At 58.0% G+C, this 55332-nt stretch carries 49 protein-coding genes (1 of these 49 running past the window's edge); 23 read left to right on the forward strand and 26 right to left on the reverse strand.

Annotation, left to right across the window (positions count from 1 at the left end):
• Both AC2CF9_RS14025 and AC2CF9_RS14030 read left to right on the forward strand, forming a co-directional pair.
• Positions 1–605 carry the end of a DUF262 domain-containing protein gene (locus AC2CF9_RS14025; protein ID WP_484557283.1) on the forward strand. It extends 1348 nt beyond the left edge of the window, so the window shows 605 of its 1953 coding nt (coding positions 1349–1953); its start codon lies off the left edge, out of view; its stop codon occupies positions 603–605.
• 376 nt (positions 606–981) lie between these two features.
• Positions 982–1758 carry a DUF3750 domain-containing protein gene (locus AC2CF9_RS14030; RefSeq protein ID WP_484557284.1) on the forward strand — a complete coding sequence of 259 codons (777 nt, stop codon included), beginning with the start codon at positions 982–984 and terminating at the stop codon, positions 1756–1758.
• Between the two features lie 32 nt (positions 1759–1790).
• On the opposite strand, the gene AC2CF9_RS14035 is transcribed toward AC2CF9_RS14030, so the two are convergent.
• From AC2CF9_RS14035 to ppk1, 6 genes are all read right to left on the reverse strand, one after another.
• A complete protein-coding gene (locus AC2CF9_RS14035; protein WP_104085283.1) occupies positions 1791–1970 on the reverse strand; it encodes a YodC family protein in 180 nt (59 codons plus the stop codon).
• A gap of 70 nt (positions 1971–2040) precedes the next feature.
• Positions 2041–3474, reverse strand: coding sequence for a magnesium transporter (mgtE, locus tag AC2CF9_RS14040; protein WP_039379576.1), 1434 nt, complete (start codon positions 3472–3474; stop codon positions 2041–2043).
• An 85-nt stretch (positions 3475–3559) separates the two neighbouring features.
• Positions 3560–3745 (reverse strand): YfgG family protein, encoded by a 186-nt coding sequence (locus AC2CF9_RS14045; RefSeq protein ID WP_039379573.1) that lies wholly within the window; start codon positions 3743–3745, stop codon positions 3560–3562.
• A 128-nt stretch (positions 3746–3873) separates the two neighbouring features.
• Positions 3874–4473, reverse strand: a complete 600-nt coding sequence (gene tehB, locus AC2CF9_RS14050) for a tellurite resistance methyltransferase TehB (protein WP_150018166.1) — start codon at positions 4471–4473, stop codon at positions 3874–3876.
• Positions 4474–4500: 27 nt separating this feature from the next.
• Entirely contained in the window at positions 4501–6024 is a 1524-nt protein-coding gene (gene ppx / locus AC2CF9_RS14055; RefSeq protein ID WP_150018167.1) for an exopolyphosphatase, read from the reverse strand.
• A 5-nt stretch (positions 6025–6029) separates the two neighbouring features.
• Complete coding sequence (ppk1, locus tag AC2CF9_RS14060; protein ID WP_484557285.1) at positions 6030–8090, reverse strand: polyphosphate kinase 1; 2061 nt, start codon at positions 8088–8090, stop codon at positions 6030–6032.
• Between the two features lie 181 nt (positions 8091–8271).
• Between ppk1 and AC2CF9_RS14065 the strand changes: the two genes are divergently transcribed.
• Genes AC2CF9_RS14065 through pstB form a run of 3 tightly spaced genes read left to right on the forward strand, consistent with a single transcriptional unit; the run spans position 8272 to position 12743 of the window.
• Positions 8272–10365, forward strand: coding sequence for an ABC transporter permease subunit (locus tag AC2CF9_RS14065; RefSeq protein ID WP_484557286.1), 2094 nt, complete (start codon positions 8272–8274; stop codon positions 10363–10365).
• On the forward strand, positions 10362–11963 hold the full coding sequence (pstA, locus tag AC2CF9_RS14070; RefSeq protein ID WP_484557287.1) for a phosphate ABC transporter permease PstA: 1602 nt from the start codon (positions 10362–10364) through the stop codon (positions 11961–11963). Before AC2CF9_RS14065 ends, pstA begins: the two co-directional genes overlap by 4 nt.
• A 12-nt stretch (positions 11964–11975) precedes the next feature.
• Positions 11976–12743: a phosphate ABC transporter ATP-binding protein PstB gene (gene pstB / locus AC2CF9_RS14075; protein WP_150018170.1), complete on the forward strand. Its 768-nt coding sequence runs from the start codon at positions 11976–11978 to the stop codon at positions 12741–12743.
• A gap of 340 nt (positions 12744–13083) precedes the next feature.
• Here pstB and purN read toward each other — a convergent pair whose 3' ends face one another.
• Both purN and purM read right to left on the reverse strand, forming a co-directional pair.
• Complete coding sequence (gene purN / locus AC2CF9_RS14080; protein WP_484557288.1) at positions 13084–13719, reverse strand: phosphoribosylglycinamide formyltransferase; 636 nt, start codon at positions 13717–13719, stop codon at positions 13084–13086.
• Positions 13716–14756 carry a phosphoribosylformylglycinamidine cyclo-ligase gene (gene purM, locus AC2CF9_RS14085; RefSeq protein WP_150018172.1) on the reverse strand — a complete coding sequence of 347 codons (1041 nt, stop codon included), beginning with the start codon at positions 14754–14756 and terminating at the stop codon, positions 13716–13718. Before purM ends, purN begins: the two co-directional genes overlap by 4 nt.
• A 240-nt stretch (positions 14757–14996) precedes the next feature.
• Here purM and upp point away from each other — a divergent pair, with 240 nt between their 5' ends.
• The 3 genes from upp to hda all read left to right on the forward strand — a co-directional run bounded on the left by upp (position 14997) and on the right by hda (position 17950).
• Positions 14997–15623 (forward strand): uracil phosphoribosyltransferase, encoded by a 627-nt coding sequence (upp, locus tag AC2CF9_RS14090; RefSeq protein ID WP_039379551.1) that lies wholly within the window; start codon positions 14997–14999, stop codon positions 15621–15623.
• A 248-nt stretch (positions 15624–15871) separates the two neighbouring features.
• A complete protein-coding gene (gene uraA / locus AC2CF9_RS14095; RefSeq protein WP_104085278.1) occupies positions 15872–17155 on the forward strand; it encodes a uracil permease in 1284 nt (427 codons plus the stop codon).
• A gap of 93 nt (positions 17156–17248) precedes the next feature.
• Entirely contained in the window at positions 17249–17950 is a 702-nt protein-coding gene (gene hda, locus AC2CF9_RS14100; RefSeq protein WP_223810716.1) for a DnaA inactivator Hda, read from the forward strand.
• Positions 17951–17952: 2 nt separating this feature from the next.
• On the opposite strand, the gene bepA is transcribed toward hda, so the two are convergent.
• Entirely contained in the window at positions 17953–19416 is a 1464-nt protein-coding gene (bepA, locus tag AC2CF9_RS14105; RefSeq protein ID WP_484557289.1) for a beta-barrel assembly-enhancing protease, read from the reverse strand.
• Between the two features lie 644 nt (positions 19417–20060).
• Here bepA and AC2CF9_RS14110 point away from each other — a divergent pair.
• From AC2CF9_RS14110 to AC2CF9_RS14125, 4 genes are all read left to right on the forward strand, one after another.
• Positions 20061–20666, forward strand: a complete 606-nt coding sequence (locus AC2CF9_RS14110) for a DsrE family protein (protein ID WP_484557290.1) — start codon at positions 20061–20063, stop codon at positions 20664–20666.
• Positions 20667–20690: 24 nt separating this feature from the next.
• Positions 20691–21299, forward strand: coding sequence for a DsrE family protein (locus AC2CF9_RS14115; protein WP_094111938.1), 609 nt, complete (start codon positions 20691–20693; stop codon positions 21297–21299).
• Between the two features lie 223 nt (positions 21300–21522).
• Positions 21523–23115 carry a diguanylate cyclase gene (locus AC2CF9_RS14120; protein WP_484557291.1) on the forward strand — a complete coding sequence of 531 codons (1593 nt, stop codon included), beginning with the start codon at positions 21523–21525 and terminating at the stop codon, positions 23113–23115.
• 60 nt (positions 23116–23175) lie between these two features.
• On the forward strand, positions 23176–24246 hold the full coding sequence (locus AC2CF9_RS14125) for an AI-2E family transporter (protein WP_150018178.1): 1071 nt from the start codon (positions 23176–23178) through the stop codon (positions 24244–24246).
• A gap of 44 nt (positions 24247–24290) precedes the next feature.
• On the opposite strand, the gene bcp is transcribed toward AC2CF9_RS14125, so the two are convergent.
• The gene (gene bcp, locus AC2CF9_RS14130) at positions 24291–24758 is read right to left on the reverse strand and encodes a thioredoxin-dependent thiol peroxidase (protein WP_071667909.1); all 468 of its coding nucleotides are present in this window, start codon (positions 24756–24758) and stop codon (positions 24291–24293) included.
• A 141-nt stretch (positions 24759–24899) separates the two neighbouring features.
• Positions 24900–25466, reverse strand: coding sequence for a glycine cleavage system transcriptional repressor (locus AC2CF9_RS14135; RefSeq protein WP_039379528.1), 567 nt, complete (start codon positions 25464–25466; stop codon positions 24900–24902).
• Between the two features lie 143 nt (positions 25467–25609).
• On the opposite strand from AC2CF9_RS14135, the gene dapA reads away from it, so the two are divergent.
• From dapA to ypfH, 6 genes are all read left to right on the forward strand, one after another.
• The gene (gene dapA, locus AC2CF9_RS14140) at positions 25610–26488 is read left to right on the forward strand and encodes a 4-hydroxy-tetrahydrodipicolinate synthase (RefSeq protein ID WP_150018180.1); all 879 of its coding nucleotides are present in this window, start codon (positions 25610–25612) and stop codon (positions 26486–26488) included.
• 14 nt (positions 26489–26502) lie between these two features.
• Entirely contained in the window at positions 26503–27534 is a 1032-nt protein-coding gene (gene bamC, locus AC2CF9_RS14145; protein WP_150018181.1) for an outer membrane protein assembly factor BamC, read from the forward strand.
• Positions 27535–27677: 143 nt separating this feature from the next.
• The gene (gene purC / locus AC2CF9_RS14150) at positions 27678–28391 is read left to right on the forward strand and encodes a phosphoribosylaminoimidazolesuccinocarboxamide synthase (RefSeq protein ID WP_039385608.1); all 714 of its coding nucleotides are present in this window, start codon (positions 27678–27680) and stop codon (positions 28389–28391) included.
• Positions 28392–28537: 146 nt separating this feature from the next.
• Positions 28538–29398 (forward strand): KPN_02809 family neutral zinc metallopeptidase, encoded by an 861-nt coding sequence (gene ypfJ / locus AC2CF9_RS14155; RefSeq protein ID WP_039379523.1) that lies wholly within the window; start codon positions 28538–28540, stop codon positions 29396–29398.
• Complete coding sequence (locus AC2CF9_RS14160; protein ID WP_484557292.1) at positions 29398–31368, forward strand: tRNA(Met) cytidine acetyltransferase TmcA; 1971 nt, start codon at positions 29398–29400, stop codon at positions 31366–31368. The genes ypfJ and AC2CF9_RS14160 overlap by 1 nt, the downstream gene beginning before the upstream one ends.
• A 73-nt stretch (positions 31369–31441) precedes the next feature.
• The gene (ypfH, locus tag AC2CF9_RS14165; protein ID WP_150018183.1) at positions 31442–32137 is read left to right on the forward strand and encodes an esterase; all 696 of its coding nucleotides are present in this window, start codon (positions 31442–31444) and stop codon (positions 32135–32137) included.
• Positions 32138–32465: 328 nt separating this feature from the next.
• On the opposite strand, the gene AC2CF9_RS14170 is transcribed toward ypfH, so the two are convergent.
• The 3 genes from AC2CF9_RS14170 to AC2CF9_RS14180 are packed head-to-tail and all read right to left on the reverse strand — an operon-like array spanning position 32466 to position 34175.
• On the reverse strand, positions 32466–32654 hold the full coding sequence (locus AC2CF9_RS14170; protein ID WP_039379517.1) for a YpfN family protein: 189 nt from the start codon (positions 32652–32654) through the stop codon (positions 32466–32468).
• 23 nt (positions 32655–32677) lie between these two features.
• The gene (gene dapE, locus AC2CF9_RS14175; protein ID WP_150018184.1) at positions 32678–33805 is read right to left on the reverse strand and encodes a succinyl-diaminopimelate desuccinylase; all 1128 of its coding nucleotides are present in this window, start codon (positions 33803–33805) and stop codon (positions 32678–32680) included.
• Between the two features lies 1 nt (position 33806).
• Positions 33807–34175: an ArsC family reductase gene (locus tag AC2CF9_RS14180; protein WP_071667924.1), complete on the reverse strand. Its 369-nt coding sequence runs from the start codon at positions 34173–34175 to the stop codon at positions 33807–33809.
• 395 nt (positions 34176–34570) lie between these two features.
• Here AC2CF9_RS14180 and ypfM point away from each other — a divergent pair, with 395 nt between their 5' ends.
• On the forward strand, positions 34571–34630 hold the full coding sequence (gene ypfM, locus AC2CF9_RS14185; protein ID WP_113655867.1) for a protein YpfM: 60 nt from the start codon (positions 34571–34573) through the stop codon (positions 34628–34630).
• Positions 34631–34733: 103 nt separating this feature from the next.
• Here the strand turns inward: ypfM and acrD are convergent, their stop codons facing one another.
• On the reverse strand, positions 34734–37850 hold the full coding sequence (gene acrD / locus AC2CF9_RS14190) for a multidrug efflux RND transporter permease AcrD (RefSeq protein WP_484557293.1): 3117 nt from the start codon (positions 37848–37850) through the stop codon (positions 34734–34736).
• A gap of 331 nt (positions 37851–38181) precedes the next feature.
• On the opposite strand from acrD, the gene AC2CF9_RS14195 reads away from it, so the two are divergent.
• The 3 genes from AC2CF9_RS14195 (at position 38182) to nudK (ending at position 40981) form a co-directional block, all read left to right on the forward strand.
• Entirely contained in the window at positions 38182–38454 is a 273-nt protein-coding gene (locus AC2CF9_RS14195; RefSeq protein WP_484557294.1) for a YdgH/BhsA/McbA family protein, read from the forward strand.
• Between the two features lie 312 nt (positions 38455–38766).
• Positions 38767–40269, forward strand: coding sequence for an L-asparagine permease (gene ansP, locus AC2CF9_RS14200; RefSeq protein WP_039379509.1), 1503 nt, complete (start codon positions 38767–38769; stop codon positions 40267–40269).
• 133 nt (positions 40270–40402) lie between these two features.
• Positions 40403–40981, forward strand: a complete 579-nt coding sequence (nudK, locus tag AC2CF9_RS14205) for a GDP-mannose pyrophosphatase NudK (RefSeq protein WP_150018187.1) — start codon at positions 40403–40405, stop codon at positions 40979–40981.
• Between the two features lie 62 nt (positions 40982–41043).
• Here nudK and AC2CF9_RS14210 read toward each other — a convergent pair whose 3' ends face one another.
• The 8 genes from AC2CF9_RS14210 to AC2CF9_RS14245 are packed head-to-tail and all read right to left on the reverse strand — an operon-like array spanning position 41044 to position 48968.
• Entirely contained in the window at positions 41044–42006 is a 963-nt protein-coding gene (locus AC2CF9_RS14210) for a ribokinase (RefSeq protein WP_039379505.1), read from the reverse strand.
• Positions 42006–42899, reverse strand: a complete 894-nt coding sequence (alsK, locus tag AC2CF9_RS14215; RefSeq protein WP_150018188.1) for an allose kinase — start codon at positions 42897–42899, stop codon at positions 42006–42008. Before alsK ends, AC2CF9_RS14210 begins: the two co-directional genes overlap by 1 nt.
• Positions 42896–43588 (reverse strand): D-allulose 6-phosphate 3-epimerase, encoded by a 693-nt coding sequence (alsE, locus tag AC2CF9_RS14220; protein ID WP_150018199.1) that lies wholly within the window; start codon positions 43586–43588, stop codon positions 42896–42898. The genes alsK and alsE overlap by 4 nt, the downstream gene beginning before the upstream one ends.
• A complete protein-coding gene (locus AC2CF9_RS14225) occupies positions 43588–44637 on the reverse strand; it encodes an ABC transporter permease (protein WP_150018200.1) in 1050 nt (349 codons plus the stop codon). Before AC2CF9_RS14225 ends, alsE begins: the two co-directional genes overlap by 1 nt.
• Before the next feature lie 15 nt (positions 44638–44652).
• The gene (locus AC2CF9_RS14230; protein ID WP_039379498.1) at positions 44653–45642 is read right to left on the reverse strand and encodes an ABC transporter permease; all 990 of its coding nucleotides are present in this window, start codon (positions 45640–45642) and stop codon (positions 44653–44655) included.
• Complete coding sequence (locus tag AC2CF9_RS14235) at positions 45635–47140, reverse strand: sugar ABC transporter ATP-binding protein (RefSeq protein ID WP_039379496.1); 1506 nt, start codon at positions 47138–47140, stop codon at positions 45635–45637. The genes AC2CF9_RS14230 and AC2CF9_RS14235 overlap by 8 nt, the downstream gene beginning before the upstream one ends.
• 1 nt (position 47141) lies before the next feature.
• Complete coding sequence (locus AC2CF9_RS14240; RefSeq protein ID WP_039379493.1) at positions 47142–48125, reverse strand: substrate-binding domain-containing protein; 984 nt, start codon at positions 48123–48125, stop codon at positions 47142–47144.
• A gap of 12 nt (positions 48126–48137) precedes the next feature.
• Entirely contained in the window at positions 48138–48968 is an 831-nt protein-coding gene (locus tag AC2CF9_RS14245; protein WP_150018189.1) for a DeoR/GlpR family DNA-binding transcription regulator, read from the reverse strand.
• A 490-nt stretch (positions 48969–49458) separates the two neighbouring features.
• On the opposite strand from AC2CF9_RS14245, the gene AC2CF9_RS14250 reads away from it, so the two are divergent.
• On the forward strand, positions 49459–50511 hold the full coding sequence (locus AC2CF9_RS14250) for a DUF1176 domain-containing protein (RefSeq protein WP_484557295.1): 1053 nt from the start codon (positions 49459–49461) through the stop codon (positions 50509–50511).
• 15 nt (positions 50512–50526) lie between these two features.
• Here the strand turns inward: AC2CF9_RS14250 and ampH are convergent, their stop codons facing one another.
• The 3 genes from ampH to tal form a co-directional block, all read right to left on the reverse strand.
• Positions 50527–51696, reverse strand: coding sequence for a D-alanyl-D-alanine-carboxypeptidase/endopeptidase AmpH (gene ampH, locus AC2CF9_RS14255; protein ID WP_484557296.1), 1170 nt, complete (start codon positions 51694–51696; stop codon positions 50527–50529).
• Positions 51697–51837: 141 nt separating this feature from the next.
• Positions 51838–53847, reverse strand: coding sequence for a transketolase (tkt, locus tag AC2CF9_RS14260; RefSeq protein WP_039379483.1), 2010 nt, complete (start codon positions 53845–53847; stop codon positions 51838–51840).
• Positions 53848–53915: 68 nt separating this feature from the next.
• The gene (gene tal, locus AC2CF9_RS14265) at positions 53916–54866 is read right to left on the reverse strand and encodes a transaldolase (RefSeq protein WP_484557297.1); all 951 of its coding nucleotides are present in this window, start codon (positions 54864–54866) and stop codon (positions 53916–53918) included.
• Between the last annotated feature and the right edge of the window lie 466 nt (positions 54867–55332).

Consider the following 55332-nt stretch of genomic DNA (forward strand, 5'->3'; position numbering starts at 1 on the left):
CCATGCTTCGGATTACCTACACCTCTCCGCGAACGATGCACTGGATTACCAAAGTTCTTCGCTGGCTATCCGTTAAAGCCCCTCAAAACGCGAAACATGCGGATCTTGCCGATTTGTTGAGGGGGTATGCCCGCAGCAAGGTCAAAGAGGCATTCCCCTTTGAGGAAGATAAGCAACCACAAGGGTTTGGTATTAGCCGTATCGTCTTTTCGTATCTCGACTATCTTCTGTTGAGCGATTCCTCAAAACGAGATTTCAAATTTCAGTTCAGAACTTCCATTGAGCACTTTTATCCACAGCATCCGGACAAAGAACAGTCAGGCGCGGTTGTTTCAGGTTCTAGCCTTAACCTGCTTGGCAATCTCGCGCTCGTAAGCGTCAGCGCGAACTCAAAATTCAGCAATAGCCTTCCCGGAGCGAAGGCCGAAAACTTCAAGGATACGATTGAACGTCAAAGTCCCAAGCTCAAGAGAATGGCGGAAATCACTCGAGATACAAGCTGGGACGATCAGCAGATAACAGCGCATCATGAAGAGATGGTGACATTGCTTCGTGATGATGTAAGTCTGGTGGAGGCAAGCGGAGAATCCTACCTGGGGCTTTGACTTCTTTGAATAACCGCTTTTGGACGAATCTCCCTCGCGGAGTGCAAGTTGTCAGTCTAAAAGCGTTTTGCATCGGGCGACGCGATTAGTACAGCACTCAGGTTTTCTTGCCATAATATTTTGTGGGGTATTGATATGGAAATTAAATACTATGTCATTGATTTTATATTTTTTTAAGATGGCGTTTACCATAGAGTGGGAATAACCCCCTCCTGACATAAAGCCCGCCGCGTGCGGGCTTTTTTATGGCTGAAACACAGCGACAGCACACGATGATGTGTTTGCCGGCGCGTCGCGTGCCAGCGCATAGTTGGTGAATAAACAGACGCCGTTTTGCTGCATAATGACGCACTCTTTCTCTGCCCGGACACCCTGAATGCTGCCTGTGAAACTTATCCTGCTGACTTTTCTTTGCGCCGTGATCCTGTCGCTGGCGGCGAGCCTGGCGCAGGCGACGCGCAGCGGCGACCTGCAGACCGGGCAGGGCGGCTGGGCCACCGCGCGGCGCGACTCCGCCGGACTCGCACCCGATCCGCAGCGCTACGCCAGCGAGGCGGTGGTGCAGGTCTATGCGGCACCTACTTACGGCTGGAAAGGCGCGGTGGCGGTGCATCCGTGGATCATCTTTAAGCGCGCCGGCGAAACGCAATATAACCGCTATGAGGTGATCAGCTGGGGCAGCGGTGACAAGGTGCGGCGTAACCGCAACCTGCCGGATGGCTACTGGTATGGCGCCCGTCCGCGTCTGCTGGTGGATCACCGCGGGGCGGCAGCGCAGGCGATGATCCCGCAGATTGAGGCGGCAATCCGCTCTTACCCGTGGCCCGCCACCTATCGCGCCTGGCCGGGGCCAAACAGCAATACCTTTCTGGCGCATATTGGTCGCCAAGTGCCGGCGCTGAAGCTCGACCTGCCGGCAAATGCGGTTGGTAAGGATTACCGCTCGCTGCTGCACCCGATAGGGCTGCCGCCATCGGGGCGCGGCCTGCAGCTGTCGCTGCTGGGCGTACTGGGCGTGACGGTCGGTGCGGAAGAGGGGGTTGAGATGAACCTGCTGGGGCTTAATCTGGGCGTGGATTTCACGCCGCTGCGCCTGCGGCTGCCGTTTATTGGCGGTATCGGGCGGGATAACGTGCAGAAGGATAATCCCTGACGGGGCGCCGCGAATTGCGGCGCGCCGGGCACTCAGCAGACGCCGAAGTCGCCCTCTTCATGATAGAGATTGACGCTGTCTGCTCTAATCTCAATCTCTTTTTTCAGCGGGTCGTCGATACGGGCGCACCAGAGCATATCGCCCTCTGCACGCAGCACCTGCATTTTAGGACCACCGGTTTTCGACTGCACAAAATCGCCTGCGTTAAACATGCTGTATCTCCATCGGATAAGAGTATGAGTGAGTGTAGCTGCGCCAGTATAAAGGCGCAGCTGTCATGCCTCAGTGCGGCAGTAAAAACAGCGTGGCCAGACCGAGAAAGATAAAGAAGCCGCCGGTGTCGGTAAGCGCGGTAATCAGCACGCTGGACCCCACCGCCGGATCGCGCTTCATTTTGGTCATGATCAGCGGAATAAGCACGCCCATCAGCGCCGCCAGCAGCAGGTTCAGCACCATCGCCAGCATCATCACGCCGCCAAGCTGAATATTGTCATACATCAGCCAGGTGATGCCGCCCATAATGCCGCCCCAGAACAGGCCGTTGATCAGCGCCACGCCCAGCTCGCGACCAATCAGAAAGGAGAAGTTGCCAGGCTCCACCTGATGCAGCGCCAGCGCGCGTACAATCATGGTAATGGTCTGGTTGCCGGTATTGCCGCCAATGCCCGCCACGATCGGCATCAGGGTCGCGAGCGCCACCAGCTGTGAAATCGTGGCTTCAAACAGGCCGATGACGCGCGAGGCGATAAACGCGGTGCAGAGGTTAATCGCCAGCCACGTCCAGCGCTTGCTCACCGCTTTACGCACCGGCGCAAACACATCCTCCTCCTGGCTGATCCCGCCCATTTTACGGATGTTGCTCTCATTCTCCTGGTTAACCAGATCGATCACATCCTCAACGGTAATACGGCCAATCAGTTTGCCTTTGGCGTCGGTAACGGCGGCAGAGATCAGGTTATAGCGCTCAAAGGCGCTGGCGGCATCCTCGGCGTTGTCATTGAGCTGAAACGTAGTGGGGCGGGGATTCATCACATCTGCGACCAGCGTTTTGGGCTTATTGAGCAGAATATCGGTCAGCGGCAGCTCGCCGAGCAGCTGGTTTTGCGCATTGGTGATAAAGATTTTATCGGTGCCGTTGGGCATACTGCTGCGCTTGCGCAGAAAGCGCTGCACCGTGGCAAGGGTGACGTCGGCGCGCACGGTGAGAATATTGAAATCCATAATGCGGCCTACGCGGTCGCGGTCGAGCTCAATCACATCGAGCAGGCGCGCGCGCAGCTGCGGCTCCAGCGTGGTCAGCAGGCGGCCGGTGAGATCGCGCGACAGATAGCGCGCCAGATAAACCTGATCGTCGATATCCAGCGGTTCAATCGCGCGCAGGATCTCGCGGTCGCTCATGCCCTCGGTGAGGCTCTCCCAGACGGTCTCTGAGGCTTCAACCAGCACGCGACCACGCTGTTCAGAGGGCACCAGCTGCCAGAGCGCCCGGCGCTCCTCTTCCGGCAGCGCTTCCAGAATATCAGCGAGGTCGGCGGCGTGCAGCGGGGCCAGCTCCTGCTCCAGCTGCTGGCGCCAGGCGGCTACTTCGCGCAGTTCTGCCGCGTTGAGATCGACGGATTTATCCAGCAGGACATCCACTAAGTCCTGTTTGCTCAGCAGCAGTGAAAGAATGCGCTGGCGGGATTCGGTTAGTTGTTGTGCGTGCGAGGCAGACATAACGCGTCCTTTGTGTCTGTAAAGTCAGCACAAAGTGTAGCGTGTTACCGCCAGAACGGGCAGAACAAAGGCGCCAGTTACAGCGTTAGCGTGTCTCGCTGCTGCTCAGCGTTGCCGGTTCCGGCAGGGTCTTTTTCTGCTGATGATGCTCAATGGCACCGGGAATGATAAAGATCAGGCGACCAGCCAGAATAAAAAAGCTGATCAGCAAAACGATGCGGGTCATGGTGCCGGTTTTGGGACGTCTTCGTGGTGATAGGGCGCTGTTCACGCGGGTGTTCCTGTTGATACCCTTCAGGGCGATAGCAATATTTAGTCACAGTTGCCGGGCGGGGTCAATCGCTGTATGAAAAATAAGCACGGAAGCGATGCATCAGGCGCCGCGAACCGTGCTCTGCTTCAGTAGCTCGCCTTTTGCGCCAGCAAAGTAGCAAACTGACATTTGATACGGTTACCGTCAGCGTCACGACGGTGCAGTTCGCCGACATCCTCATTATATTTTACGATGTGCCAGTTGCGGTAGTAGTGGCTCAGCTCGCCCGATTTAAAGGTAAACGGAAACGCCTGCGTATTGGGGTAGTCAGCGGTGCTCATCGCCGCCACAATCAGGTTGTAGCCATACTTCTGCGTACTGGCCTGCATATCGGCAATCAGCTGCGGGATCGTCTCCGGCTGCAGAAACATCATCACCACCGTCGAGAGCACAAACTGATAGCTGCCGTTGAAGCGCAGCTGGTTGAGATCGCACAGCGCCGTCTGAATATTCGGCAGCTGTTCGGCAGCAATAATCGTATTCAGATAGTCAAGGCTTGCCGGATTAGCGTCCCAGGCGGTGACGTTAAAGCCGTGCTGGCTGAGATAAAGGCTGTTGCGGCCTTTACCACAGCCGAGATCCAGCGCGTTGCCCGGCGTCAGCTTCGGCAGCGCCGCGCGCACTTCAGAGTGCACCGGCGATAAATCATATTTTTCTGTAAACCAGTTATCAGGGCGTATTGTCATTGTCAGACAGCGGGCGGACGGCCCGCGTTACTCCTCTTCCAGCAGCAGTTTCCAGCCGGTCACATCGCTCCAGTACGCCTGCTCGCGCTCCAGATCGAGCTGCACCAGCGTATTCTGGCTGAGAAAACCGGCCGGGAAGGTGAGCGTCCAGTGACCATCGTCCGTTGAGAGCTTCAGTGCATCGGGGCGCGTGGTCGCCTGACGCTGGTTATTCAGCAGCGTGCCGAGGCGCAGCAGAAAAATCATCGGCAGCACCTGCTTTTTCTTGAACAGGGTAAAGCGCGGGATCTCATCCTGCTTCACCGCTTTACGATGAAAGCGTACCAGCGTGGCGATCAGCATCTGTTGATCCTGATTAAAGCCAGGCATATTGGAGTGCTGCAGGATATAGGCGGAGTGCCGCTGCATACCGCTGTGATTAATGGTCAGCCCGACCTCATGCAGCAGCGCCGCCCATTTCAGCAGAGCGGTCAGCTGCGGGTTCGCCTGTTTCGGATTCTGCTCCTGCCACTGCAGATAGAGCTGCTCTGTCGTTTCCAGCACGCGGCGCGCCTGATCGCTGTCGATCGCATAGTGGTTCGCCAGACTCTGTGCGGTGCGGCTGCGGATATCCTGATGGCGGAAACGGCCCTCCATCTCATAGAGTACGCCTTCGCGCAGCGCGCCGTCAGAGAGGCGCAGTTCGCGGATCGCCAGTGCGTCAAAGACGCCGCACAGAATCGCAAGGCCAGGCACAAACACCGCTTTGCGCTCTTCAGATAAGCCCGGCAGGCTCAGCGCGTCAAAGGATTTATGCTTCAGCACTTCACCGACCAGCATATCGAGATTGTCAGGCGTCACGCGCTTCTCTTTCTCGCCCATTGCCAGCAGCACTTCACAGGCGGCTTTGATGCTGCCGGAGGCGCCCAGCGCATATTGCCAGCCGTGCAGGCGATACTGCCACGCCAGCGTCTCCAGCTTGTGCGTAGCGGCGAGGCGGGCGCGGCGGAAATTATCCTGGCTGATTTCGCCTTTCGGAAAATAGAGGTTAGCGAAGCTGACGCAGCCCATGCGGCGGCTCTCAACCAGCTGCGGCTCAAAATCCTCGCCGATCACCAGCTCGGTTGACCCGCCGCCGATATCGATAACCAGCTTGCGCCCTTTTTCTGGCTGAGTGTGCTCAACGCCCATAAAGATCAGGCGCGCCTCTTCGTTACCGGAGATCACCTCAATCGGATAGGGAATCACCTCTGCGGCGCGCTGCAAAAACTCTTCGGCATTGGTCGCGATGCGCAGCGTGTGCGTGCCGACAATGGTCACGTTGGCGGCGCTAAAGCCCTGCAGTCGCTCAGCGAACAGGGCCAGGCAGCTCAGGCCGCGCACTATCGCCTCTTCGCTCAGCCGGTTCTGCGCGTCCAGCCCGTCAGCCAGGTGCACCCGCTGCTTGAGGCGTCCCAGAACCTGCATGGCGCCATCCACCACGCGGGCGATCACCATATGAAAACTGTTTGAGCCGAGATCGATGGCCGCAAATTCCTGCGGCTTCGGCGTACTCTTCGGAGTAATTGGCATAGGCGTTATTCGGGTTGTTCCAGTCTCTTGATGTAATCGTAAATCGCCAGCTGCGAGCGCACTTTCCTGCGATTGCCGCGCGGAACATAACGGTTACTCAGCTCTTTGTCTACGATACGTGCTTTCACCGTATCACTTAACAGAATGGCGATAATATCCAGAATCCGCTGTTTAAGACGCGGATCGAGCACCGCCACGGCGACCTCAATGCGGTAATCGATGTTGCGCGTCATCCAATCAGCCGAAGAGAGAAACACCTTTTTCTCACCGCCATTTTCAAAAATATACACCCGGTCGTGCTCAAGATAACGATCAACAATGCTGGTGATGCGAATATTTTCGCTGATGCCTGGCAGGTCCGGGATCAGCGAGCACATACCGCGCACCAGCAGGTTTATTTTCACCCCGGCTGACGAGGCTGCATAGAGCCTGTCGACCAGGCCATTGTCTACCAGGTTATTGATTTTAAGGGTTATCCCGCACGGCTTGCTCTGCTGCGCATTGGCGATCTCGTTATCGATCAGCTGATAGAGTACGGCCCGCGAATTCTGCGGCGATACCATCAGATGTTCAAAGGTAACCGGGCGATAGGGGTTCTCAATGAAGTTAAATACGCGGCGGACTTCGTTCGTGATGCGTGCGTCAGCGGTCAGCAGAGAGTAGTCGGTATACAGGCGCGCGGTCTTCTCGTTAAAGTTGCCGGTGCCGATATGCGCATAGCGCACCACCTCTTCACCTTCGCGGCGGGAAATCAGAAACAGCTTGGCGTGAATTTTCAGACCAGGCGCAGAGAAAATAACGTGCACGCCCGCCTCAGTCAGCCGCTTGGCCCAGTGAATATTCGCCTCTTCATCAAAGCGCGCCTGCAGCTCAACCACCACCGTCACTTTTTTGCCGTTATGCGCCGCGTGGATCATCGCATCCATAATGCGGGAGTGTTTGGCTACGCGATAGATATTGATTTTAATCGCCAGCACGCTGGGATCGAACGACGCCTGACGCAGCAGCTCCAGCACATGCTCAAAGGTGTGATAGGGGTAGTAGAGCAGCACGTCGCGATCGCGGATGGCGTCAAAGCCATTGCGGAAGCCATCAAAGCCGATGTGGCGGATCTGCGGCAGCGGCCGGTTGACCAGGTTACTTTTGCCGACGTTGGGAAAGCCGATAAAATCTTTGAAGTTATGGTAGCGGCCGCCTGGCACAATGGAGTCATAGTTAGAGATAGAGAGCTTGTGGCGCAGCATCTCCACCATGGCATCGGGCATATCGCGCTGGTAGACAAAGCGCACCGGTTCGGCAGTAAGACGCTGCTTCAGGCTGGAGGACATCAGCTCCAGCAGGCTCGACTCCATCTCCGTGACCAGGTCATATTCGGCATCGCGCGTCATTTTCATGGAGTAGGCGTTCAGCGCATCGTAGTCAAAGAAGCCTTTAAAAATCTCATCCAGGCAGTAGCGCAGAATGTTATCCAGCAGGATCATCGGCTTGCGACGGCGCGGTGACTCGGCCGGCAGGTTGATAAAACGCGGCACTTTGTCTGACGGGATCTCCAGCAGCGCATAGCGGATATCCTCGCCGCGAATGATCTCCACCGCCAGATAGGTGTAGTCATCCTTAAGAAACTCAATCAGATCGGTGTCATGGTTGATCAGGATCGGCGTAACGTGCTGACGCAGCTGATGTTTGAAATAGTGGCGCAGCCACTCCTGCTGATTGGGTGAGAGCTGGCGTTCGTTGATCAGGAAAATCTGGTTGCGCGCCATCTCCAGCAGCAGTTCATTATAGAGCGCGTCAAACTCCTGATCGGACTTCAGTACCCGCTGCTGGATCTTTTTCAGCAGATGCCGCAGGGGAGTGGGTTTACCCTGCTCTTCGCTGATCAGAATGCGCCGCTTCAGATCGGCAAAGCGCACCTTGTAGAACTCTTCAAGGTTATTGGAATAGATCCCTAAAAACCGCATGCGCTCAATCAGCGGGTTACTTTTATCCGCCGCTTCCTGCAGCACACGTTCATTAAAGGATAACCAGCTTATTTCTTTTTCTATATACAGCTTTTCCTGACCCATTCTGACTCCGTGATGCTGTGGCGGGACGATATGTCCGGCGCAAGGCGCGCAGTGGTGCGGCTCCGCTCAGTCTCCTTCACCATTATTGCTAGAGTATGGCAGGCTTGTCCAACCGCAACAGTTGTCTTATCAATCCGCTACGGGCAACATAGCGACTCTCTAATCTGAATCCCTGACCGGCATGAGCATAAACCATATTCCTGTTGAATTTAACGACCGTCGCCGGCGCGCCATCGATCGCTTCGTGCGGCGCATGGTGACGGCGTGCGGCGCAGGAATATTGCTGCTGATGCTGCTGCTGTTCTTCTGGCTTATCTGGGTAGTCCTGCCTCTGTTCAGCGCGCCACAGCTTCAGCCTGCGCTCAGCCAGCAGCTGTGGGATAAAACGCCGGCGCTGGCGCTGGGCAGCAGCGGCACGCTGGGCTGGCGCATCAGCCGTCATGAAGCGCGCTTTATTCCGCTTAACGGCGACCCCGCCGGACCGGCGCTGGCGCTTTCGGACGCGCCGCAGGCCGCCGTGACCAGCAGCGCGGCTGATGCCGTGTTGCTTAACGTGCAGGGCGCACTGCTGTTGATGCAGCCGCGGATAGAGCACGATCGCGGCGAGTGGTATTTTCCGCTGGGCGATCGGCCGCTGCGCCTGCCGCAGGGTGCCGTCAGCCAGATGGCGCTGGCGCACATCGGCGACGGGCAGTGGCGTATTGCTGCACAGACGCCGTCGGGGATCAGCGTGCTGACGCTGGCCAGTCAGCAGCCTGTCAGTCAGATTATGCTGCCGCAGCAGCATGCCGACCAGCTGCTGCTGTCGCCTGACGGCACGCAGCTCTTTACCAGCCGTGAACGCCAGCTGCAGGTGTGGCAGATTAGCGCTGAGGGCGCGCAGCTGCGCGAAACGCAGGCGCTGACGCAGCCGGTTGCGAGCCTGCATATGCTGGCGGGTGGCCGGACGCTGCTGATCAGAGACGATCGCGGTGTCAGCCAGTGGTTTGCCATTACCGGCGAGCGCGGTCCGCGCCTGCAAAAAATCAAAACCTGGCACGGCTCGCAGGGGGCGCAGGGCGTGGCGACAGAGTCACAGCGCCGGGTATTTGCCAGCTGGGATGCGCAGGGCGTACTCAGCCTGTTTGCCAGCAAACAGTCAGGCCCGATCCTCACGCGTCAGCTGACGCCGGGCATACAGGCGGTCGCTTTTTCGCCGCGCGGCGACGGCGTGATCGTGGAGCGCGCCGGGCGCTGGCAGCAGTTCCGGATTGATAACCCGTGGCCTGATGTCACCTGGCGTAGCCTGTGGCAGAAAATCTGGTATGAAAATTATCCGCACGCCGACTGGGTGTGGCAATCCACCGCTGCCGGTGACAGCTATCAGGCGAAGTTCAGCCTGGTTCCGCTGGTTATCGGTACCCTCAAGGCCGCCGCGCTGGCGCTGCTGTTTGCCACGCCGCTGGCGCTGGCTGCCGCTATCTACACCGCCTGGTTTATGTCGCCGGGACTGCGGCGCTGGGTTAAGCCCGGCATTGAGATGATGGGCGCGTTGCCGAGCGTGGTGATCGGCCTGATTGCCGGTATCTGGATGGCGCCGCATATCAGCCATGCGCTGGCGGGCGTGCTGCTGCTGCCGGGGATCCTGGCCGCTACGCTACTGCTGTGCGGCGTGCTGAGCCCGCGTCTGCCGGCGCGCTGGCGGCGTCCGGGCGTCGAGGTGCTGTTGCTTCTGCCGCTGCTGCTGCTGGTCACGCTGCTGACGCTATGGCTGGCAGCCCGGCTCTGGCCGGACGGCGGTGAACAGCTTATCCACTACGAACAGCGCAATCTGCTGGTTGCCGCAGTGGCAATGGGGTTTGCGCTGGTGCCGCTGATATTTACCCTGGCAGAAGATGCGCTGTTCAGCGTGCCGGGGGCGCTCGGACAGGGATCGCTGGCGCTGGGCGCCACGCCGTGGCAGACCCTGACGCGGGTCGTGCTGCCCGGCGCTTCTGCCGGAATTTTTGCCGCACTGATGATCGGTTTTGGCCGGGCGGTGGGCGAGACGATGATCGTGCTGATGGCCACCGGCAACACGCCGGTGAGCGAAGGCGGGCTGTTTGCCGGGCTGCGCGCGCTGTCAGCGAATATTGCGATAGAGATGCCGGAGGCGGCAGCGGGCAGTGCGCACTACCGCATCCTGTTTCTCAGCGCGCTGCTGCTGCTGCTGTTTACGCTGGTTATCAACACGGTAGCAGAAGTGATCCGCCAGCGGCTGCGCCGGCGTTATGGCCAGCATGAGGGACAGGGATGAAAAACGCACATCGTCAGAACGATCGCTGGCGCTGGCTGACGGCGGGTGCGGTGGCGGCCTGTTTACTGGCATTTACGCTGCTGATTGGCCTGCTTGGCTGGCAGGGCGTGCGCGCATTCTGGCCGCAGCCGGTGGATCGCTATCAGTTTCAGGCTCCCGGCGCGTCGCCGGTTACGCTGCTGGGCGAGACGCTGCAGGCAGAGCGGCAGAGTAGCGGATGGCGTTACCTGGTAAAAACCGGCAACCGCGATATTGCCGCCCCCGATTTCCGCGTCATTTACAGCGCCGGACCCGCGCTCGCGGAACAGCCGCGTGACGTGCTGGTGCTGCAACGGCGCAACGGCGGTAACGCGTACGGCTGGCTGGTGGCGCTGCGGGAAGACAACGAGACGCTCACCGCACACAACCGTGATGCGCTGCTGCAGCAGCGCCTGCAGCAGGTACAGGAGCTGCTGCGCCAGGCAGAGGATATTCGCCGTATCGATATGGCGCGGCTCAATGCGCAGCTGGAAAATCTGCAGCAGCAGGCGGATGAGCAGCAGCGCGAGCAGCGTTTTGGCCTGCAGCAGCAGTCAGAGTTTGATGCTAACAGCGCGGCGCTGCATCGTCGCTTCAGCGCGCTGGCTCAGCAGCTGGCGCATCTGCAGCAGGCGAGCCAGCGCGATACGCTGATCCTGCGCGACGCACAGGGTGCAGAACATACTATCCCGCTGGCGCAGATTGTTGCGGCCTGGTATCCCAATCACATGAGCCTGCCGCAAAAAACGCAGCACTTTTTGCGGCAGGTATGGCAGTTTGTCAGCGACTCACCGGCGGCTGGCGGCAGCGAGAGCGGCGCGTTTCCGGCTATCTTTGGCACGGTGCTGATGGTGGTACTGATGTCGGTCATCGTTATGCCGCTCGGCGTGGTGGCTGCCGTCTGGCTGCATGAGTATGCCGGACGTCACGCCCTGACGCGGCTGGTGCGTATCGCCGTGGTAAATCTCGCGGGCGTCCCCTCTATTGTTTATGGCGTATTTGGTCTCGGTTTTTTTGTCTGGCTGATCGGCGGCACGCTCGATCAGCTCTTCTTTTCCCGGGCGCTGCCGAACCCGACCTTTGGTACGCCGGGCCTGCTGTGGGCGTCGCTGACGCTGGCACTGCTGACGCTGCCGGTAGTGATTGTGGCGACAGAAGAGGGGTTGTCACGGATACCCGATACGCTGCGTCAGGGATCGCTGGCGCTGGGAGCAACGCAGGCGGAAACGCTGTGGCGGGTGGTACTGCCGCTGGCGGTGCCGGCGATGCTCACCGGACTGATTCTGGCGGTGGCGCGCGCAGCGGGAGAGACGGCGCCGCTGATGCTGGTCGGCGTGGTCAAAATGGTGCCGGAGCTGCCGGTAGACGCCGTATTCCCTTATCTGCATCTTGACCGCAAATTTATGCACCTCGGCTTTCAGATTTACGATCTGGCCTTTCAGAGCCCGAACATCGACGCCGACAGGCCGCTGGTTTATGCCACTGCGCTGCTGCTGGTCATGATTATTCTGTCGCTGAATCTGCTGGCGATGGTGCTGCGCCACCGGCTGCGCGAACGCTACCGGCTGATGACGCACTAACAAGGTTGAAATATGACGTCCACTGAAAACATTGCGCTAAGCGTAAACAAGCTATCGCTCTGGTACGGCGAGCGCCAGGCGCTGAACGCTATCGATCTGCAGATCCCGAAAAACCGCATTACGGCGCTGATTGGACCATCCGGCTGCGGAAAATCCACGCTGCTGCGCTGTTTTAACCGTATGAACGATATGATTAGCGGCTGCCGAACCGAAGGCGAAATCCTGCTTGATCGGCTGCCGGTAATGCAGGCAGGGCAGGATCTGCCTGCCCTGCGGCGGCGCATCGGCATGGTGTTCCAGCGCCCTAATCCGTTTCCCAAATCGATCTATGAGAATGTGGTGTATGGCCTGCGTCTGCAGGGGGTGCGCGACCGCCGGGTTTTAAATGAAGCGTGCGAACGCGCACTGCGCGCGGCGGCGCTCTGGGGAGAGGTGAAAGATCATCTGTCGCAGAACGCGCTGACGCTCTCCAGCGGTCAGCAGCAGCGGCTGGTGATCGCCCGGGCAATTGCCATTGAGCCGGAGGTGCTGCTGCTGGATGAGCCCACCTCCGCGCTCGACCCTATCTCAACGCTGGTCATTGAGGAGCTGATGACCACGCTGAAAGCGCATTTCACGCTGGTGCTGGTGACGCATAATATGCAGCAGGCGGCCCGCGTGTCGGATTACACCGCGTTTATGCATCAGGGACAGCTGATTGAGTTCGGCGAAACCGATCGGATTTTCACCGCACCCGGTGTACGCCGCACCGAAGAGTACATTACCGGCCGGTTTGGTTAACGCCGGTTACCGGGGCGTCATCGCGTTCTAACCCAGGGGCGCATGAATGCGCCCCCTACGGGGGGATGGGGATAAATGTAGGGGGCGCATTCATGCGCCCCGGGCCGCGGGATATCGTACGGGCGTCATCACATTTCGTACGTAAATTCACCCAGGGGCGCATCAATGCGCCCCCTACGGGGGGAGGGGGATAAATGTAGGGGGCGCATTCATGCGCCCCGGCTTGCGGGATATCGAACGGGCGTCATCACGTTTTGTACGCGAATTAACCCCGGGGCGCATTCATGCGCCCCGGGTTGCGGGCTATCGAACGGGCGCATTTATGCGCCTCAGGCACCCCTTACGGGGCGTACCCTTGTGCGGGCAGAGGCTGACCATCCAGCCATGCTTTTCCGTCGCGCATCACCAGCCGGCCATCGGTGAACCAGCTAATGGCCAGCGGATAGATGGCATGCTCCTGATGCTGCACGCGTGCCGTTATCTCTGCTTCATCATCACCGGAAAAAATCGGTACCCGCGCCTGAAGAACGACCGGACCGCCATCCAGCTCATCGGTGACAAAATGCACCGACGTGCCGTGCTCTTTATCGCCGTTCTCCAGCGCCTGGCGATGGGTATGCAGGCCAGGATATTTTGGCAGCAGGGAAGGGTGGATGTTCAGCAGGCGATCGTGATAGTGCGCAACAAAGGCGCTGCTGAGAATGCGCATATACCCTGCCAGCACTACCAGATCGGGCTCAAAGGCATCTATCTCCTGCATCAGCTGGCGATCAAAAGCTTCGCGATCGGGAAAGTCGCGGGGCGACAACGCCAGGCCCGGCACGCTCGCCTGCTGCGCGCGCGTCAGGCCATAAGCGCTCTCTTTATTACTGAAAACGGCAGCAACGCTGCCGTTGATCCGCCCGCTGGCGCAGGCGTCAAGGATGGACTGAAGATTGCTGCCGTTGCCGGAGATCAGTACAACCAGTTTTTTCATGAATTGATAACCACACGCTCTGCGGAATCAGACGCTTTAATAACACCGATTTTCCACGCCTGCTCACCGGCATCCTGCATCAGCTGGACCGCTTTGTCTGCTTCAGCCGGGCTGAGGGCAATCACCATGCCGACGCCGCAGTTAAAGGTGCGATACATCTCATGGCGGCTGACGTTACCCGCCTGCTGCAGCCAGCTGAACACCGCCGGCCACTGCCAGCTCTGCTCATCCAGTACCGCCTGCGTATTGTCAGGCAGCACGCGCGGAATGTTTTCCCAGAAGCCGCCGCCGGTAAGATGGGCAATGGCGTGCACATCAACCTGCTCAATCAGGCTCAGAATATTTTTTACATAGATGCGGGTCGGGGCCAGCAGGTGATCGGCCAGCGACTTACCTTCCAGCTGCTCGCGTTCCGGATCGGTGGCGCTGACTTCCAGAATCTTGCGCACCAGCGAATAGCCGTTGGAGTGCGGGCCGCTTGCCCCCAGGGCAATCAGAACGTCACCATCCTGAACTTTACTGCCGTCGATGATCTCCGATTTCTCCACCACGCCGACGCAGAAGCCGGCGACATCGTAATCTTCGCCGTGATACATGCCCGGCATTTCCGCCGTCTCTCCCCCTACCAGCGCACAGCCTGACTGCAGGCAGCCTTCGGCAATGCCGGTGATCACCGCAGAGGCGGTATCAACGTCCAGTTTGCCGGTAGCGTAGTAGTCGAGGAAGAACAGCGGCTCGGCGCCCTGTACCACCAGGTCGTTCACACACATCGCAACCAGATCGATGCCGATGCTGTCGTGACGCTTAAGATCCATCGCCAGGCGCAGTTTGGTACCGACGCCATCCGTTCCCGAAACCAGCACCGGCTCGCGATATTTCTGCGGCAGCGCACACAGCGCGCCAAAGCCGCCCAGCCCACCCATTACTTCCGGGCGGCGGGTTTTCTTTACTACGCCTTTAATACGGTCAACCAGATCGTTACCAGCATCAATATCAACACCGGCGTCTTTGTAGCTGAGAGAGGTTTTGTCGGTCACTGCGGAATCCCCACGCGATTGCGATTGGTGGCAAAAATTAAGCGCGGCAATTCTAACAGCGCAGGCAAACGTTTGCGAGTCTGATCTCACGCCCGATATTCGTTGTGTCAGATTTTCTTGATTCCGCTATTCTCAGGACAGGCAGCCATCCCCTTGCGCGATCCGCTGTGGCGCAAAAGCAAAAAGGCGGTATAATCCGGCGATTTTTTTTTAGCTCAACTCAATTCCGGGAGAACAATCATGAAAATCGTGGAAGTCAGACACCCGCTGGTTAAACACAAACTGGGCCTGATGCGTGAGCATGATATCAGCACCAAACGCTTTCGCGAGCTGGCCTCGGAAGTGGGCAGCCTGCTGACCTATGAAGCCACCGCCGATCTTGAAACCGAACGCGTAACGATTGAAGGCTGGAACGGCCCGGTTGATGTTGATCAAATCAAAGGTAAAAAAATTACCGTCGTCCCTATTCTGCGTGCCGGTCTTGGCATGATGGAAGGGGTACTGGAGCACGTGCCGAGCGCGCGTATCAGCGTGGTGGGTGTCTACCGCGATGAAGAGACGCTGGAGCCGGTGCCCTATTTCCAGAAGCTGGTCTCTAACATCGAAGAGCGCATGGCGCTGGTTGTCGATCCGATGCTGGCGACCGGTGGCTCAATGATTGCCACCATCGACCTGCTGAAAAAAGCGGGCTGCAGCAGCATCAAGGTGCTGGTACTGGTGGCGGCACCGGAAGGCATTGCCGCGCTGGAGAAAGCGCATCCGGACGTTGAGCTGTACACCGCGTCAGTCGATCAGGGGCTGAATGAGAAAGGCTATATCATTCCGGGTCTCGGCGATGCCGGCGATAAGATCTTCGGCACGAAGTAATGTTTACTCCGGGCTGTTTTGCTGGTCGCGTTGCCTTCGGGCAGTGCCCGAAACCGTTGCCTGCGCCGGCAGGCTTCGCGCTGGCCGTGAACCCATTGCCGCCAGCAACGCCCGGCCTGCAGCTGCAGGCAGAATATGCATTACCATTTTCAAAAAATAGTATTTGAGCAGCCGACCAGAGAGTCGGCTTTTTTTTAACAAAAAAACAGTAATTAACCGCCTGTCATACAGGAAGGGAAGGGGATACGATGACGAGACGTGCCATTGGGGTGAGCGAACGCCCGCCGCTGCTGCAAACCATTCCACTCAGCCTGCAGCATCTGTTTGCGATGTTTGGTGCCACGGTGCTGGTGCCGATCCTGTTTCACATTAACCCGGCGACCGTGCTGCTGTTTAACGGCGCAGGTACGCTGCTCTATCTGTTTATCTGCAAAGGTAAAATACCTGCTTATCTCGGCTCCAGCTTCGCCTTTATTTCACCGGTACTGCTGCTGCTGCCGCTGGGTTACGAAGTGGCGCTGGGCGGCTTTATCCTGTGTGGTCTGCTGTTCTGCATTGTGGCGCTGATTGTGAAAAAAGCGGGCACCGGCTGGCTGGATGTGATGTTTCCACCCGCCGCGATGGGCGCTATTGTCGCCGTGATCGGGCTGGAGCTGGCAGGCGTGGCGGCCAATATGGCGGGCCTGCTACCGGCAGAAGGTACGGCACCGGACAGCACCACCGTACTGATCTCCATGGTGACGCTGGCGGTCACGGTGTTCGGCTCCGTACTGTTTCGCGGTTTTCTTGCCATCATCCCGATTCTGATTGGTGTGCTGGTGGGTTATGCGCTCTCATCAATGCTGGGCATTGTTGACTGGCGCAGCGTGGAGAACGCGCCCTGGTTTGCGCTGCCAACCTTCTACACGCCGCGCTTTGAGTGGGCGGCCATGCTGACCATTCTGCCTGCCGCGCTGGTGGTGATTGCCGAACACGTCGGGCATCTGGTCGTGACGGCAAATATTGTGAAGAAAGATCTGATCCGCGATCCGGGGCTGCACCGCTCCATGTTCGCGAACGGCCTCTCAACCATGTTCTCCGGCTTTTTTGGATCAACGCCCAATACTACCTATGGTGAAAACATCGGTGTGATGGCGATCACCCGCGTTTACAGCACCTGGGTTATTGGCGGGGCGGCGATTTTTGCCATTCTGCTCTCCTGCGTGGGCAAGCTGGCGGCAGCGATTCAGGCGATTCCGGTGCCGGTGATGGGTGGCGTATCGCTGCTGCTGTATGGCGTGATCGGCGCTTCCGGTATTCGCGTGCTGATTGAATCAAAAGTGGACTACAACAAAGCGCAGAACCTGATCCTGACCTCGGTGATCCTGATCATCGGCGTGAGCGGTGCCAAAGTTCATATCGGTGCGGCAGAGCTGAAAGGCATGGCGCTGGCCACGCTGGTCGGCGTTGCGCTGGCGCTGATTTTCCGGGTTATCAATATCTTACGTCCGGAAGAGGTGGTGCTGGAGGCGCAGGAGCAGCAGGACCGCTAAGCGCGGCAGCCGGGCAGGGACGCCCGGTTCATCTCTGCAGAGGATCGTGATAAACTTGCGCCGTTTTCTGCCCGCTCACTTGCTGAGGTACTTCTGAACACGCCGGCACAGCTCTCACTGCCACTCTACTTACCCGATGATGAAACCTTTGCCAGCTTCTGGCCAGGGGAGAATCCGTCGCTGCTTGCCGCACTGCGCGGCGCACTGGCGCAGCAACACGGCAGCTATCTCTACTTCTGGTCGCGCGAAGGTGGTGGACGCAGTCACCTGCTGCACGCGGCGTGCGCTGAAATGTCTGCCCGCGATGAAGCGGTAGGCTATGTGCCGCTGGATAAACGGACCTGGTTTGTGCCGGAGGTGCTGGAAGGCATGGAGAATCTGGCGCTGGTCTGCATCGACAATATTGAGTGTATCGCCGGGGAAGCGGAGTGGGAGATGGCGATATTTGACCTCTATAACCGCATTCTTGAAACCGGTAAAACCCGCCTGCTGATCACCGGCGATCGGCCGCCGCGCCAGCTCAGTCTCGGCCTGCCCGATCTGGCCTCTCGTCTCGACTGGGGACAAATCTATCGTCTGCAGCCGCTCTCAGATGAGGATAAATTACAGGCGCTGCAACTGCGTGCCGGGCTGCGCGGTTTTGAGCTGCCGGAAGATGTCGGGCGTTTTCTGCTGAAGCGTCTCGATCGTGAAATGCGCACGCTGTTTGAAACGCTGGATCGTCTCGATCGCGCCTCTATCAGTGCCCAGCGCAAACTGACGATCCCGTTTGTTAAAGAGACGCTCGGACTCTGACGTTACCCTTTCTGATACTGCCGGAAACGCCGCTGCAGCTCACGCAGCTGATCGATACGCGCGTCATAACGCGCCTGCTTCAGGCTGCCAAGCGGCACCTGTGCGCTGGCGCTGCCCAGCGCGGTAATAGCCTGATCGAGCTGGCCGCTGAGCGCCAGGCTCTCCGCCCGCGCTGACAGCTCTTCATCGCGTAATCCCTGTGCCGCCGACGCCTGCGCCAGCAGATCCCAGGCGTTAAGATCGTCCGGATGGGCAAAGGTATAGCGGTTGAGGATGCGGCTGGCGCTGGCGGGCTGTTTCGCTTCGACATAAGCGTTAGCCAGGTTGAGCTGCAGCACCGGATTAGTGCCGCCGCCGCGGGCGCTGCTCAGCATGGCGATCGCCTGTTGCGGCTGGTTGAGCCCCAGCTCGATATCGGTCATCAGATCAAGGAACCAGACGTTGTCAGGCTGCTTCGCCAGCAGCGGCGCCAGCGTACGTTTAGCATTCGCAAAATCTTTGGCCTGCAGAAACTGCACCGCTTTGCCATACTGCGCGGCCTGCTGTTCACGCAGATTGCCTTTCGCATACTCATTCAGCAGATCGTCGGTGAGCTGATTGCGGCCGGTAGGATACATGCCAAGCACGCGCACCTTCGCCATATAGAAATCCTGCGACGACTGTACCACCACCGGACGCATCTGGTTTGCGCGGTTGCGCGCGTCAGAGAGACGGCTGTCGGGCAGCGGGTGCGTCAGCAAAATTTCCGGCGGGCGGGAGGAGAAGCGCGTCTGGTCGGCAAGCTTCTCCAGGAAAGCGGGCATCGCCTGCGGATCAAAACCGGCCCGCTGCAGCACCTGAATACCGATGCGATCCGCCTCCTGCTCATTACCCTGCGTAAAGCTGATAATGCCCTGCTGGGTGCCTGCCAGCGTACCGGTCAGCGCCGCCATCCCCGCCTGCGGATTTGCCATCGCCAGCAGAATAGAACCCAGCGCGCCAACCCAGGTCAGCGGCGCGCTGCGTTTCTGCTCCTCCATGGCGCGCGCCAGATGGCGCTGCGTCACGTGTGAAATCTCATGCGCCATCACCGAGGCGAGCTGGCTCTCATTATCGGTATAGCGGAACAGTGAAGCGTGCAGCACCACGTTGCCGCCAAAAAAGGCAAAGGCGTTGAGCTCGTCATTCTGGATCAGGAAAAAGTGAAACGGCGTGCGCACTGAACCGGCGTGCGCGACCAGACGCTGCCCCAGCGCATTAATGTACTGGTTCAGCAGCGGATCCTGAATCAGTGGCGCACTGGCCCGCAGCTGGCGCACGTAAAAATCGCCCATCTGCAGTTCCTGATTAATAGAGAGCGTGGAACCCGCCGTCGTGCCGATGTCAGGCAGATTATCACTGAGGTCGGCGCGTGCGCTGAGGGCTGGCGTCAGCAGCAGCGCAGGAATGAGGGTGGCCAGTACGGAGATACGCAGTCGTTTTAACATGCCTCGATCCTGATGATGCTCATCTGTCGCCGGACAGAAGAGAGGGTAAATGTTCGATGTGAATCGGGTTTTCTGCTCTGTCGCTATCTTAACCGCAGGCCGACGGGTTGCAAAGAGAGCGGTCGCAGAAGCGCAAAACAGAGCGTGCAGAGCGATGAGTCGCTGATTTGCCGCAAAAAATTGAACAGTAATGCAGCGACAGATATAAGGTTATGCTGCAATGAATTCAAAGTTACGTAAAGTTGCTCAAAAATATTGAATCTGGCATGGATTTTTCCAGGTATTCTCTGAAAAACAGGGCTGACCCGGCCTTAACTATCACTCTGTTCCATCAGCTTTTTTTATCATCAGCGCAGGATAAAAATGGACCTTAACAGAAATTAATGGTCAGGATTAATCTGTTCGTCAACCCGGCCGGTAAGCATAAGTAAACCGATTTCCCGGCCATCCTATTCTGCAGCGCTGCCATAGTGACCATCGAATTCCCTGTTTAATCAGCACCGCTAATTATGTTGCGCGCAACTAAAGCGCGATTACACCGCGCCGGTCAGTCACGCCGTTCCGCATACGCTGTGGTATAGATAAGGCACTTTTTTTCCCCTATGGACTGTTAATACACGTGCCGTGTATGCCGGAGAGTATGTATGCGTTCAGCAGTAAGCTACGCCCTGATTGCTGTTCTGGGAGGCGTGGTCGGAGCAGGAATAATTAAAGGAGACGACCTCTATCAGCGTGTAGCGAAACATTTTACCGCTGAGCCTGCCGATCCCGAAGGATTCTGGAGCACGCCCGCCGTTGAAGGCTATGGCAAAATTCATTACGAAGCGGATGCCGCATTTAAGCCGGTGGCCGGCCTGAGCAATAAGGTGGTTTTCCAGCTCACCAAAAATGAGGGTGACATCAAACGTCCTAACCTCGGGCTGGAGCGGGTTGCGCGCGTGGTTAACCTCTACGTTGCCTCCGGCGTTCCTGTTGATCAGCTGGAATTTGTTGTCTCTATGACCGGCGATGCGACGCCTGCCACGCTGGATAACAGCCACTTCAGACAGTTTTATGGTGTCGATAACCCTAATCTGCCGCTAATCAATGCGCTGAATAAGCTGGGCGTAAAAGTGTCCGTTTGCGATCAGTCTGTTGCCTTTCACCACTATCCTAACGCCTGGATCGATCGTTCCGTGATCCATGCGCTCTCCAGCCCGACTACGGTCTCCACGCTGGAAAATCAGGGCTATGCCCTTTTGCAGATGTAATCGTTTCGGTTAAGGAGAAACAGAATGCGTGTAGCGTCTTATATTGTTATCGCCGCGCTGGCAGGATTTGTCGGCGGCAATGTGTTACAGCTTCCTGAGCTGGTGGATAAGGTCAGCGGTAAATTCGCCGATAAAAAAGCGGAGCCTGCTGACTTCTGGAGCACGCCGGCAATCGCCGGCTATGGCAAAATTCACTTCGTGAACACGCCTGACTACAACCCGGCAACGACACCCGGGCTGAGCAATAAAATTGTGTTTCAGATCAACCGCAGCGAAGGCGATATTCACCAGGCTAACCTGGGCCTGGAGCGCGTGGCGCGCGTGACCAACCTCTATTATGCGGCGGGCGTGCCGCTTAATCAGCTAAACTTTGTGGTCTCCATCAACAGCGATGCCGTACCGGCTGCGCTGAACAACGAGCAGTTTCATAAGGCGTACGGTTTCGATAACCCGAACCTGAAACTGATTGATGAGCTGAAAAAAGCGGGCGTCAAAGTTACTATCTGCGACCAGTCCGTGGCGTTTCACCAGCTGCAGCGTGACTGGATCGATACCCGTGTGACCCATACGCTCTCCAGCGGCACGACGGTCGCCACGCTGCAGAATGAAGGGTACGCCTTTTTAATGCTGTAACATGCGCTGACAGCGGTGCAGGCCGCTGTCACTTCCCTGCCTCCCTCCGCAAACCGATCCAGCGTAAAACAGAGTTCTGTTGCCAGAGCAGCAGGATGATCCGTGCTGAAACGACCTGAGCGGTGTACACTTGTCTCTCTTTTATAACAACAAGTGACCCCCCTCAATCACCACAGCGTCAGGCACGTAAATCTATGAAGCAACCTATCCGCGCGGCGGCGTTATGCTGATGCGAATCCGGCCCAAAACTGACCTGCGAACGCTGATCGCGCTGCTGGCAATAGTCAGTATTGTCATCACGCTGGCGAACACGCTTTATGCAACCTGGCGCGTGCAGCGCATGGTGCTGATTGAAACCACGCTGGAAGCCAATCGCGCCTATGCGACCAAGCTGGCGACCACCACGGAACTTTTCTTTCAGCAGGCACAGTCGCAGCTGCATTTCAGCGCTAATCTGCTGGGTCAGGCGTTTGATGATGAAGCACTTGCGCAGCAGGAAGTGAATCGCCTGCGTGAGCAGACCAGCAGTTTTAACTCTGTTGCGGTGGTAGACAGTAATGGCATCGTTAAAGCGATCTCACCGGAATCCCTGACGCTGAAAGGCATGCAGCTCACCAGTCAGGCCTCACGGGAAGCGCTGTCGCAGCGGCAGCCGCTGGTCAGCCGGGCAGTGATTTCGGCCGCAAATAACCTGATCGTGTTTGTTTCATGGCCGATCTGGAATAGCGAAGGCCGCTATCTGGGTTACGTGGGCGGCACGCTCTATCTGAAGAAAAAAAGCATCCTGAATGCGCTGCTGGGCGAGCAATATTATCGTGACGGAACGCAGGTCTTTGTTCTGGACCGCAACAATCAGGTGCTTTATCACCAGAACAGCCAGCTGGTGGGTAAAAGCGTGCCGGCGATTATCAGCGAACGCGAGCGGGCGGAGCGCAGCAGCGGCACCGCGCAGATCACAGAGAACAGCAGCAATAAGCTGATTGGCTACGCTGTGGTGCCCGGTACCGGCTGGATGGTCGTGGCGCTTAAGCCTGCGGCGCTCACGCTGGCGCCGCTTGCCGGTCTGCTGCTGAACGTGCTGAAAAACTCGGTGCCGTTTGCGCTGCTGACGCTGCTGGTAGCGATCGTGCTGGCGCGACTGATCGCGCTGCCGCTCTGGCAGCTGTCGCGGAAAGCGAGCCAGATGGATACGCAGGGGGTGTCAGCAGAGATCGGCGGCATTCGTGCGTGGTACTTTGAGGCGGCGCAGGTAAAGCGGGCGCTGCTGACTGGTATCGGACTGGTACAGGATAAAATCGGGCGGCTTAACTCAGAAGTACAAAGCGATCCCCTGACGCAGCTGCTTAACCGGCGGGGATTGCACGCCGTGCTCGACTATTTTGAGGCGATGCAGCAGCCATTTGCCGTGCTGGCGCTGGATATCGACCACTTTAAACGGGTAAATGATAATTTTGGCCACGGCGCGGGTGATAACGTCATTAAGCAGGTCGCGCAGACGCTGCGCAGCAACGCCCGTCAGACCGATGTGGTCTGCCGTAACGGCGGCGAAGAGTTTCTGATGCTGCTGCCGGCCACCACGGTCGAAGAGGCGCGGGTTATCGCCGAGCGGGTGCGCGTCAGCATTGCAGAGAGCTGGATCGATCCGCCCGGCCATATCACGCTCTCGGTGGGCATCGCCTGCTGGCAGCCGCAGCAGGGCACGCAGGAGGAGAGTCTCCGGCAGGCGGATGCGGCGCTCTATCAGGCCAAGCACGCCGGACGAAACTGTGTGATGATTGCCGGCCATAACGCACTGGTCAGCAGCATTATGCGCTGATGTGCGGATCGATAAGCGGGCGGCAGCGTGCCGTGCCGGGGCAGTAAAAGGATAAGGTTGATGTTGTCTCTGTTGTTTCAATGGTACAAGCGTCGCTTCAGCGATCCGCAGGCGATTGGCCTGCTGGCGATCCTGCTGGCGGCGTTCTGCATTCTGTTTTTCTTTAGCGGGCTGCTGGCGCCGCTGCTGGTGGCGCTGGTGCTGGCTTATCTGCTGGAGTGGCCCGTGGTGCGGCTGCAGCGTATCGGCTGTAGCCGCAGCTGGGCAACCAGCATCGTGTTAATACTCTTCGCCGGCATTCTGCTGGTTATGGTACTAATAGTGGCGCCGGTTGCCTGGCAGCAGGGCATCAATCTGACGCGCGATCTGCCCAATATGCTCAATAAGCTGTATGTCTCAGCGGCTGCGCTGCCACAGCGTTTTCCGGCGCTGGTGGATGCAGGCATTATCGATATCATCGTAGAGAATCTGCGCAGCCGCCTGACCGGCCTGGGCGAATCCCTGGTGCGCTATTCACTGGCCTCGCTGGTCGGTCTGATGACGCTGATGATCTATCTGGTGCTGGTCCCGCTGATGGTGTTTTTCCTGCTAAAAGATAAAGAGCAGATGCTGAACGCGGTGCGGCGCGTGCTGCCGCGCAATCGCGGGCTGGCGGGTACGGTATGGAAAGAGATGAATCAGCAAATCACCAACTATATTCGCGGCAAAGTGCTGGAGATGGTGGTGACAGGCGTTGTCACCTGGATCGCCTTTTTAGTGCTGGGGCTCAATTACGCGCTGCTGCTGGCGGTGCTGGTGGGCGTTTCGGTGCTGATCCCTTACGTGGGCGCGCTGGCCGTTACGCTGCCGGTCACTGGCGTCGGGCTGTTTCAGTGGGGGCTTAGCAGCGATTTCTGGACGCTTATGGTAGTGTATCTGGTGATTCAGGCGCTGGATGGCAACGTACTGGTACCGGTGCTGTTTTCAGAAGCGGTGAATCTGCATCCGCTGGTGATTATTCTCTCCGTGGTCATTTTTGGCGGACTGTGGGGCTTCTGGGGCGTATTTTTTGCTATTCCGCTGGCTACGCTGGTAAAAGCGGTTGTACGCGCCTGGCCGGAAACCACGCCGGAACGGCAGATCGCAGAGTAAGACATCGCGGGAAGCGGTGCGCAGCAAAGGCGCACCGCTTTTGATCAGGCAGACTTCACGTAATCAAGCACGATATCGTGATGGTCTGCGGTTTTAAAGCTGTCGAACACCTTTTCCACTTTACCATCCTGACCAATCAGGAAGCTGATGCGGTGGATGCCGTCGTAGCTTTTACCCATAAATGACTTCTCACCCCAGACGCCAAACTGCTCGCACACCTGGTGATCTTCATCAGAAAGCAGCGTGAAATTCAGCAGCTCTTTCTCAACAAAACGGGACAGCTTTTCCGGCTTGTCGGTGCTGATACCCAGTACCTCAACGCCCGCTTTTTTCAGCTCGTCCATGTTGTCACGCAGGCCGCAGGCCTGAGTGGTACAGCCTGGCGTCATCGCTTTCGGGTAGAAATAGACCAGAACACGCTGTCCCTGGAAGTCGGCCAAATTTACTTGTTCGCCATCCTGATCGGGCAAGCTAAATTTCGGTGCGGTATCACCGGCTTTCAGTGGATTCATCACAACTCTCCGTTTTTTGTTCATGCTGCGGGTATGACACCCGGCAGAGCCTGCTGGCTGGCCGGACGTTTACCTCAGGGTTATTTCACAACACGTTATGCTGCTGCAACAGAGTGTGTGGCGAAATAACCCGGAGCCTGATTACAGGACATTGCTGCTGTCGTCGGTGACACTATAGAGGCGAATTGAGCCTTGTGCATGCAGTTCTTCACACAGCTGATTAAACGCCTGCTCTATCGGTGCGCTTACCCGGTTAGCCGGGCTGTGTGCTGTCATCTGAATATAGAGTACCGGCTGTTCATTGTCCTGAGCCGGGTTAATACGCGACACCAGCTCAGCGATGTTCAGCTGATGTTTATCAAGCAGATCGGTAAAGCGCTCAATGATGCGTGGCGAATCGGGCACTTCTACCTGAATGCGAACCGTCACCGGCATCGGTGGCGTCGCGCGCGCGTTCGTCCGCTTCATGACAATCAGCAGCTCCAGCTCAGCACCTTTCATCGGCAGCGTGGATTCAATCAGCGTAATGGCGTTCCAGCTGCCGGAAAGCAGCATAATAAAGGTGAACTCATCGCCGAGCATCGCCAGACGGCTATCTTCTATATTGCAGCCGCAACTGCTGACGTGGCGGGTAATGGCGTTAACGATACCCGGACGATCAACGCCAAGAGCAGTGATGACCAGATGATGCGGCTGTGGCTGCGACAAAATGAGTTTTCCTGTACGTTCGCTAATAACTATAAGGTAAACATAAAAAAAACTGCTGACAAGCGCGGGAATGGGCTGGCTCGCTTGCTTTTCTTTGAAGGTAAAACGTAACATGAGGCACTTGTTTGTCGAGGGGATAGCCCATGTTCACCGGAAGTATTGTTGCACTCATTACGCCTATGAATGACCAGGGCCAGGTTTGCCGCCCGAGTCTGAAAAAACTGATTGATTATCATGTCGCCAGCGGAACCGCAGCGATCGTTTCTGTTGGCACCACCGGCGAATCTGCAACGCTCAGCCATGAAGAGCATGGTGACGTGGTGATGCAAACCCTGGAGCTGGCCGATGGCCGTATTCCGGTTATCGCCGGAACGGGCGCTAACGCCACCGCTGAAGGGATCTCTCTGACAAAACGCTTTACCGGCACCGGCGTGGTCGGCTGCCTGACCGTGACGCCTTATTACAATCGTCCGACTCAGGAAGGGCTTTACCAGCACTTCAAAGCGATTGCGGAAAGCACCGATCTGCCGCAGATGCTCTATAACGTTCCGTCGCGTACCGGCTGCGATATGCTGCCGGAGACCGTGGCGCGCCTGGCTGAAATTAAAAATATTATCGGTATTAAAGAAGCGACCGGGAACTTATCGCGGGTTTCACAGATCCAACAGCTGGTTGGTGACGCGTTCATTATTGTCAGCGGCGATGATGCCACTGCGCTGGATTCCATGCAGCTGGGCGGCAAAGGCGTCATTTCTGTCACCGCTAACATTGCGGCGCGTGAAATGGCTGAACTCTGTGCGCTGGCGCAGGAAGGCAAATTTGCCGAAGCGCGTCACCTGAATCAGCGTCTGATGCATCTGCACCAGACGCTTTTCTGTGAGCCCAATCCTATTCCGGTAAAATGGGCCGCAAAACAGCTGGGATTGATCGCGGATGACACGCTGCGCCTGCCAATGACGCCGCTGACCAGCGCGGGCCAGGAAAAAACGGCGCAGGCACTTATTAAAGCGGGTCTGCGTTAATTTAGGGAGAATCAATGAGTTTTTCAGTTAAGCGCTCGACGCTGGTAACGGTAGCAGGTCTCTCCACTCTGATGCTGCTGACAGCCTGTTCCAGCGATCAGCGTTACAAGCGCCAGGTGAGCGGCGATGAGTCCTATCTTCAGACGCCTGAACTGCGCGATCTGAACGCGCCGGCAGGGGCAATACTGCCGATACAGAACGGCGACTATGAGGTTCCGCATCGCGTAGCTAATGGCGCGCTGGGTAAAGCACTCGATATTCGTCCGCCGGCGCAGCCGCTGGCGCTGATGAACGGTACGCGCGCGCAGTTCACCGGTAATACCGGCGTACTGGCGCTGGAGAGCAACCGCGGTTCTATCTGGTCACAGGTGGTCAACGTGGTGCAATCCTACAAGTTCCCGATTGCCCAGCGTAACGATGCCGGGCAGCAGCTCACCACCGACTGGGTGCAGTGGAACCGCGCAGATGAAGATAATCAGTATCGCGGCCGCTATCAGATCAGTGTGCAGAACCAGGGGTATCAGCAGGTCCTGACGGTGCGTCTGCTTGAGCTGCAGCAGCAGGGGGAGACGGTGACGTCACCGGCACAGGTTCAGCGCTATACTGGCCAGATGCTTAACGATCTCAGTACCGGTCTGGATAAGATCGATACCGCCAGTCAGGATGCAGCCGCCGGACGTGCGACCGGGCAGATCGACGTACAGAGCGGTGCGGATGAGACTGGCCTGCCGCTGCTGATCCTGCGCTCGCCGTTTAACGTCACCTGGCAGCGACTGCCGGCGGCGCTGCAGCGTGCTGGCATGGAAGTGACGGATGACAACCGTTCGCAGGGCAGTCTGAAAGTGACCTATAAGCAGCCGGGCAGCAGCGCGTTTGACGCGATTGGTGCCAAAGATCCGGAGCTGCCGAACGGTGACTATAAGCTGCAGGTAGGCGACCTTGATAACCGCAGTAGTCTGCAGTTTATCGATCCTAAGGGGCACGTGCTGACCCAGGCGCAGAACGATGCGCTGGTGGCCGTCATGCAGGGCGCATTGAATAAATAATTGTGTAAAGGCCGGAGATTCTCCGGCCTTTTTGTTTTGATTTTGGCATAATGGCGCCCGGCGAGGTAAACGATTGCGTCACGCAGTCGTCGCGCGGTGGAACACCGCTGAACACGGGTTATTTCATGTCTGGAGTTAACAAGATGCAAAAGCGAGCTGAGTTGTATCGCGGTAAAGCGAAAACCGTATACAGTACCGACAATCCGGATTTGCTGGTACTTGAGTTCCGCAACGATACATCAGCAGGAGACGGGGCACGAATCGAACAGTTTGATCGTAAAGGCATGGTGAACAACAAGTTTAACCACTTTATTATGACCAGACTGCAGGAAGCGGGCATTCCTACTCAGATGGAAGCGCTGCTGTCTGATAACGAAGCGCTGGTGAAAAAGCTGGAGATGGTGCCGGTAGAGTGCGTGATCCGCAACCGCGCGGCCGGATCGCTGGTCAAACGCCTTGGGGTGGAAGAGGGTATGCTGCTCAGTCCGCCGCTGTTTGATCTCTTCCTGAAAGATGACGCCAAACATGATCCGATGGTCAACGAGTCTTACTGCGAAACCTTTGGCTGGGTCAGTAAAGCGAACCTGGCGCGTATGCAGGAGCTGACGTATAAAGCCAACGAGGTTCTGAGCAAACTGTTTGATGATGCCGGTCTTATCCTGGTCGATTTCAAGCTGGAGTTTGGTCTGTTTAACGGTGAAGTCACGCTGGGCGACGAGTTCTCACCCGATGGCGCGCGTTTGTGGGACAAAGAGACCATGGACAAAATGGACAAAGACCGTTTCCGTCAGAGCCTCGGCGGCGTCGTGGAAGCGTATGAAGCCGTAGCGCACCGCCTCGGGGTCAAACTCGACTAATCCGCATTACGCAGCAGGTGATATCGGGTCGTCTTTACAGACGGCCCTTTTTTATATCCGTTATCTGCCTGCCTGCAACGCTGGTGCTTATGCCTGGCGCCATCTAAAATCATGCCTATCTGAAGATAAATAAACAGGAGCAGGCCATGCGCTGGCAAGGGCGTCGTGAAAGCGACAATGTGGAAGATCGTCGCGGCGAATCATCAGGTTTTGGCGGTGGCGGGCGACAGATCCGGCTGCCGCGCGGGAAAGGCGGCATTATCCTGCTGGTCGTTGTGGCGGTAGCCGGATATTACGGCTATGACCTTACCGGCCTGCTGGGTGGCGGTGGCAGCGCACCGGTGCAGCAGCGTCAGGTGGACTCCGCGCAGGATAACGAGGCGGCGAAATTCACCTCGGTGATCCTCGCGACAACCGAAGACACCTGGGACAAGCTGTTTAAGCAGATGAATAAACAGTATGTGCCACCCAAACTGGTGATGTATCGCGGCGTGACGCGCACCCACTGCGGAACCGGTCAGGCGGCGATGGGGCCGTTTTACTGTCCGGCTGATCAGAGCGTCTATATCGACCTCTCTTTCTACGATGAGATGAAAACCAAACTGGGCGCAGGCGGTGACTTTGCGCAGGGCTACGTCATTGCGCATGAGGTGGGTCACCATGTGCAGAAGCTGCTGGGTATTGAGCCAAAAGTACGTGAAATGCAGCAGGGCGCCAGTGAGAAACAGGTGAATCAGCTGTCGGTGAAAATGGAGCTGCAGGCGGACTGCTTTGCCGGCGTCTGGGGCCACTATATGCAGCAGCAGAACATTCTGGAAGTGGGCGATCTGCAGGAAGCGCTTAACGCGGCGGAAGCGATTGGTGACGACCGCCTGCAGCAGCAGAGCCAGGGGCGTGTGGTGCCGGACAGCTTTACGCACGGCACATCTGAACAGCGCTATACCTGGTTTAAACGCGGTTATGACGGCGGCGATCCGGGCCAGTGCAACACCTTCGCCACTAACTGATGTCCTGTGCGGTTATCACGGCGGCGATGCAGCAGGCAGGCATCCGCCGCTTAGCGGTTATTGCCGGTGACGCAGAGTGGGCGCGCGAGCAGGCCGGTTTATGGCAGCAGGCGCTGCCGGGTGACTGGATCACGCTCAGCAACGCCAGCGACCTGACGCCGCACGTTGCCCCGGCAGCGCTGCGTACGCTGCTGGGTCGCGAGTTTACCCACGCGCTGTTCGACGCGCGGCACGGCTTTCACGCTGAGGCCTTTGCCGCGCTGGCCGGTACGCTGCGCGCCGGCAGCTGGCTGCTGCTGCTGACGCCGCCGTGGGAGAGCTGGGCGACAGCTGCTGATGCGGACAGCCTGCGCTGGGCCGATGTCGCAGAGCCCATCGCCACGCCCCGCTTTATACGTCGCCTGCAGCAGCTGATGCTGGCAGATGAAGAGGTGCTGCTGCAGCGCCAGCATCTGCCGGTGCGTCAGCCGGCCGCAGGTGTCTGGCCGCGCTGGCAATGCCAGGCGCCACAGCAGCAGGCGGCTATTCTTGCTCAGCTACAGGCGATCGCTTTCGGGGTGGCGGTGGTTACCGCACCGCGCGGGCGCGGCAAGTCGGCGCTGGCTGGCATGCTGGCACGTAATACAACGCACGCGCTGGTCACCGCTCCGGCGAAGGTGTCAACAGCGGTGCTGGCGCAGTTTGCCGGTGAGCAGTTTTCCTTCATGGCTCCTGATGCGATCCTGCAGCAGCCGGTCGATCCGCTGCCTGCATGGCTGATCGTCGACGAGGCAGCCGCGATCCCGGCGCCGCTGCTGCAGCAGCTGGTCGCACGCTTTCCGCGCGTGCTGCTGACCACAACCGTGCAGGGGTACGAGGGCACCGGACGCGGTTTTCTGCTGCGCTTCTGCGCCACCCTGTCTGACGTCCGCTATTTCACGCTGGATGAGCCCCTGCGCTGGAGCGCTCAGGATCCGCTGGAGCAGTGGCTTAATCGCGCGCTACTGTTTGAAGAGGCGGATCGCGCCGCACCGGCATCTGAAATCACGTTATACAGAGCGATGCCGGATGCGGACCCCGCCGTGCTGGAGGCGGGCTATCGTCTGCTGGCAAGCGCGCACTACCGCACCTCGCCGCTCGATCTGCGCCGCCTGCTGGACGCGCCGGGAATGCAGCTCTGGCTGGCTGGCGCAGCAGAGAGCGTGGCCGGTGCCCTGTGGCTGGTTGAAGAGGGCGGGCTGGATGCAGAGCTGGCGCAGGCTGTCTGGGCCGGCACGCGTCGCCCGCGCGGTAATCTGGTCGCACAGTCACTGGCGGCACACGCCGGTTTCAGCGCGGCGGCTACGCTGCGCTCTCTGCGTATCAGCCGCATTGCGGTGACGGCCGCCCGCCGTCAGCAGGGCACTGGCCGGGCGCTGGTTGCGCAGGCGCGTCAGCAGGCCGCCGGCTGTGATTTTCTCTCGGTGAGCTTTGGTTATACGGCGGCGCTGTGGCGCTTCTGGCACGCCTGCGGCTTTACGCTGGTGCGGGTCGGATCGCAGCGTGAAGCAAGCAGCGGCTGCTACGCCGCAATGGCCATCTGCGCACTGACGCCGGCCGGGAAACAGCTGCAGGCGCAGGCGGCGCAGCGTCTGGCGCGCGATGCCGTCTGGCTGAACGATCTCATCGATTTGCCGCTGCCGGACGGAGCGGGGCTGTCGCAGAATATTAATGAAGAGGATGTGGCGCTGCTGGCAGGTTTTGCCTGGGCACAGCGCCCGTTCGAGGCGAGCTATGCGGTGCTGCAGCGGCTGGTGCGCATACAGCCGCAGCCGTTAATGCAGGCCATACTGCTTCAGAAACAGACGCTGAGCGAGGCGGGCAGCAGCGCCGGTCTCAGCGGCCGCAAGGCGGTGGTACAGCGGCTGCGTCAGGAGACGGCTGAGGCGCTTGAACGGCTCGATCCGCAGGCAGCGCAGGCCTGGCAACAGCGGCTGACGTTGTTGCAATAAATCAGCGCTCTTGTTCAAATTTTCCCGATATCACTCTGCTGGCCGCGGCGTATAGTGAATACAGGAGGTCAGTATGGCTTTACGATATGTTGTTGTTCAGCAGCCGGTGCAGGCTGCTCAGCTTTTTTTGCTTTACCACGGCGCTGATGATAACCCTGATGCGATGGCACAGATTGGCAGCTGGTTTGCTGAGGCGTTTCCGGAAGCGCAGGTGGTATCAGTAGGTGCGCCTTATACCGGTAATGTGCCGCAGGGCCGCCAGTGGTTTATGGACTATCCTGCTCAGGATCGCTCGCCGCAGCAGTGTGTTGATGCGGTTATGCCGCTATTTATCGAGTCTGTCCGGCACTGGCAGCGTGCTGCTGGCGTCAGGCCCGAAGCGACGGCGCTGGTCGGATTCTCGCAGGGCAGCACCATGGTTCTGGAGGGCGTAAAAGCGCAGCCAGAGCTGGCGGGAAGGGTGGTGGCGTTTAGCGGACGCTATACCACGCTGCCGGAACGCGCCAGCAGGCGTAATACCATTCATCTTATTCACGGCGATGATGACGAACAGGTACCGCTACAGCATGCTGAAGCGGCGAACCAGCGTCTGACCGAGCTGGGCGGCGATGTGACGCTGGATGTGGTGGACGATCTGCCGCATGCGATAGATGAACGCAGCATGGCGCGGGCGCTGCATCATCTGCGCTATACCATACCGCGCCGCTATTTTGATGAGGCATTGAGCGGTGCCAAACCCAACGACGACGATGTTGTGATGTTGCTGTAGAGGGCGGGCGGCATGAATGCCGCCCCTGTAACCAATCCGCCGGTATGGGCGGCATTCATGCGCCCTTGGTTATTTACGCGTCCGTTGCCCATTTGCGGCAAGGGCGGCATGAATGCCGCCCCTGTAACCAATCCGCCGGGACGGGCGGCATGAATGCCGCCCCTACAATTTCGTAGGGGGCGCATTTATGCGCCCCTGGCGTATTCATGCGCCCTTGGTTATTTACGCGTCCGTTGCCCATTTGCGGCAAGGGCGGCATGAATGCCGCCCCTACAATTGCCCGTAGGGGGCGCATTCATGCGCCCCTGGCGTATTTATGCGCCCTGGCCTATTTTTTCTTTGGCCAGTCATCTTCATCATCCCACTTATCGTTGAAATCGCGATGCGGAGGTAAATCCGGACGGTTATCCATATATTTCTTATGATCGATGCGCTTGAGATCTTTATAGACGTTCATCAGTACGCCCACCATCAGCACAATCACCAGGATCCACCAGTACTCTTTTAACCACTCCATGCCCCGTCTCCTTGTTTATGCGGTCAGGCGATCAGCTGCTCCATAATGCGCTGATACATGCGGCTCAGCAGCTGCAGATCTGATGCTTTGACGCACTCGTTGATTTTATGAATTGTGGCGTTAACCGGGCCAAGCTCTACCACCTGCGCGCCCATACGGGCAATGAAACGCCCGTCGGAAGTGCCACCCGTGGTTAACAGCTGCGGCTTAACTTCATTATAGTGCGTTACGGCGTTTACCACGGCATCGACCAGCCTGCCGCGTGACGTCAGGAAGGGCTGTCCGGAAACGGTCCACTCCAGCGTATAGCGCAGCTGATGGCGGTCCAGCAGTTCCGTCACGCGATCTTTAATCATCTGATCGGTCAGCTCGGTGCTGAAGCGAAAGTTAAACTGAACAAAAAATTCGCCGGGAATAACGTTATTGCTGCCGGTACCCGCCTGCACATTCGCAATCTGCATGCTGGTTGGCGGAAAGAATGCGTTGCCCTGATCCCACTCGGTAGCCACCAGCTCATTCAGCGCCGGCATGGCACGGTGTACCGGATTATCCGCCAGGTGCGGGTAGGCGACATGGCCCTGCACGCCGTGCAGCGTCAGGTTTGCGGTCATTGAACCGCGCCGGCCGTTTTTCACCACGTCCCCGACGATCTCTGTACTGGAGGGCTCACCCACCAGGCAGTAATCCAGCCGTTCATGACGCGCCATCAGGCGCTCCACCACTTTGACCGTGCCGTTGACCGCGCTGGCCTCTTCATCGGAGGTGATCAGAAACGCCAGGCGGCCCTTGTGTTGTGGATGCGCTGCGACAAAACGTTCAGCGGCGACCACCATCGCTGCCAGTGAGCCCTTCATATCGGCGGCACCGCGCCCGAACAGCATGCCATCGCGGATAGTCGGCTCAAACGGCGGGTTGATCCAGCGGTTTGCATCACCGGGCGGCACGACGTCAGTGTGTCCGGCAAACGCTAAGGTTTCACCGTGACCGCGCGTGGCCCAGACGTTTAGCGTGTCATTAATATGCATCTGCTCAATCTGAAAACCAATCGCTTCCAGGCGGGCGATCAGCAGGGCCTGACAGCCCGCATCATCCGGACTTAGCGAAGGACGACGGATGAGCTGCTGAGCCAGCTCAATAACCGGACAGAACATGTTATGACTTCTCCTGAATAAAAGCGTGGTAAAGATCGGCGCTGTAGCCCGGCAGCAGACTGCCATCGGGGGCGGCAAGCAGCGGACGTTTGATGATGGCGGGCTGTGCCAGCATCACGGCGCTGGCGCTGGCGGCATCCTTAATCGCGGCGCGTTCTGCCTCTGGCAGCCTGCGCCAGGTGGTACCGCGCGTATTCAGCAGGGCTTCATAGCCAAGCCGATCGATAAAGTGCTGCAGCAGCGCGGCATCCAGTCCATCCGCGCGATAATCGTGAAACCGGTAGTCGATGCCGGACGCGGTTAGCGCATTGCGCGCTTTTTTTACGGTGTCGCAATTTTTGATTCCGTACATCACCCACTGCGCTGTCATAGCTCTTTCCCGTTCTGCAAAAAAATCTGCGCGCGAGTTTACCACAGCGGGTTGCGCGCGGTGAGCGTCGGTGGATATTGCCTGCATTTTTCATCATCTGCGGGCTTTAATCGAAAACGCTAATCAGGGCCAGTAAGCGCTTTCATTCAGGTCGTAAAACGCGCGCTGTCTGATTATCTGACCGGTAAGGATTATCTTAATGGCAGAATTGTGCTACTGCGCAAATAAAAAAATATTTTCCAGACCAGACAGTGGCTTGCAGAAATGTGCGTCACGGCACAAAAAAGAAAAATTGCAGCTTTTCCCCGCTTTTGCCGATAGTGATAAGAGGTGGAAACGTATTCACCTGCAGAAAAAATCGGCGTACAATTGCCATTACAATAAGAGAGGTTGTTATGGTTGAATATGAACTGGGGAACTGGAAAGAATTTATCGAAGCGATGTTACGTAAGTAACGCGTGACGAGGAAAGCAGGGCGTTTCCCCCCTTGCTGCGATTCTGACCACACACATCAATAAGGCCGCCGGGAGCCTCTTCCGGCGGCTTTTTTCATGCCGGCTAATCGTGCGGTTTCTCACGCAGCGGAAAGCGACGCCGGACCAGCACAAAGAACAGGGGTACAAAGAAAATAGCCAGCAGCGTGGCGGTCAGCATACCGCCCAGAACGCCGGTTCCTACCGCGTGCTGGCTGCCTGAACCCGCGCCGCTGCTGATCGCCATCGGCAGGACGCCAAACATAAAGGCAAGCGAAGTCATTAATATCGGACGCAGGCGCTGCCGCGCGGCTTCGAGAGTGGCCTCCTTTAGCTCACGACCTTTGCTGTTGATCTCATTGGCAAACTCCACAATCAGAATCGCGTTTTTCGCCGAAAGCCCAATCACCGTCAGCAGCCCGACCTGAAAATAGACATCGTTTTCGAGTCCGCGCAGCCATGTTGCCAGCAGAGCACCGACAACACCCAGCGGCACAACCAGCATTACCGAAAAGGGAATAGACCAGCTTTCATAAAGCGCAGCGAGACACAAAAACACCACCAACAGCGAAATAGCATAGAGCGCCGGGGCCTGTGCACCGGATAATCGTTCCTGATAAGATGCGCCGGTCCACTGAAAACCTACCCCGAGCGGCAGCTGCGCCACCAGCTTCTCCATCTCATCCATAGCGGTTCCGCTGCTGACGCCGCTGGCCGCTTCGCCAACAATTTCCAGCGAGGCGTAGCCGTTATAGCGTTCCAGCCGCGGTGAGCCGGTTTCCCAGCGGCTGGTGGCAAACGCAGAGAAGGGCACCATGCCGCCGCTGCTGTTGCGCACGTACCATTTATTGATATCGCCGGGCAGCATGCGAAACTCCGGTGCCGACTGCACATAGACCTTTTTAACCCGGCCGCGATCGAGAAAATCATTCACATAGGTCGATCCCCAGGCGGTAGAGAGGGTCTGATTGATGGTATCCAGCGAGACGCCGAGCGCCTGCGCTTTGCGCTGATCGATATCGATCTGCAGCTGTGGCGTGTCATCCAGGCCATTATGCCGCACGCGCGACAGCGCCGGGTCGGCTGACGCCAGCGCCAGCAGCTTATCGCGCATCGCCATCATCTGCGTGTGCCCGATACCGCTGTGATCCTGCAGCTGCAGATCAAAGCCCGATGAGCTGCCCATGCCGCTGATGGCCGGGGGGCTGCTGGCGACCACGCGCGCTTCAGCAATCGCGGTAAATGCGCGGGTGGCGCGTTCAATAATGGCAAAAGAGGTGCGGTCGTCACCGGGGCGCTGATCCCAGGGCGTGAGGCGGACAAACAGCCGCGCCACATTCTGGCCGTTGCCGCCAGGCCCGGAGCCAATGGTGGCAAACACGGACGTGACGTTCTCTTTTTCCGCCGTAAGGTAGTAACGTTCAACTTTCTCAACCACGCGGGAGGTCTGCTGCAGCGTTGAACCCGGCGGCAGCTGAATCTGCGTCATAAATACGCCGCGATCTTCCAGCGGCAGAAAAGAGGTCGGCAGCCGCAAGAACAGAAAAGCCATCAGACCGATCAGTGCGGCATAGAGCAGCATCCAGCGGCCACTCTGGCGCAGCAGTCGCGCAACGCCCCGTTCGTAGCGCTGAGTGCTGGCGTTAAACGCGCGGTTAAACCAGCCGAAAAATCCGCGCTGACCGTGCTGTTCACCCTGTTTCAGCGGCTTAAGCAGCGTGGCGCAGAGCGCGGGCGTCAGGATCATCGCCACCAGTACCGACAGCACCATAGCGGAGACAATCGTAATGGAGAACTGGCGATAAATGGCGCCCACCGTGCCACCAAAAAAGGCCATCGGGACAAAGACCGCGGAGAGAACCAGCGCAATGCCTACCAGCGCACCCTGTATCTGCCCCATTGACTTGCGCGTGGCAGCGCGTGGCGATAATCCCTCCTCGCTCATGATGCGCTCAACGTTTTCCACGACCACGATCGCATCATCAACCAGCAGGCCAATGGCCAGCACGACGGCAAACATGGTCAGGGTATTAATACTGAAGCCGCAGACATAGAGCACGGTAAACGTGCCCAGCAGCACCACCGGCACCGCAATAGTGGGGATCAGCGTGGCGCGAAAATTCTGCAGAAAGAGATACATCACCAGAAATACCAGCAGGATCGCTTCCAGCAGCGTTTTGACGACATCTTTTATTGAGGCTTTAACAAAAGGCGTGGTTTCAAACGCAATTTTCGCTTCCAGGCCGGGGGGGAAATAGTGCGCCAGCTCCGCGACGCGGGCGCGGACCAGCCGGTCAGTATTCATCTCATTCGCGCCGGAAGCCAGCTTAACCCCCAGGCCTGATGCGGGCTGACCGTTATAGCGACTCAGGTAGTCATATTTCTCTGCGCCCATGGCGATGCTGGCAACATCACCCAGCGTGACAACTGCACCGCTGCCGCTGCTTTTTAAGGTAATGGCGCGAAACTGCTCCGGCGTCTGCAGCATAGACTGCGCGTTAACCGTGGCATTCAGCGCCTGCTTCTCTACCGACGGCAATCCGCCGACCTGGCCGACGGCGACCTGGGTATTTTGCGACTCAATCGCCTGTATGATATCGGCGGTCGTGAGCGCATAGCGCGTCAGTTTGACGGGATCGAGCCAGATACGCATAGCGTACTGTGACCCATAGGCATCCACCTGACCGACGCCATCGATACGGCTGAGCGGATCCTGGATGTTACTGGCAACGTAATCAGCAATATCCTGCTTATCCATGCTGCCATCGGTGGAGACAAACGCAATCATCAGCATGTTGCTGTCGCCGGTTTTATTAACGTTAACTCCCTGCGCCTGAACGGCGGCCGGAAGTTTGCGCAGCGCGCTCTGCAGCTGGTTCTGCACCTGCTGACGCGCCTCATCGGGATCGGTACCGGCGAGAAAGGTTAGCGTAATTTGCACCTGGCCGGTATTGCTGCTGTTTGAGGACATATACATCAGGTTATCGATGCCGGTCATATTCTGTTCGATAACCTGCGTAACGGTATTCTCCAGCGTCTGGGCAGAGGCGCCGGGATAATTGGCCGTGATCCGGACGTTAGGCGGGGCGAGATCCGGGTACTGTTCAACCGGAAGCGAGGTGATAGCCAGCGTGCCGCACAGACAGAGTAAAATCGCCAGAACCCAGGCAAATACCGGGCGGTCGATAAAAAAGTCCGACATAACTCTGTTACTCCTTAGCGGCAGCTTGTCATTATTATGTGAACAGCGCACGGCTGGCGCGCTGGCAGGCGGGGCGGGCACACTCTGCAGACGCCTGCCCGCTCTACTTTACGCGGTGTAAATCAGAGAAACGTGGAGTAATTATGGAAGAAATGTAAATATTGCGCGGCCGGACGGCGGAACCGGTGCCGTGCTGCTTTACCTTTCCCGGCAATACAGACATTAATCTGGCTAAACATTAAACAGATTTACCGACCGCCAGGCCTGGTTTGCACAGGCTTGCCAATACTTCTCCTGTCACCCGCTATTTTCTGCCACTCAGGAGATCCTTATGAAACGAGCTATTACCCTCTTTGGTGCGGCCCTGCTTGCCACCGTAAGTTTTTCCACGCTGGCTGCTACGCCGCTGAGCGCGGCGGATGCCCAAAACATGCAGCCTGCAGGCACCGTATCGGTCAGCGGCGTGCGCGGCACGCTGGATGACGCCACCCGCCAGCTGTCGCAAAAAGCTGAAGAGATGGGCGCCACACACTTTCGCGTTATTGGCGCACAGAATCCTGGCGACTCCAGCCTCTGGAACGGCAGCGCGGAAATCTATCGCTGATGCGTTACCCGGGAGCTGCGCAGTCGCGCATCTTCCGGCCCGAATTCCTGCTTTTCTGACGCCATCCTGACCGGTCACGCTGCTGACCGGTTTTTTTTGTGCGTCACGACCGATTCTTACAAATCAGATCGTGCGTCCAGCCAGTATATTTTGCTTCGTTCATGCAGAACGGGTAGGATTCATCGCCGTAATTTCCCGGGTCGCCACGCGCATCGTTCCACTGCCCGTGCACCGGTTTTTTACTCCATTTCGCACCGCGGGCGCAAACGATTGGTCAGCCGGTGATTGATGGTCAGGACAAACAGGAAAGCTATGAAACATACTAAAAAAACGCCCGACGAACAGCGTGCTGCGAGAAGACGCTGGCTGAACTCTCACGATACCGGTTACCACAAAGCGATGGGTAACCGACAGGTACAAATGATCGCCATCGGCGGGGCTATCGGCACCGGTCTGTTCCTCGGCGCAGGCGCACGCCTGCAGCTGGCAGGTCCGGCGCTGGCACTGGTCTATCTGGTGTGCGGCATCTTCTCTTTCTTTATTCTCCGTGCGCTGGGCGAACTGGTACTGCATCGCCCCTCAAGCGGCAGCTTTGTCTCCTATGCGCGTGAATTCCTCGGGGAAAAAGCGTCTTATGTAGCGGGCTGGATGTATTTCGTTAACTGGGCGATGACCGGGATTGTCGATATCACCGCGGTGGCGCTTTATATGCATTACTGGGGCGCGTTTGGCGACGTACCGCAGTGGGTATTTGCGCTTGGCGCGCTGGCCATTGTCGGCACCATGAACATGATCGGCGTTAAATGGTTCGCCGAAATGGAGTTCTGGTTTGCGCTGGTCAAAGTACTGGCCATTGTGATCTTCCTGATTGTTGGCGTGGTGTTTCTCGGTACCGGCAAACCGCTCGATGGCAACGCGACCGGCTTCCATCTGATCACCGACAACGGCGGTCTCTTCCCGCATGGCCTGATGGCCGCGCTGGTGCTGGTGCAGGGGGTGGTGTTTGCCTTTGCCTCGATTGAGCTGGTGGGAACTGCGGCCGGCGAGTGCAAAGATCCTAAAACCATGCTGCCGAAAGCGATCAACAGCGTGATCTGGCGTATTGGCCTGTTTTATGTGGGTTCCGTGGTGCTGCTGGTGCTGCTGCTGCCGTGGAATGCCTACCAGGCGGGACAGAGTCCGTTTGTGACCTTCTTCTCAAAGCTGGGCGTTCCCTATGTCGGCAGTATTATGAACATTGTGGTACTGAGCGCAGCGCTCTCCAGCCTGAACTCCGGCCTCTATTCAACCGGTCGTATTCTGCGCTCCATGTCGATGGGCGGCTCAGCGCCGCAGTTTATGTCGAAGATGAGCAAGCAGCAGGTGCCGTATGCCGGTATCCTGGTCACGGTTGCGGTTTACATCGTTGGCGTGGTGCTGAACTACTACGTGCCGTCGCAGGTGTTCGAGATTGTCCTGAACGTTGCCTCGCTGGGGATCATCTCTTCCTGGGGCTTTATCGTGGTCTGCCAGATGCGTCTGCGCAAAGCGATCAAAGAGGGCAAGGCTGAAGATGTCAGCTTTAAGCTGCCGTGGGCGCCGTTCACCTCCTGGCTGACGCTGCTGTTCCTGCTCAGCGTGCTGGTGCTGATGGCGTTCGACTACCCTAACGGCACCTATACCATCGCTTCTATTCCTCTGATCGCCGTACTGCTGGTGCTTGGCTGGTTTGGCGTGCGCAAGCGCGTCCAGGCAGAGGCGATGAAAGAGCATGAGGTGCACGCGGATGAGAGCAGCGATGCGTCACCGCAGCTGGCGGACGAAAGCGGACGCTAAACCTTTTTCTGTAGCGTAACGGGAGCCTGGCTCCCGTTTTTTTTTACCCGCCGCTGCGCAGGTAATTCAGATAGTTTTTCCCGCCGCTGCCGCCTATTATTTCAGCCTCTCTCAGCAAAGCAGCGGAGCGCTCATGGCATTCACTATCAACGTCATTAAAAATAAAATCCTGTCTGAAAACTGGTTTGTACTGCGCAATTACACCTACGAACTGACCCGCAGCAATGGCGAGGTAGTACAGCACAAGCGTGAAGTATACGATCGCGGTAACGGCGCAACCATACTGCTCTACAATCGTGAAAAAAACAGCGTGGTGCTGACCCGTCAGTTTCGCATTGCCACTTACGTTAACGGTAACGAAAGCGGTGAGCTGATTGAAGCCTGCGCCGGACTGCTGGACGATGACACGCCCGAAGATTGCATCCGTAAAGAGGCGATTGAGGAGACGGGCTATCAGGTGGGGAAGGTTGAGAAACTCTTTGCCGCCTACATGTCACCCGGCGGCGTTACGGAACTGATCCACTTCTTTGCTGCAGAATATAGTGAAGCGATGCGTGCTAACAGCGGCGGTGGCGTTGAAGATGAAGCGATAACCGTGCTGGAGCTGTCGTTTCCGCAGGCGCTGGCGATGGTAAAAGATGGGCGCATCTGTGACGGTAAAACCATGATGCTGCTGCAGCATGCGCAGCTTGCCGGCTGGCTGAAGGCGTAATCAGGGCGCTGTGATGCGCCCTCTGCGGCCTGCATGGCTGAATAGCTCTGCCAGCCTTTCAGTTACGCCACCGCGTTCTCTATCTCCCCGACCACGCACTCCGGATGCGCCTGCAGTCGCGCCAGCGCCTCGGCGTAGGAGGGCATTGAGTCGGCTGCGCCAGCGCGCTCGACGCAGAGCGAGGCAAACGCTGCAGCAAACCGCGCCGCCTGCGGCAGATCGTCGCCTGAGGCGAGACGCGCGGCAAGCGCACCGTTAAATGCGTCACCCGCGCCGGTGGTGTCGCGCGGCTGCGCCGGAAAAAGCGGAATACGCTGCTGCCGGTCGGGCGTTGAGAGCAGGGCTCCCGCCATGCCGAGCGTAATAATGACCTGGCGCGCGCCTTTACGGTGCAGCACATCGGCGGCACGGCGCGCGCTGGCGAAATCGGTTACCGTTACGCCGCTGAGCTGGGTCGCTTCGGTGCTGTTCGGCGTCAGCAAATCGACCTTTGCCAGCAGCGCATCGCCGATCTTCTGCCACGGTGCCGGGTTAAGAATGACAAAGGTGCCGCTGGCGCGGGCGTTATCGATCATACGCTGGATAGCGCTGAGATTATTCTCCAGCTGCACCAGCAGAATATCGGCAGCGGCGACCGTAGGCTGGCAGCGCGTCACTTCGGCTGCGGTCACGGTGGTATTGGCGCCGGGATAGACTGAAATCATATTCTCCGCGTCGTCGCCCGCGACGTAAATCAGCGCATTGCCGGTCGGCTTCTCTTTACAGGTAAACAGCGTAATGGCATCGAATCCGGTCTTTTCCAGATGACGGCGGGCAAACAGGCCAAAATCGTCATTGCCTACTTTGCCGATGTAGTGCACCCGCGCACCTGCGCGCAGCGCCGCCGTGGCCTGATTAGCCCCTTTGCCGCCTGCGCCCATCATACTGTGATGCGCCGTCAGCGACTCACCCGGCAGCGGAAAGCGGCGCATCACCGCCACGATGTCGAGATTAAAGGAACCGAAAACACACACTTTTCCTTTCATCATACGCTCCTGAACAGGCGTGCGGCGGCGAGACAGGCACCGCGGCAGCCCGTGTAGTCGGTTGAGTGGCTGAAGATAATCTTCAGATTTTCACGGGTAACCGGTGGCCGCAGATGCTGCTGGATCTGGCTGCGCAGCTGCGCCAGCGGAAAATCAGCCATCGCCAGTACGCCGCCCCCGAGGATCAGGTACTCCGGATCGAGAATATTCATTTCGGTCGCGATAAGTTCAGCCAGCCGCCGGACAAACGCCTGCAGCTCCGGCTGTTCGCCGTGGCGGGTAAACAGCGCCGGCATCGGCGTATCGGCGGCGTTCTGTGCCGCCCAGCGGCTCAGCCAGTGGCCCGACGTCAGCGTTTCTGCACAGCCGTGGTTGCCGCACGGGCAGGGCAGGGCATTGCCCGCCACCGGAATATGCCCCAGCTCGCCGGCACCGCCATGCTCGCCGTGATAAAAGCCACCGTTGAGCCACAGGCTGTTGCCCATACCGGTGCCGGGATAGAGACCCACGGCGTTGTCCGGCAGCTGCTCCAGCTGCAGCAGATCCCACAGCATCAGATGGTTCACATCTTTGTCCATCGCCACCGGCACGCCAAGCAGCGCGGTGAGGCGCGCCGCGACCGGCTGGCCATCCAGCGCCTGAATAAAGGGCAGCGAAATCACCTGCTGCCGGTCGCGGCTGAGAATACCCGGCAGACCCAGCATAATGCCGCTTACCGGCTGCTGCTCCAGCGTGTCGCGGATGAGCTGAGCAAGCGCCAGCAGCGCGTCGGGCTGCTGCGCCCAGCTGGCGGTGGCGACTTTGCGAAAGCTGCTCCAGACGCCTCCTTCTTCCATCAGCTGCAGCCGCGTACCGGTGCCGCCGATGTCGATACCGAGCCAGCGTGGTTTCATGCGGACACCTGCGTCAGCCCCTGGGCTTCATCAATGCTGTCGCGCATCATCTCCCACGCGGTCGCCAGATCATCATGAATATTGAACAGGCCGGATGTGCCGACAATCAGCACTTCTGCACCGGCCCCAATCAGCTGGTTATAGGTGCGGGTGTTGCAGGAGCCGTCAATCTCAACCAGATAGTGATAACCGTGCTGCTGTTTAAGCGCTTTCAGCTCGCGCACTTTCTCCACCATCTCCGGAATAAAGGGCTGACCGGCGTAGCCAGGATCCACTGTCATCACGGTAATTTTATCCAGCAGGTGAATATAGTGCTGGATAAAGGAGACCGGCGTGGCGGGATTCAGCACCACCCCCACTTTTTTACCAAAACTGCGGATCAGATTGATCACGCGGAAGGCGTCGCGGTTAATGGTTTCTGCGTGCGGGCAGATATAGTCAGCGCCCGCTCTGGCGACCGCCTCAATAAAATCGGTCGGCTCTTCCACCATCAGGTGCACATCAATGGCCACGCGGGTATAAGGCCGGATCTGTTCAATAAAGAAAGGGGAGAGCGTGATGTTTTTAACGTAGTGACCATCCATGATATCCACGTGAAGAAAGTCAGCGCGCGAATCGAGAACCTGCAGCTGGTGCTTGATCTCCATCAGGTTCATACACATCAGTGACGGGGAGATTTGAATACGCATCATACTTCCTTCTTTTCAGTCAGAGGATTAAGCACCGCGGCCAGCTTGCTGAGCTTTACCGCACGGTGTTCGTTGAGTCGGGTTTTGAGTTGTTTAAAGGCGAGTACCACAATCAGCACCGCACCCCACATCGCCAGACTGACGTGCTGGCTGATATTCATCAGGTTGAAGCCGGTTGAGAGCACCTGCAGCGCAATCAGCGCCAGCACGACGCCGGTGACGCGACCAAAGCCGCCGTTGGGGTCGGTGCCGCCGAGGATAATCGCCAGCACCGTCAGCAGCAGGTAGGCGTCGCCGTAGCCCATGCGCGCGGAGTTAAAGCGCGCCATCATAATCAGGCCCGCCAGCACGCAGAGCAGGCTGGAGATCACGTAAACCAGCATCACCATGCGGTGGGTGTTAATGCCGCTAAACCAGGTCGCGTTGATGTTGCTGCCGCCCATATAGATACATTTGCCGGCACGGGTTTTACCGAGGAACAGCGCCAGCAGCGCGGCGGCGATGAGAAACACCCAGAGCGGCAGCGGCATCCCCAGCAGCGTATTAGCGCCCAGCGCCTGTACCACCGGAGGCATGCCGCTGACGGCCGCGCCTTTAGTCAGCCAGATACCGATCCCGTTCAGCGTCATCATCGTTGCCAGCGTCACCAGAATCGGATGCGCGCCGATGCGCGTCACCATCAGGCCGGTGACGACGCCGATGGCGGCGGCAATCAGCATGGCGCCGATGATGGCGATAAACAGCCACAGCAGCTGCAGCGCCATTCCGGCACCGGCGGGCAGAGCGCTCATCAGCGTCCAGGCGATAAACAGCGCGGTCAGGTTGGCGGTGGCGATAATGGCGAGATTCAGGCCGCCGCTGAGAATGGCGATAAACATCGCCAGCGTGAGTAATCCCAGCTCCGGCAGCTGAAACGCCATGCTCATAAAGGTGGAGTCGGTCAGGAAGCGACCCGGCAGCATCAGCGTAAAGGTCGCCAGCGCCAGCGCGATAAGCAGCATCAGACCAAGGTTGGTGCCGTCAGGGCGCAGTGCAGTCAGTGATTTCATCATCAATGCCCTCAGTCACACGAAACTGACATCAGTTTCTTTGCGTTTTTTGTAGTGCGTTACGGCGATCGCGATCATGATGACGCCGCCTACCACGATGTTCATGAAGTAGTTCGACACGCCCACCAGGTTAAGACCGTTCTTCAGGATGGCGATCAGGAAGACCCCCATCAGCGTGCCGCTGACCGTGCCTTTACCGCCCATCAGACTGGCGCCGCCCAGCACCGTTGCCGCCAGCACATCAAGCTCGCCGCCAACCAGCGCATTAGGCACCACTTCTCCCATACGATAGACCTGTACCAGGCCGCCAACCGCCGCCATTGCGCCCAGCCAGCCGTAGGCAAAAACGTGGATCAGGCCGACGCGAATGCCGATACGTCGCGCAGACTCAGCGTCGCCACCCACCGCATAAAGCTGGCGCCCGAGGTTGGTTTTGTTCAGCAGCAGTGCGGTGGCCGCGGCAATGATCAGCATGGTGGCCAGCGGTAAGCCGACCTGAAAGCTCTCGCCCTGCCAGCTGAACGGCAGCACGTTACGCAGGGTGATCCACCACTCCGGCAGCGAATAGAGGCTGCGGCCGCCGGTCACCCACATCAGCAGGCCGAACAGCAGTGACTGCATGCTGATCGTGATGATGATGGAGACCACCCGCAGCGTAGTGATCAGCAGCGCATTGATTACGCCAAACAGCGTGCCGCACACGATCGCCAGCACGATGCTGAGCAGCGCGTTATCAAACTGAAACTGCACAAACAGGGATGCAAGCAGGTACTGCACCACTGAGGCAACAGCGGCAAAAGAGATATCGATTCCGCCGGTCACCAGCACTACAAACAGGCCCAGCGCAAAGATACCGGTGACCGCGTAGCTCTCCGCCAGATCCAGCAGGTTCTGTACGGTAAGAAACTGATCGCTGGTCACAGAGAAAAACAGAATGAACGCCAGCAGCACCCAGGCGAGCCAGCCCTGGCTGGAGTGCGGACGTAAACGGGAAAAATCAGGCATTGATCACCTCCGCCAGCTGCTGCTGCTCGACGCTATCGGGTTGATATTCGGCATGAATGGTGCCATCGCGGAAGTGCAGGATACGGTCGCAGTTGTACCAGACCTCCGGCACCTCATCAGAGATCAGGATGATCGACAGTCCCTCTTTCGCCAGCTCATGGATCAGCTGATAGATGCTGGCTTTGGCGCCGACGTCCACGCCAACGGTAGGCGAATCGAGGATCAGAATACGCGGCTGCGTCAGAACCCACTTTGCCAGCACAATTTTTTGCTGATTGCCGCCGGAGAGGGTGGAGATGGCGAGGTTCGGATCGGCAACGCGCACGCCGAGCTGCTGGATCCACTGCAGGATCAGTTTGTTTTTGCGATACTCATCGATCAGGTGAAAGCGGTTCTGCAGTTTGTCGAGGATCGGCAGCACCATGTTGTCGGCCACCGACTGCTGCTGCACCAGCCCCAGCGTCAGGCGATCTTCCGACACATAGCCAATGCCGGCTTTGATCGCATCTTCATGACCGCGGAAGCGGACCGGTTTGCTGTCGAGCCAGATTTTGCCGCTGTCGGGACGCGTCATACCAAACAGCGACAGCGCCAGCTCGGTACGTCCGGAGCCGAGCAGGCCGCATAGGCCCAGTACTTCACCCTCGTAAAGTTTAAAGCTGACGTCACGGTACTGACCGGCGCGGGTGAGATTATCTATCTCCAGGATCACGCGCTCGCTGTTGCGCGTCGGCGCTTTCAGCTGATAGTCGAGCTTCAGACCGGTCATCAACTCGGTCAGATGATGTGGCGTCATCTCCCGGGCGGGCCAGCAGCCCATTTTGCGGCCGTCGCGGATCACCGTGACGCGGTCGGAGATCTCCAGCACCTCATCGAGCCGGTGGCTGACAAAGACCACGCAGATATTTTTATCTTTCAGATAGCGCACGGTGCGCAGCAGCTGATTAACCTCGGTACGGGTCAGCGAGGCGGTTGGCTCATCCATGATCACCAGGCGCGCATCGGCGACCAGCGCGCGGCAGATCGCGACCTGCTGGCGCTGGGCAATTGAGAGCGCCGCGACTTTCGCATCCAGATCGAGGTCAAATTTCAGCTCGGTTATAATGCTGCGCGCGCTTTCACGCAGGCGTGCGCTGCGGTGCCAGCGCAGCAGGCCATTAAGGTTATGCTCAAACGCGATGTTCTCCGCCACGCTCAGGTTGGGGAACAGCGACAGGTCCTGATAGATGACCTGAATACCGAAATCACGCGCCTGTTGCGTGGTCAGTCGCGGCAGCGCCGGGCCATCGCCCAGCGTAATATGGCTGCCGCTGTCCGGGGCGTGCACCCCGGAGATAACTTTGATCAGGGTGCTCTTGCCACAGCCGTTGGTGCCAGCGAGACAGTGCACTTCGCCTGCCAGTAAGGTCAGGGAGATATCGCTCAGCGCGCGGTTGCCACCAAATGTTTTCGACAGATTCTCGAGCGCAATTAGCGTCTGTGGAATGACCTCTTGCATATCAGAGCCCCATTTTTACCAGTTTTGGCAGGTTGTCTTTATCCAGACTCTCTGTGTTGTTGCCGAGAATGGTATGCGTCGCTTCATCCACTTTGACTTTGCCGAGTCCTTCAATCGTCATACCGTCGGTGATCGGCTCTTTCTTCTGCATCATGTCGGCAATACGCACAAAGACTTCACCTGCGGTTTCCGGATTCCAGATGTAGCCGCCTTTAATAGCGTTACGCTGCACCAGCGAGGCACCCTGGCCCGGACTGAAAGAGCCGATGACGCAAACCTGGTCAATTTTTTTGCGGTTCATAACGGCACGCCCGGCACCAATCGGCCCCTGTGAACCAAACGCCATAATCCCTTTCAGATCGGGATATTTAGACATCAGCTCATTGGTGGTACGGATGGAGTCATCCAGCGATTCGCCGACGCCAAATTTGTCGGTAACCAGCTGCATGTTGGGATAGTGCTCTTTCTGATAATTGAGCGCGGCGTCGGTCCACTGCTGATGCAGCGGTACGGTCAAGCTGCCCACGTACATGGCGTATTTGCCTTCGTCATGCATGCACTTCGCCAGCGCTTTCATGTGATTGATTCCGTGGGTGGCGGCGTCAACCAGCTCAAAATCCCAGTTGGCACCCTGCTGGCCAGGAGACTCATGCGTAATCACTTCGATACCGGCGTCCCGCGCCCGTTTCAGCACCGGCTCCAGCACTTTCGGATCGTTAGGCACCACGCCGATGATGTCGACTTTCTGCGCAATCAAATCTTCAATGGCGCGCACCTGCAGCGCCGGGTCGGCAGCGGTAGGGCCTACCATCCATGCATCGATGCCGCGCTTCGCCGCCTCACTTTTAATGCCCGCTTCCATGGCATTAAACCAGGGGATCCCCCCGATTTTAACGACGATACCCATGCGTAATTTATCAGCGGCCTGCGCGCCGGTGGCGGCAAACAGGGCAAGCAGAGAACAGGCGATAAGATGTTTTTTCATACAGACTCCTGGTTAATTTTTAATTAGCTGCATGGACTGATGACGCTGAGAACAGACAATGACGTTAACGCCATTCCACGCCAGTTCCTGCTCCAGCTCTTTATCTTTTAATTGGTCAGTTATCAGAAAATCGACATCACGGTAGTGACAAACACGGGCAAATGAGGGGCGCATAAATTTACTGCCATCCAGTAACAGATGTTTTCTTTCAGCGGCCAGCAACATTTGTTGTTTTAAATGCGCGTTATTCTCATTGCCTTCCCGTAAATATCCGTCATTACCCAAACTGCTACAGGAAAAAAAGATCTTATTAATCTGAAATTCACGCAGCGGCTGCTCAGCCACTACGCCGTGAAAATCCTCATCGCGGTCAGAATATTCTCCGCCAAGGCAGATAGTGCGAATGCTGCCGCGCGCTGCCAGCGTCTGCACGATGCGTAGCGAATTGGTTAGCACGGTTAACTCAATATCGGGCAGCTGGCGCGCCAGATACCAGCAGGTGGTACTGCTATCGAGTAAAATACAGTCACCCGGCGTAATAAAATCGAGCGCGCGCTTGGCAATGCTCATTTTTGCATCGACATGCTCATTAATACGCTGCCGAAAAGATAATTCGTTTTCTCTGCCAGCTCTGTTATTTCCCGGAGTGCTGGCGTTCTGTTTTTTTACCGGAACAGCACCACCATGACTGCGCTGTAATAATCCTCTTTTTTCCAGCTGACTTAAGTCGCGCCGTATGGTTTCCTGCGAAACCTGACATAGCGTGACCAGCTCTGAGACAATTACGCGGCCATTTATATTAAGTTCGTTAATAATTCTTTGTTGTCTCTCAATCGGCAACATACTTATCCTCCGATGGCTATAAATTACTGGAAGCGGGCACGGGAAAATGTGGACTGGGCAGGAGTCCACGGTGGCAAAAAAAGAGGCCCGTTATTGAGTGATATAAGTTCGGTTATCAATGTAATGATTAACGGTTATTTGCATGCAATGTTGATATGTCTCACATAATTAACCCCTGAAGCGTCACAGTTAAAACAGATCCGATCACCAGCTTATTAATCCATAGCTACCATAGCATGACTGTTTATGACCGTTTGTGCGGGATTGACCGTTTCAGACTCCGCCCTGATAGTCGGGGAAATCTGATTGAGCCACTGTCAGGCGCAGTGGATGATAGGAACGCAGCGCACAACCTGTCCGTACGATGATGAATCGCTGATTTAATAAGCAGTTAATGCTGCTTTTCAGGCCGCTTCACACTTCCAGCCTGCTGATAACGCACGCAGTGCGCTATGATTTTCTTTCAAGGAATTCGGGGACCGGGTTGTTAATGTCGTATTGGATAAAGTCACTGCTCTTGAGCTCTCTGGCAGCCAGCGCCAGCGTGCAGGCTGAACCTCTGCAGAAGTCTTTTTCTGACTGGCAGCTCACCTGTAACAATGCGGCTTTTTGCGTGGCGCGCAGCTTTCCCGGCGACAATGGTCTGGTGATGACGCTGTCGCGCCACGCCGGCGTCGACGATCGCCCGCTGCTGCGTATCGATTACGGCAGCGCCTATACCGGCGCGCTGCCGGGTGGCCCGCTGAAAGATAACCTGCTGCTGGATCAGCGTCGCCTGAAGCCCGACCTTAAACACTGGACGGTTGAGCCGCATCATCTTGCTACCAGCAACGCTATCGCGATTGATGAGTTTCTGGGACAGACGCTGGACGCGAGTACGCTGCAGCTGACATACCAGGCCAAAGCGGTGGTTCCGCTGCGCGGCCTGAAAGCGGCGCTGCTGCTGATGGATGATGTGCAGGGGCGCGTAAACGGGACCAGCGCATGGGTCAGACGTGGAGCGCAGTGGGATCTCCCGCCACCGCCATCGCTGCCATCGCTGCCGTCATCAGGCCCGCCGCCCGCGCCGCTGACGCAGGAGGAGACCAGCGGACTGATCGACTATGGAACCTGGCGCATCACTACCGATAACTGCTCGCTGGATCCGCTCCGGCGCGAGGTGAGCGTTGCGCCGCTGACCGACAGCAAAGCGCTGCTGCTGGTCAGCTGTGAAACCGGTGCCTATAACGTTATCGATCTGGCGTTTGAAGTGACGCGCAGCCAGCCCTACGTATCACGCGGGCTGACGCTGAATCTGCCTTTTACTCCCCCCGCGCGCAGCGACACGCAGCTGGAGCTGGTGAACGCCGAGTTTGATGCCAGTAATGGCCTGCTCTATACCTTCAGTAAAAATCGCGGGCTGGGTGATTGCGGTACGGCAACACGCTGGCAGTTTGATGGCAGCGCGTTTGTTCTGGCGGAATATGCGGAAGAGCAGATCTGCGACGCCTGGCACAGCAGCGACGACTGGCCCACGCTGTGGGTAAGCCAGCCGGCGCACTGAGCGACTATCCGGATTTCAGGGGATCGCGCCGATCATCATCGGCGAACCCGTCTTGTTGCCCGCCAGCTCTGCCAGCAGATTATTTACGCCATCGCTCATGGGCGTAAAGCGGCTGAGCGGTGAACGGGTGACGACCACAAACACGCCAAGATTATGCTGCGGAATCATCGCCATATAGGTAATGAAGCCGCCGGCACCGCCGGTTTTCTGGATGATACCGGGCCGGCCCGCCTTGGGAGCCATATAGACCCAGCCCATACCCAGCGCATCGGCACGTCCGGGGACATCCATCCCTTCCACTTTGGTCAGCTGATCGCGCCGGTAGATCAGCGTCTGCAGGCGATCGATCTGCGGCGTGCGGTGGCTTACCGCTGAGTCGAGAAACTGCTGCATCCAGCGCGCCATATCATCAGGAGTGGAGTAGACGCCGCCGCTGCCGATCGCCGCCAGCGTGTTATTACAGGGGCTGGCACCTTTTTCCGGCACCATCAGGCGCTGGCACTGGTCCGGTGAGGGTGTAAAGGTGGTGTCCTTCATCCCCAGCGGGCGCGTGACTAACCGCTGCAGCAGCGCCGGATAGGGCGTGCCGCCCGCTTTCGCCAGCGCGTCAGCCAGCAGGTCAAACCCGAGGTTGGAGTAGGCCGCCTGAGTGCCGGGCGCGGCTTTCAGCGTGGCGTTGCCCAGCCACTGCCAGCGATCGCTTTTAGTTGGCCAGACAAACACCGGACGGTGCGGTTTACCGCCGGGCTGTTCGCGCGGCAGCGAGCCGGTGTGGGTGGCGAGGTTGATCAGACGGATCGACTGGCCGTTATAGGCCGGAACGCGCGCCCCCGGCGGGGCGTAGCGGCTGAGCGGGTCATCCAGGCGGATCTGCCCGCGCTCGGCCATTTTCACCATCACTTCGCTGGTCATCAGCTTGCTGAGTGAAGCGATGCGGATAACGGAGTCCTGCTGCGGCCGGACATTATTACCGGGGCGGGTTTCGCCAAAGCTGGTAAAGACGCGCTGATTGCCGTCGATAGCGACCAGCGCCATGCCGGTTGCACCGCTGGCGTAAAAAATATGTTCGGCATAGCGATCGACAATCTGCGATGCCAGCAGGGGGTCTGGTGATACCTGTGCCATACCGCTGACAGGCAGCACGGAGACCATCAGGGCCAGTAAAAATGAAGTCGGTTTTTTCAACGGGAGTGCGTCCGCTATCAGGATCGGAAGAAAACCTATAGTAATCAGTTTGCGCAGAGCGGGAAGGGGAAAACGCGTTTTTTTGTATAGAAAGTGCAAAAAAAAACGGCCCTCACCGTTATTGGGAGAGGGCCGCGGGGCTTATGCTGGTTTCAGCAGCGATTCTGCCTGGCTTACCACGTTTTCAACGGTAAAGCCGAAGGCCGGGAACAGCTTGCCGGCCGGCGCAGATTCACCAAAGGTGGTCATGCCGACGATTTTGCCGTCGATGCCGACATATTTGTACCAGTAGTCTGCAATACCTGCTTCAACCGCGACGCGGGCGCGTACGGTGGTGGGCAGCACAGATTCGCGGTAGGCGCTATCCTGCTTGTCGAACACATCGGTGCTGGGCAGTGAGACGACCCGGACCTTGTGGCCATCCGCGCTGAGTTTGGCTTCCGCTCCCAGCGTGATCTCCACTTCTGAACCGGTGGCGATCAGAATCACATCCGGCGTGCCATCGCAATCCTTCAGGATATAGCCGCCGCGCGCGATATTTTCGACCTGCGCCTGGCTGCGCTCGGGCTGCAGCAGGTTCTGACGGGAGAGGATCAGCGCGGTCGGGCCGTGATGACGCTCAACGGCTGCTTTCCATGCCACTGCGGTTTCGACCTGATCGCACGGACGCCAGGTGCTGAAGTTAGGCGTCAGACGCAGGCTCGCCAGCTGCTCGACCGGCTGGTGCGTCGGGCCATCTTCGCCCAGGCCGATAGAGTCATGGGTATAGACCATGATCTGGCGCGCTTTCATCAGCGCAGCCATACGTGCGGCGTTACGCGCGTACTCAACAAACATCAGGAAGGTTGCGGTATAAGGAACAAAGCCGCCATGATGCGCAATGCCGTTTGCAATCGCGGTCATCCCGAACTCACGCACGCCGTAGTGGATATAGTTCCCGGCCGCATCCTCTTTGATCGATTTTGAGCCTGACCAGATGGTGAGGTTACTCGGTGCCAGGTCAGCCGATCCGCCCAGGAATTCCGGCAGCAATTTGCCAAAGGCTTCCAGCGTATTTTGTGACGCCTTGCGGCTGGCGATTTTCTGCGGATTCGCCTGCAGGTCGCGGATAAAGTCAGCGGTTTGACTTTCCCACTCTGCCGGCATTTCGCCGTTAAGACGACGGCTAAACTCCTGCGCCAGCTGCGGATGCGCCTGCTGGTAAGCGGCAAATTTCTCATCCCAGGCTTTTTCGTGCGCGGAACCCGCTTCTTTTGCATCCCACTGCTGATAGATATCCTGCGGGATTTCAAACGGCGCGTAGTTCCAGCCGAGCTGCTTACGCGTCAGCGCAATCTCTTCATCGCCCAGCGCGGCACCGTGCGACTCCTCTTTGCCCGCCTTGTTTGGCGAACCAAAGCCGATGGTAGTGCGGCAGATAATCAGCGATGGCTTATCGGTGACGCTCTGCGCCTCTTTAATCGCGGCGGCAACGGCGTCGGCGTCGTGACCATCAATGCCTTCAGCGCTGCCGATCACGTGCCAGTTGTAGGACTCAAAGCGTTTATGCGTATCGTCGGTGAACCAGCCTTCGGTCTCACCATCGATAGAAATGCCGTTGTGATCGTAAAAGCCGATCAGCTTGCCGAGCCCCAGCGTGCCCGCCAGCGAACAGACCTCGTGCGAGATACCCTCCATCAGGCAGCCGTCACCCATAAACACATAGGTGAAGTGGTCGACAATATCGTGTCCTGGCTGGTTGAACTGCGCGGCCAGCGTACGCTCAGCAATCGCCAGACCCACCGCATTCGCCAGACCCTGGCCGAGCGGGCCGGTGGTGGTTTCGACGCCTGGCGTATAGCCAATTTCCGGATGTCCCGGCGTTTTTGAATGCAGCTGACGGAAGTTTTTCAGCTCTTCCATCGGCAGATCGTAACCGCTGAGATGCAGCAGGCTATAGAGCAGCATTGAGCCGTGGCCGTTAGAAAGGATAAAGCGGTCGCGATCGGCCCAGGCCGGGTTAGTGGGGTTATGTTTCAGGAAGTCGCGCCATAACACTTCCGCGATATCGGCCATGCCCATCGGCATACCTGGGTGACCGGAATTTGCTTTCTGTACCGCATCCATACTCAACGCGCGAATCGCGTTAGCCAACTCTCTGCGTGAAGACATAGGGTTCTCCCTTGTAGTGAAGCATCAGCGGGTCCGCCTCGGCTCGCCCGCACTCAACGGTGGTGCAATCAGAGGCGTGCTGCCAGCACATCTTCCAGTTTCTGCTGGTCAACGGCGAACTGGCGGATACCTTCAGAGAGTTTTTCAACCGCCATCGGATCCTGGTTGTGCTCCCAGCGGAACTCCGCTTCTGACAGCGGGGAAGGCTGATGGAAACCTTCGGTAGAAGGTTCCAGCTTGCGCTCAACCTGCGCATCGCTGTTCGCCAGCTCTTCCAGCAGGTTAGGGGAGAGAGTCAGACGATCGCAGCCCGCCAGAGCCAGAATCTGCTCAACTTTGCGGAAGCTGGCGCCCATGATCACCGTGCTGTAGCGATGCTTTTTATAGTAGTCATAGATGCGACGCACAGATTTCACGCCCGGATCTTCATCCACCACATAGGGGTCCATCGGCTTGCGCGTGTTGTACCAGTCGTAAATGCGGCCCACAAAAGGCGAGATCAGATAGACGCCCGCTTCGGCGCAGGCGCGCGCCTGTGCAAAGGAGAACAGCAGCGTCAGGTTGCACTTAATACCGTTTTTCTCCAGCTCTTCAGCCGCTTTGATCCCTTCCCAGGTTGAGGCGAGCTTGATAAGAATACGTGAGCGGTCGATACCGTGCTCTTCATACAGGCGTACCAGCTTTTCCGCTTTGGTTACGCACATACCGCGATCGAAAGAGAGGCGGGCGTCAACTTCAGTTGAAACGCGGCCCGGCACGCTTTTCAGGATTTCCATGCCGAGGTTGACAGCCACTTTGTCGCTGGCGTTGATAATCTGCGTCTCTTTACTGCCACCCTGCTTTTTCGCATAGTCGATGGCGTCATCAATCAGGTGTTTATAAGCGTCAAGACCGGCAGCTTTCAGGATCAGAGAAGGGTTGGTAGTGGCATCTTCCGGATTGTAATGACGAATGGATTCGATATCGCCACTGTCCGCCACCACGGTGGTGAACTGTTTTAGTGCGTCTAGCTGGTTCATCGCTTAACTCCTTGATTAGCAATATTGTGGGCAAAAGAATGCCGGGCAACCGTCGCCTTGTCTGCGCCCTTTGCTGGGAATAGTGGTTCCACACAGTGCTACAGACGCCCGCTGATTAAAATGCGTTTTCTCTGATTATGGCGTGGCGGAGAGAGAGGCGGCGTAATCGGTTCAGCCATGTTTTGCCATCTTCAAGCATAGCAGCTTGCGCCGGAGATGCAGGCGAGGCGGTAAGTTCGTTGTCAGATACGGCAGGGCGCATGTTAAGCGGCGGTTCCGTTTGCCGTCAGCTGCGGGGCGCAGATTAAGCGCCGGTTCCGTTCGCCGTCAGCTGCGGGGCGCAGATTAAGCGCCGGTTCCGTTCGCCGTCAGCTGCGGCGGCAGCCTCCGCCCCGGCACGGCGACCGGGCAGAGGACGCCTGGCCGCGCCCTCTGCACTCCCCGGCCCTGCGCCAGCCCCGTCCGC

The organism is Pantoea sp. SYBGC1 (assembly GCF_057197005.1).

Excerpts from the sequence above, each read along its gene's own strand:
- AC2CF9_RS14030 (WP_484557284.1), top strand. The coding sequence starts at position 982 with ATGCTGCCTGTGAAACTTATCCTGCTGACTTTTCTTTGCGCCGTGATC.
- AC2CF9_RS14035 (WP_104085283.1), bottom strand. The coding sequence starts at position 1,970 with ATGTTTAACGCAGGCGATTTTGTGCAGTCGAAAACCGGTGGTCCTAAA.
- mgtE (WP_039379576.1), bottom strand. The coding sequence starts at position 3,474 with ATGTCTGCCTCGCACGCACAACAACTAACCGAATCCCGCCAGCGCATT.
- tehB (WP_150018166.1), bottom strand. The coding sequence starts at position 4,473 with ATGACAATACGCCCTGATAACTGGTTTACAGAAAAATATGATTTATCG.
- ppx (WP_150018167.1), bottom strand. The coding sequence starts at position 6,024 with ATGCCAATTACTCCGAAGAGTACGCCGAAGCCGCAGGAATTTGCGGCC.
- ppk1 (WP_484557285.1), bottom strand. The coding sequence starts at position 8,090 with ATGGGTCAGGAAAAGCTGTATATAGAAAAAGAAATAAGCTGGTTATCC.
- AC2CF9_RS14065 (WP_484557286.1), top strand. The coding sequence starts at position 8,272 with ATGAGCATAAACCATATTCCTGTTGAATTTAACGACCGTCGCCGGCGC.
- pstA (WP_484557287.1), top strand. The coding sequence starts at position 10,362 with ATGAAAAACGCACATCGTCAGAACGATCGCTGGCGCTGGCTGACGGCG.
- pstB (WP_150018170.1), top strand. The coding sequence starts at position 11,976 with ATGACGTCCACTGAAAACATTGCGCTAAGCGTAAACAAGCTATCGCTC.
- purN (WP_484557288.1), bottom strand. The coding sequence starts at position 13,719 with ATGAAAAAACTGGTTGTACTGATCTCCGGCAACGGCAGCAATCTTCAG.
- upp (WP_039379551.1), top strand. The coding sequence starts at position 14,997 with ATGAAAATCGTGGAAGTCAGACACCCGCTGGTTAAACACAAACTGGGC.
- uraA (WP_104085278.1), top strand. The coding sequence starts at position 15,872 with ATGACGAGACGTGCCATTGGGGTGAGCGAACGCCCGCCGCTGCTGCAA.
- bepA (WP_484557289.1), bottom strand. The coding sequence starts at position 19,416 with ATGTTAAAACGACTGCGTATCTCCGTACTGGCCACCCTCATTCCTGCG.
- AC2CF9_RS14110 (WP_484557290.1), top strand. The coding sequence starts at position 20,061 with ATGCGTTCAGCAGTAAGCTACGCCCTGATTGCTGTTCTGGGAGGCGTG.
- AC2CF9_RS14115 (WP_094111938.1), top strand. The coding sequence starts at position 20,691 with ATGCGTGTAGCGTCTTATATTGTTATCGCCGCGCTGGCAGGATTTGTC.
- AC2CF9_RS14120 (WP_484557291.1), top strand. The coding sequence starts at position 21,523 with ATGCTGATGCGAATCCGGCCCAAAACTGACCTGCGAACGCTGATCGCG.
- AC2CF9_RS14125 (WP_150018178.1), top strand. The coding sequence starts at position 23,176 with ATGTTGTCTCTGTTGTTTCAATGGTACAAGCGTCGCTTCAGCGATCCG.
- bcp (WP_071667909.1), bottom strand. The coding sequence starts at position 24,758 with ATGAATCCACTGAAAGCCGGTGATACCGCACCGAAATTTAGCTTGCCC.
- dapA (WP_150018180.1), top strand. The coding sequence starts at position 25,610 with ATGTTCACCGGAAGTATTGTTGCACTCATTACGCCTATGAATGACCAG.
- bamC (WP_150018181.1), top strand. The coding sequence starts at position 26,503 with ATGAGTTTTTCAGTTAAGCGCTCGACGCTGGTAACGGTAGCAGGTCTC.
- purC (WP_039385608.1), top strand. The coding sequence starts at position 27,678 with ATGCAAAAGCGAGCTGAGTTGTATCGCGGTAAAGCGAAAACCGTATAC.
- ypfJ (WP_039379523.1), top strand. The coding sequence starts at position 28,538 with ATGCGCTGGCAAGGGCGTCGTGAAAGCGACAATGTGGAAGATCGTCGC.
- AC2CF9_RS14160 (WP_484557292.1), top strand. The coding sequence starts at position 29,398 with ATGTCCTGTGCGGTTATCACGGCGGCGATGCAGCAGGCAGGCATCCGC.
- ypfH (WP_150018183.1), top strand. The coding sequence starts at position 31,442 with ATGGCTTTACGATATGTTGTTGTTCAGCAGCCGGTGCAGGCTGCTCAG.
- AC2CF9_RS14170 (WP_039379517.1), bottom strand. The coding sequence starts at position 32,654 with ATGGAGTGGTTAAAAGAGTACTGGTGGATCCTGGTGATTGTGCTGATG.
- dapE (WP_150018184.1), bottom strand. The coding sequence starts at position 33,805 with ATGTTCTGTCCGGTTATTGAGCTGGCTCAGCAGCTCATCCGTCGTCCT.
- AC2CF9_RS14180 (WP_071667924.1), bottom strand. The coding sequence starts at position 34,175 with ATGACAGCGCAGTGGGTGATGTACGGAATCAAAAATTGCGACACCGTA.
- acrD (WP_484557293.1), bottom strand. The coding sequence starts at position 37,850 with ATGTCGGACTTTTTTATCGACCGCCCGGTATTTGCCTGGGTTCTGGCG.
- AC2CF9_RS14195 (WP_484557294.1), top strand. The coding sequence starts at position 38,182 with ATGAAACGAGCTATTACCCTCTTTGGTGCGGCCCTGCTTGCCACCGTA.
- ansP (WP_039379509.1), top strand. The coding sequence starts at position 38,767 with ATGAAACATACTAAAAAAACGCCCGACGAACAGCGTGCTGCGAGAAGA.
- nudK (WP_150018187.1), top strand. The coding sequence starts at position 40,403 with ATGGCATTCACTATCAACGTCATTAAAAATAAAATCCTGTCTGAAAAC.
- AC2CF9_RS14210 (WP_039379505.1), bottom strand. The coding sequence starts at position 42,006 with ATGAAAGGAAAAGTGTGTGTTTTCGGTTCCTTTAATCTCGACATCGTG.
- alsK (WP_150018188.1), bottom strand. The coding sequence starts at position 42,899 with ATGAAACCACGCTGGCTCGGTATCGACATCGGCGGCACCGGTACGCGG.
- alsE (WP_150018199.1), bottom strand. The coding sequence starts at position 43,588 with ATGCGTATTCAAATCTCCCCGTCACTGATGTGTATGAACCTGATGGAG.
- AC2CF9_RS14225 (WP_150018200.1), bottom strand. The coding sequence starts at position 44,637 with ATGAAATCACTGACTGCACTGCGCCCTGACGGCACCAACCTTGGTCTG.
- AC2CF9_RS14230 (WP_039379498.1), bottom strand. The coding sequence starts at position 45,642 with ATGCCTGATTTTTCCCGTTTACGTCCGCACTCCAGCCAGGGCTGGCTC.
- AC2CF9_RS14235 (WP_039379496.1), bottom strand. The coding sequence starts at position 47,140 with ATGCAAGAGGTCATTCCACAGACGCTAATTGCGCTCGAGAATCTGTCG.
- AC2CF9_RS14240 (WP_039379493.1), bottom strand. The coding sequence starts at position 48,125 with ATGAAAAAACATCTTATCGCCTGTTCTCTGCTTGCCCTGTTTGCCGCC.
- AC2CF9_RS14245 (WP_150018189.1), bottom strand. The coding sequence starts at position 48,968 with ATGTTGCCGATTGAGAGACAACAAAGAATTATTAACGAACTTAATATA.
- AC2CF9_RS14250 (WP_484557295.1), top strand. The coding sequence starts at position 49,459 with ATGTCGTATTGGATAAAGTCACTGCTCTTGAGCTCTCTGGCAGCCAGC.
- tkt (WP_039379483.1), bottom strand. The coding sequence starts at position 53,847 with ATGTCTTCACGCAGAGAGTTGGCTAACGCGATTCGCGCGTTGAGTATG.
- tal (WP_484557297.1), bottom strand. The coding sequence starts at position 54,866 with ATGAACCAGCTAGACGCACTAAAACAGTTCACCACCGTGGTGGCGGAC.